The following is a 52791-nucleotide window of genomic DNA, read 5'->3' as shown; positions in this document are numbered from 1 at the left end:
CGTGCCGCGCGCTCTCCTCGGCCATGCGGGCCAGCATCTCGCCATCGATCTGCTCGATCACGGCCTGTAGCAGACCGGTCTTGCCGCCGAAATTGTGGTAGAGCGCGCCGCGGGTCAGCCCCGCGGCCCCTGTGAAATCGTCCATCGACGCCTCGGCATAGCCCTTCTGCGCGAAGGCCGCGCGCCCCGCCGCGATCAGGCGGGCGCGCGTCTCAGCCATCTTGTCGGCCCGGCTCTTCGTCACGTCCACACTCTCCCGTCGCATACGTGACGTATGTGAATTGACATACGCCATGTATGCGATCTAGTTTCACATACGCGGCGTATCCTACCCGCACGGCAACAGGAGTCCACCATGCCCGAACGCGAGGCCATCTTTCCCGCCGGCCGCCAGGCCCTCTACGACAAGCACGGCTATTCCGCCGCCATCCGCTCGGGCGATCTGCTCTTCGTCTCCGGTCAGGTCGGAGCGACCGAGGCGGGGGAGCCGGAGCCGACATTCGAGGCACAGGTGCGGCGCGCCTTCGCCAACCTGCGCGCGGTGCTCGACGCGGGCGGTTGCACGCTAGACGACGTGGTCGACGTGACCACCTTCCACACCGATCCCGAGGCGCAGTTCGACACGATCATGAAGGTAAAGGCCGAGGAACTTGGCGCGCCACCCTATCCCAACTGGACGGCCCTTGGCGTCAACTGGCTCGCCGGGTTCGATTTCGAGATCAAGGTGATCGCCCGCATTCCGGGCTGAGTCTCAGAGGAGGTCGACCAGCTTGCCCGCCTCGACCGCCGGATCGGCGAGGCGCGTGCGGTCCTCGCCCGGATGGAAGCGCGCGCGCACCGCAGTGGCCATCGGGGCGGGGGCCGCGATCTCGACCCGCGGGCCGATGGATTTCGTCTCCGCCTGCCAGCTTTGCCACAGGGCGCGCTGCGCGGCCTTCGAGGCGCCGTAGCCGCCGTGATAGGCCGTGCCCGCCGCCGGATCGTCGGGCAACAGCGCGACACCCGCGGGCGCGGCCTTCAGCAAGGGTTCGACATTCGTGACCAGCCGCTGCGCCGCGCGCCAATTGACGGCGATGGACTTGTCGAGTTCCTTCTCCGCCACATGGCCCGCGGGCGACAGGGGCGCGGCGTAGATCGCGCAATGCACCCAGGCATCGACCCGGCCCCAGCGTTCGTGCACGGCGAGGCACATGCGCTGCACCCCGCCCTCATCCGTCACGTCGAGCGGTACCAGCGTCACGCCGCCGGGCAGCGCGTCCACCGCGTCCACCGCGTCGGCCAGATCCTCCAAGCCCCCCACGGTGCGCGCCACGGCGACGACATGAGCGCCGCGCGCGGCTGCGGCTTCGGCCACGGCGCGGCCGAGGCCCCGGCTGGCCCCGGTCACGAGAACGATACGGTCGGCGAGTGTCTGTTCCATGCCCGCTATCTGCCCCCCCGCGCGGGCGGTTGCAAGGCCCCGCGCAGTTGACAATCGGGCGCCGAGGACGGCAGATCGGGGCAGGCAACTCCAACGCGAGGACTTTCAGAATGACGCGTCAGACCCCGATGGCCACGACCCTGTGGTCCACCCCCTCCCTCCTGCGCGACGGCGCGCTGATCGTCGGCGCCTCGCTGCTGGTCGCGATCGCGGCGCAGGTCTCCGTGCCGATGTTCCCGGTGCCGATGACGCTGCAGGGCCTCGCGGTGCTGTTCGTCGGGCTCAGCCTCGGCGCGTGGCGCGGGGCGGCGGCGCTGTCGCTCTACCTCGCCGAAGGCGCGATGGGCCTGCCGGTCTTCGCGAATGGCGGCGCGGGCGTGGCCTACATGTTCGGGCCGACCTTCGGCTTCCTGCTGGGCTTCGTCGCGATGGCCTTCGTCGCCGGGTTCCTCAGCGAGCGGGTGCTGGGCCAGTCGCTTCCCGCGCTGATCGTGGCGTCGCTGGCGGGCATGGCAGCACTCTACGTGCCGGGCGTGCTGTGGCCCTTCGCCGTCGCCTCCGCCTTCGGGGTCGAGGCAGGCTGGGCCTCCTCCTCCGCTGCGGGCCTGTGGTCGGGCTGGGTCGCGCCCTTCCTGATCGGCGACGCGGTCAAGGTGGTGATCGCCGCCCTGCTGGTCCGCGCAGGCTTCCGCGCCGCGCGCGGCTGATCCGGTCCCATACCTACCGCGAACGCCGCTCCGATCCGGGGCGGCGTTCTGCTTTTCAGCTTCCTGAAAATACGCAGGCACGACCGATGCGCGGCGGACTTTGCCCTCGATTCCGCGCCTGCTAGGCTACCGAGGCGAAACTACGCATCCGCCTTCAGCTGAATCCGCCCCGCCTCGACCACGTCAGAGGGCTCGATCGGGTAGTCGCCCGAGAAGCAGGCATCGCAGAACTGGGGCTCCGCCGCGCGGGTCTTCTCGCCGCAGGCGCGGTAGAGCCCGTCGAGCGACACGAAGGCCAGCGACGTGACGCCCAGATGCGCGCGCATCTGCTCCACGCTCATCTGCGCGGCCAGGAGCTTCTCCCGCTCGGGCGTGTCCACGCCGTAGAAGCAGGGCCACTGCGTCGGCGGGGAGGCGATGCGGAAATGCACCTCCTTGGCCCCGGCATCGAGGATCATCTCCTTGATCTTGCGGCTGGTGGTGCCGCGCACGACGCTGTCATCGACCAGGATCACCCGCTTGCCCTTGATGAGCGCGCGGTTGACGTTGAGCTTCAGCCGCACGCCCATGTTGCGGATCTCGGCCGTCGGCTCGATGAAGGTCCGGCCCATGTAGCTGTTGCGGATGATGCCCATCGCGTAGGGAATGCCTGACTGCTGGCTGTAGCCGATCGCCGCGGGCGTGCCCGAATCCGGGACGGGGCAGACCAGATCGGCCTCGACCGGCGCTTCCTTGGCCAGCTCCACCCCGATGCGGCGGCGCGTCTCGTAGACGGAGTGCCCGCCGATCACGCTGTCGGGGCGGGAGAAGTAGACATATTCGAACACGCAGAACTTCTTGGCCCGCGACTCGAAGGGGAAGGAGCTTTCGATCCCGTCGGCGGTGGCGATCACCATCTCGCCCGGCTGGACCTCGCGCACGAACTCCGCCCCGATGATGTCGAAGGCGCAGGTCTCGGAGGCCAGGCACCAGCCGCCGCCCTCGATCTTGCCGAGCATCAGCGGGCGCACGCCGCGCGGGTCGCGCACGCCGATCAGCTTGGTGCGGGTCATGGCGATGACGCTGAACGCGCCCTCGACCCGGCGCAGCGCGTCCTTCATCCGCTCGGGGATCGACCGCTGGATCGAGCGCGCCATCAGGTGGATGATGCATTCCGTGTCGCTGGAGGACTGGAAGATAGAGCCGCGGTCGATCAGTTCGGCCCGCAGCGCCTCGGCATTGGTGAGGTTGCCGTTATGCGCGATGGCGCAGCCGCCCATCGAGAACTCGGCGAAGAGCGGCTGCACGTCGCGGATCGCCGCGCCCTTCGACCCGGCGGTGGAATAGCGCACATGCCCGCAGGCGATCTGGCCGGGCAGCTGCTTCATCACCTCGGGCGAGGTGAAGTTGTCGCGCACATAGCCGAACCGCCGGACGGAGGAGAACCCGACACCGGGGGCGAAGCTGACGATGCCGCCCGCCTCCTGGCCCCGGTGCTGCAGCGCGTGCAGGCCCAGTGCGACGAAATTGGCCGCATCCTTCACGCCCGTGGCGCCGAAGATCCCGCATTCCTCGCGCGGCTTATCGTCGCCGCGTGCGTCGAACGGGTGATAGGGCAGGTCGGCGGACGGGGATACGGGCAGGGTGGTCATCGGCAATCTCCCTCGCGCGAAGCTCGCATTGCGCGCCTCATACGCCCTACGGACGGCCTTGTCACCTGTGGCGGTGCAGCATCATCGCACGGGCGCGGGACAGGGCCCGCGATCCGCGATCACGCGTTGCCGCAGCGGCCCATCAGGCTGTCATAGCTTTCGAGGATCTGCGGCGGCACCTCGGTCGGCAGCAGGTTCACGATGCGGTCCTGCAACCCGGCGATGAAGTCGCGGGTATAGGCGTTCTCGACCATCTCGATCGCCTGCTCGGAGACCGGCGCCTGCTCGTAGATGATGAACGCGATCGTGACCAGCAACAGTCCCCGCGCGATGCCGAAGGCGAGACCCAGCCCGCTGTCCACCGGCCCGATGGCCGAGTTCTGCACCGAGTTCGACACCAGCGGGGTGAACAGCGACACCACGATCAGCGCCACCAGGAACAGGATGCCGAAGGCCGCGACGATGCTCAGCTGGCACGAGCCGCCGATGATGTCCGACAGGACCGGCAGTTCGGAGATGATCGGCTCCACGTCCGGGGCGAAGTAGAAGGCCACGACGGCGGCCACGACCCAGCCCGCGATGGACATCACCTCGCGCACGAAGCCGCGCGCATAGGACAGGAGGGCGGAGATCAGGACGATGCCGAGTACGACGGCGTCCACCAGGGTGAATTGATCCATGCGCCGCTATCCGTCTCTTTCAGTCCAAGGGTCCGAATACGCTTTCCACGAAGCCCGCCAGATCGTCAAGGGCTTCCACCGAGATAGCCGTACCCGTGACCCGGCGTTGACCTTCGGGACAGATCGCGCGGGTGAAGCCGAGCTTTTCCGCCTCGCGCAATCGCGCCTCGGGCTGCGGGACGGGGCGCAGCGCGCCCGACAGGCTGATCTCCCCGAAAAACGCCGTCTCGCGCGGCAGGGCATGGTCCTGACGGGCCGAGATTAGGGCCGCCGCGACGGCGAGATCGGCGGCGGGTTCGCGGATGCGCAGGCCCCCCGCGATGTTGAGATAGACGTCCATGCCGCCGAAGCCGATCCCGGCGCGCGCCTCCAGCACGGCGAGGATCATGCCCAGCCGCCCCTGGTCCCAGCCCACCACCGTTCGCCGCGGCGTGGCGAGCGGGGAGGGGGCGACCAGCGCCTGCACTTCGCATAGCAGGGGCCGCGAGCCTTCGATCCCCGCGAACACCACCGAGCCCGAGGCAGGCGCGCCGCGTTCGCTGAGGAACAGCGCGGAGGGGTTGGTGACCTCCGCCAGCCCCGCGCCCGTCATCTCGAACACCCCGATCTCGTCCGCGGGGCCGAAGCGGTTCTTGACCGCGCGCAGGATGCGGAACTGGTGCCCGCGCTCGCCCTCGAAATAGAGCACGGTGTCGACCATGTGCTCGACCACGCGGGGGCCTGCGATCTGGCCTTCCTTGGTGACGTGGCCGACGAGGATCACCGCGATTCCGCGACGCTTGGCGAAGCTGACCAGCTCATGCGCCGCGGCACGCACCTGGCTGACCGAGCCGGGGGCCGAGTCGACGTGATCGGCCCACATGGTCTGGATCGAATCGATGATGGCGAGCTGCGGCCGCTCCGCCTCCAGCGTGGTGAGGATGTCGCGCAGGTTCGTTTCCGCCGCCAGCTTCACAGGAGCGTCGGCCAGGCCCAGCCGCTGTGCGCGCATGCGGATCTGCGCCGCCGCCTCCTCGCCCGAGACATAGACCACCCCCGCGCCCGAGCGCGCATAGGCCGCCGCCGCCTGCAACAAGAGCGTGGACTTGCCGATGCCCGGATCGCCGCCGACCAAGGTGGCCGAGGCCGCGACCAGCCCGCCACCCGTCACGCGGTCGAGCTCCCCGATCCCCGACATCGCGCGGGGCAGGGGCGGGTCGGCGACAGACAGGTCCGACAGCGCCACCGTGCGCCCCTTGGCGGTGCCCAGCGCCTTGGGCGCGGCGGAGCCGGTGCCGAGATCCTCGACGATGGAATTCCACGCGCCGCACGCATCGCAGCGCCCGGCCCATTTCTTGTGCGCGGCGCCGCATTCGGCGCAGACATAGGAGGTGGTTCGCTTGGCCATGATCCCGCTTACCTGTCGCGGAACGAAACCGCAACATTTCCGCCTCCGGCGGGAGTATTTGGGCCAATCCGAAGGATCAGAACGGCGCGCCCGCAAGCAACAGCGCGCCGAACACCGCCTGCGCCAGCGGCAGCAGCCGCTCCGCCCCCCGCTCGCCCCAGACGAGGCTGAGCCCGCAGAACAGGAGCGCCCCACCCGCGAGGCGGCCGACGGGCGGCAGGTAGAGCGAGACCGCCATCATGCAGATCAGCGTCGCGACCACCGCGCCGATATGCAGCCAGCGGCGCAGCCCGGGCTGCACCACCGCCCGCCAGACCGACCAGAAGCCCGCGCCGAACACGGCGAAGCCGATGAGGATGCCGCCCAGAAGCTCGAAGATCGTCATCGCACCCTCCCGCTCGACACCAGCGAGGCCAGCACGCAGGCGGTGAACAGCCACAGACCCCAGAGCGGCGTGACGCTCGCCCCCGCGATACCCTTCGCGACCACGATATAGAGCGCGATCAGGAACACGTCCGCCATCGACAGTTTCGCGAGCCAGGGCAGGGCGGCGCGCGCGCGGGCCGGGAGGCGTCCGGCGAGGGCCGCCTGCGTCGCGATGACCTTGAGATAGGGCAGCACGACCGCCAGCAGCGCGACGAGCACCGCCAGCCCCGGCGCCTCCGCCCACAGGGCCGCCACTCCCGACAGGATCGACACCGCGTCCCCGCCGAGGAACCACAGCACCCGCGCCTCGATCAGCGGCGCGGCCCAGGCGACGGGGTAGAGGATGAGGAGGGTAGCGTTGGCGAGGGCGGCGGGGGTCATGCGAGTGCCCAGAGGGCTGCTACCGCAACGATGGCCAATGCAACGGGCACGAGGTCGAGTCGCGATGGGCGACGGATCGCGCCCACGACGTAGCCGCCAGCCGCGACAAAACTCAGCCAGATGAGCCCAGTTTTGCGAAGCGGAAATTCAGGGACGAGGAGGAAATGCGAGAATTGCAACAATATCCACATTGCAAGAGTACCGAAGGCAATCCCCGTCAACCGACCGATGAAATTGCCCTTGAGATACACTGCAATGCCCGACAGCACCAAGGTGCCCAGAACGATTGACTCCTGCACGACGAACTCTCCAGGCGTGCAGCACATCCCTACCGCACCGCCGCGATCGGTCCCTCGGCGCGGCCGGTCACGAACTGGTCAACGTATGGATCGCCGCTGTCGTCGATGGCTTCGGACGGGCCGGTCCAGCGGATCAGGCCGTCATGCAGCATCGCCACCTGATCGGCGATCACCCGGACGCTCGTCATGTCGTGGGTGATGGTCATGCCGGTCGCGCCCATCTCCTCGGTAATCTCGACGATCAGCTCGTTGATGACGCCTGCCATGATCGGATCGAGGCCGGTCGTCGGCTCATCGAAGAAGATGATCTGCGGGTCGGTCGCGATGGCTCGCGCCAGGCCCACGCGTTTCTGCATCCCGCCCGACAGCTCCGCCGGGAACTGGTCGGCCACGTCCGCGCCGAGGCCGACTCGCCGCAGCTTCTCGATGGCGAGCTCACGCGCCTGAGCTTTCGCGATCTTGCCCGAGCCGCGCCGCAGGCGGAAGGCCACATTCTCCCACACGCTGAGCGAATCGAAGAGCGCCGCCCCCTGGAACAGCATCCCGAACCGCGCAAGGAACGCGTCGCGATCGTCATCCGCCGCCTGTCCGTCGAGCAGGATGGTCCCCGCATCCGGTTTCACCAGCCCCAGCACGCATTTCAACAGCACCGACTTGCCGGTGCCCGACCCGCCGATGATGACCGTGTTCTGCCCGGCGGGCGCGACGAGGTCGACGCCGCGCAGGATATGCTTGGACCGAAAGGACTTCTTCAGCCCGGATATGGCGATCTCGGTGCTCATGACGTGAAGAACAGCTCCGTCAGCAGGTAGTTCGCGGCGAAGATCAGCACCGAGGCCGAGACCACCGCGCTGGTGGTCGCGCGGCCCACGCCCTGAGCGCCGCGCCCCGAATTGTAGCCGTGGAAACAGCCCATCAGGCTGAGCAGGAACCCGAACACCGCCGCCTTCAGCAGGCCCGAGATCACGTCCCACCCGGTCAGGAAATCGGCGGTGGTCTGCAGGTAGGTCGCGCCGTTGAAGCCCAGCCGCCCGATGCCGACGAAATAGCCGCCCATGATGCCGATGATGTCGCCCACCAGCACCAGGATCGGCAGCGTCAGCGTCGCCGCGACGATGCGCGGCACGATCAGGTACTTCATCGGGTTCGTGGACAGGGTCGACAGCGCGTCGATCTGTTCGGTCACGCGCATGGTGCCGATCTCCGCCGCGATGGAGGCGGAGACGCGGCCCGCCACCATCAGCCCGCCCAGCACGGGCCCGAGCTCGCGCACCATGCCGATGGCGACGATGGAGGGCACCACCGATTCCGCGTTGAACCGCGCCCCGCCGGCGAAGATCTGCAAGGCGAGCGCGCCGCCCGTGAACAGCGTCGTCAGCCCGACCACGGGCAGCGAGAACCAGCCGATGCGCATGATCTGCCGCGCCAGCTCGCGCGGGTAGAAGGGCGGGCGCACGACATGGCTGACGGCGTCGAGCGCGAAGAGGACCAGCGCGCCCGTTCCCCGGCAAAGTTCGATGACACCCGCACCGATCCCGGCGAGAAATCGCTGAAACGCGCCCATGCCCGTCCTCTTTTGCAAAAGTTGCGCAGACCTAACGCGCAAGACGCGATCCGCCAAGGGCAAGTTGATGCCGCAACCGGTCGCACCCGCGCAGCCGCTTCACTTTCCGGTATATTTTCTGTCGTAGCGATGGCCGAGGCTGGTCAGGATCTCGTAACCGATCGTGCCCGCGGCCTCGGCCAGCGCATCGATGCCCTGATGCGGGCCGAGGATGTCGAGATGCGTAGGCACCTCCCCGATATCGGTCACGTCCACGGTCAGCAGGTCCATCGAGACGCGACCGGCCAGCGGGCAGGGCTGGTCCCCGGCCCAGAGGCGCGCGCGCCCGCCCATCGCGCGGATCAGCCCGTCCGCATATCCGGCCGAGACGGTCGCGATGCGCGAGGGGCGCTCGGCGGTCCATGTACCGCCATAGCCCACCACCTCGCCCGGTGCCACGTCGCGGACCTGGATCACCGGCAGCGACAGGCGCACCACGGGCCGGGCTTGCGCGAAGGGCATCCCGCCATAGAGGCCGATCCCCGGCCGGGTCAGGTCGAACGCGTAGTCCGGCCCCATCAGAACGCCCCCCGTGGCCGAGAGCGAGCGCCGCCCGACAGGTGCCATCTCGCAAAAGGCAGCGAGCTGGGCCGCGTTCATCGGATGACCGGATTCGTCGGCACAGGCCAGGTGGCTCATCACCAGACGAGGCTCGCCCAGGTCGGGCAGGGCGGCGAGATCCGCCGCCTCCAGCCCCAGCCGGTTCATGCCGGTATCGTACTGCAACGCGAAGGGCCCGCCCGCCCAGGCCCGCGCCTGCTCGATCGAGTTGAGGCAGGGGATCAGCGCGGCCTCTTGGAACAGCGGCATGTCCGCCTGGGCCATCAGACCCGAGAACACATAGATCTCCGGTCTTTGCCCGAGGATGCCGCGCAGCGCCACGCCCTCCTCGACCTGCGCCACGAAGAAGCTGCGCGCGCCTTCCTCCGCCAGCGCCCGCGCCACGGGGGCGAGGCCCAGCCCGTAGGCATCCGCCTTGACCACCGCGCCGGTCTCGGGCGCGCGGTCGAGGGCGCGCCAGTTGGCCCGGATCGCGCCGAGATCTATGGTCAGCTCTGCCTGCAAGCGTCGTCCTTTTTGCGTATTTTAAGGAAGCTGAAAGGTTCGAGTGCTTAGCTAGCGCCACGGTACAGGCTGGCGAGCCGATGACCGTGGAAGGTGAAGATGGCCCGTTCCGGCGGACCGTCGCCATCGCGCGCAGCGGCCGGGGCGGGTCATGACCCTCCAGCTTCATCTTCCCCGAAAATACGCAAATCCCGCGCTCAGAAGTCCTGCGCGCCCGCCTGCCAGCTCTGCACCAGGTCCGAAAAGCGCGTGAACCGCCCCTCGAAGGCGAGCGGGACCGCGCCGATGGGGCCGTGACGCTGCTTGCCGATGATGACCTCGGCCTTGCCCGTTACCTGCTCCATCAGCTCCTGCCACTTGGCGGTCGCCTCCAGATCGGTTTCGGACGGCATCTCTCGCTCACGGTAATATTCCTCGCGGTAGACGAACATCACCGCGTCCGCGTCCTGCTCGATCGAGCCGGATTCGCGCAGGTCCGAAAGCTGCGGGCGCTTGTCGTCGCGATTCTCCACCTGGCGGCTGAGCTGCGACAGCGCGATGACCGGGATCTCGAGCTCCTTGGCGATGGCCTTGAGCCCTTGCGTGATCTCGCTCACCTCGTTGACGCGGCTCTCGTTGGCCCGCCCGCCGGTGCCCTTCAGGAGCTGCAGGTAGTCGATGAACAGCACGTCGAGCCCGTGTTGCCGCTTCAGCCGCCGCGCGCGCGCCGCTACGGTCGAGATCTTCAGCGCGGGCGTGTCGTCGATATAGAGCGGGATCTTCTCCAGCGTCTTGGAGGCTTCGATGAAGCGGCGGAACTCGTCGGGGTCGAGCGAGCCGTCGCGGATCTTGTGGCTGTCCACCTCCGCCTGCTCGGCCAGGATCCGCGCGGCCAGCTGGTCGGCGCTCATCTCCAGCGAAAAGAACCCGACCACGCCCCCATCGACCGTGCCTTCGGTGCCGTCGGTGCGCAGGCCCTTCTTCCACGCCTTCGCGATGTTGAAGGCGATGTTCGTGGACAGCGCCGTCTTCCCCATCGAGGGCCGCCCCGCGAGGATCAGCAGGTCGGACTTGTGCAGCCCCCCAAGCTTCGCATCGAGATCGGAGAGCCCGGTGGAGATGCCCGCGAGCTTCCCCTCCCGCTGGTAGGCGGAGTTGGCGACGTTGACGGCGGTCGTCAGCGCGCGCAGGAAGGACTGGAAGCCGCCCTCGACCCGGCCCTGTTCGGCAAGCTGGTAGAGCTTCGCCTCCGCCTCGACGATCTGGTCCTTGGGCTCGTGCTCGACCGTCACCGACTTGGCGGTGCCCGCGATATGCTCTCCGATCTCGATCAGCGAGCGGCGGATGGCGAGGTCGTAGATCATCTGGGCGTAGTCGCGCGCGGCGAACACGGAAATCGCCGCGCCCGCGAGCCGCGCGAGATAGGCGGGCCCCCCGAGTTCCGCCAGTCCCGGATCGTCGGCCAGGAAGGCCTTGAGCGTCACCGGCGAGGCGAGCGCGTTCTTCTGGATCCGCTGGGCGGCGACCTCGTAGATTCTCCGGTGCACGGGGTCGTAGAAATGCGCGGGCTCGATGATCGCCGCGACCTTGTCATAGACCTCGTTATTGACCAGCAGCGCGCCCAGAAGGGCCTGCTCCGCCTCGATATTGTGCGGAAGCGGTGCTGCGTCCGCCTCGTCGCGCGCCTCGTGGGAATACGCCCCGTCCATCATGTCACACCTGCTCGCTTTGCCACTTTTGGTATTGGCCCTTATAGCGCGCCTCGGGCTTGTCCCCGGCATGTGAAGGATGGGGATAAGTCGGGCGCCGGGCCTTGCGCGGGAGCCTACCGCATCGGCGGAGGAAGGGGAACAGCGCGGGCCACTCGCGCGTCGATGGGGCATGATCCAGAGCAAACCCTACCCCGAGACGCCCGACGGCCGCTATTTCGTCGCCAAGGACCGCCTGTGGCGCAAGACAGACCCGCGTTTGGACGAGGCCGAGCGCAAGGACGCCGTCAGCGCCCTGATGAAGGCCCGCCGCGCAGTGCGCTTCGCGAAGACGGACGCGGAAGAGCGGACGGCCCGCGACGCGGTGCAGGCGGCGAAGGAACGGCTGGGCGAGCGGGGGCCTGTGTGGTGGGACGACGGCGCGGAGGACGAGACGGGCCGCGCGCCGTGGAATTCGAGCTATGCGGAGTGGTGGGAGGGGATTCGTTAAAGCGGCTTCAATTTTGGGGACGAGACAGCAAGCTCAAACATTGAGCCCGGCGCTGCGAGAGTAGTCTGCTTTTCGATCGAATCCCAAAGTCTTATTAAGCGTTCTGCTTGTCTCATCACCGGCGACTTATACAAGCCTTTTGCCATGAAGAAGCCAACTAGTGTCGAAGACTTGAATGCCATTCGTTCGGCCTTGTTGGCCGTAATACGACGGTCGCCAGAAACGACTATCCAGCCTCGCTCAGAACTTAATTGTGAAATCCACTTTAAATCTGTGACACCAGGTCCAAATTTGTTTCTCATCCAATCAACTTCGTCAACACCAGCCCTTAACTCGCGCATGGCTCGCGCAATAGCGGGAGACAGGTTCTCGTCGAACAAAACCTTCAAGCGGCCCTCAATGTCTCTTCGAAATTTACGGCGTCGCGAACAACTCCCTCGGGAACATCGTATAAGCGCGACACTGACTTAAGAGAGCCCTCGGAGCGAACTGCATCTGACAGAGTCGCGGTAGGAACTCCATATTCAGTTGCAATTGGCGCTCCAAATGATCTGACTGGGTCAATAACGATTGACCTTTTCCCGCGGAACGGTCGCCACCTGGCCACGATGCCTTCCTCTAGATCGAGATCTTTAAAGCTCTGCTCAATTACATCGCGGAGAACAAATTGGCGATCTTTCAAATCAATAAGTTTTTTATCACCGTTAGCGTCGGCCGACTCGAGAAAGATTGTTGCGCCATCACTACGAAATTGTCCGGTGAGGAAGGGATGGTCGCTTTCTAGAATGTCTTGTGCATTTTTTAGGCTCGATCGAATGGCTTGAAGGCCAATTCCAAGGTCGTTGAATGACTTAACAAAACGTAGTTCGATTAAATCCTTAAAATTAAGTTCCAAGTGTCCTGTCAGGGCAATCAAATCGGGAGTCCACAGCGGCTGTTGTTCGCGTCTCTCGTTTTTGTACGTGTAGTTGTAGCCGCTAAGCCAACGCCGGACCTTCGCCGGGGTGAGACGCGCTAAACGCGATACTTCGGAGACGCTATACACACCGCCTCCAATTACCGCATTTGCATCAATGGAGAAATCTGCTGCTCGCATGCGAACCTACATATAAAAAACCCCCGCCCGGATTCTACCGCGCGGGGGGAGCAATTCAATGCCGATCCGTCCGGTCTCAGACGTCGGGCTGTTCGTCGTCCTCGGCGGGCGCGTCTTCGATCGGGGCCGCGCGCTCGTCCTCGTCGTCGAAGTCGTTGGCGGCACCGCCCACGTCATCGAACAGCTCGGCGATGTCGAACTCGGCTTCCGCGTCTTCCTCGGCGCGGATGTCGGCGATCGATTTGCCCTGCGCCTGGATCTCGGCTTCCTCGGCCGAGCGGGCCACGTTGACGGTGATGGTCGCCGACACCTCGGGGTGCAGCACCACTTCCATCTCGTGCAGGCCCAGCTCCTTGATCGGCTGGTCGAGCACGATCTGGCGCCGCTCGATGGTGAAGCCGTTCTCGCTCGCCACGTCCGCCGCGTCGCGCGTGGAGACGGAGCCGTAGAGCGCGCCGGAATCCGATGCGGAGCGGATCACGACGAAGGTCTGGCCGTCCAGCGTTTCCGCCAGCTTCTCGGCTTCCTTCTTCGTCTCCAGGTTGCGGGCCTCCAGCTGGGCCTTCTGCTCCTCGAAACGGGCCTTGTTGGCCTCGTTCGCGCGCAGCGCCTTGCCCTGGGGCAGCAGGAAGTTGCGGGCGTAGCCCGGCTTCACCGAGACCACTTCGCCCATCTGGCCGAGCTTGGCCACGCGTTCCAGAAGAATAACGTCCATTGCTCAGACCCTCACTTCACGGCGTAGGGCAGCAGGGCGAGGAAGCGGGCGCGCTTGATGGCCTTGGCCAGCTCGCGCTGCTTCTTCGCCGACACTGCGGTGATGCGGGAGGGGACGATCTTGCCGCGCTCGGAGATGTAGCGCTGCAGCAGTTTCACGTCCTTGTAATCGATCTTCGGCGCGTTCTCGCCCGAGAAGGGGCAGGATTTGCGGCGGCGGAAGAAAGGCTTGCGTGCCATGTGTCTCTACTCCTCTCGATCAGTCGCGGCGCGGGCCGCGGTCGCCACGGTCGCGGCGCGGGCCACGCTCGTCGCGGGCGTTCTTGGCCTGGACGACGGCCGAGGGACCTTCCTCGTGCTCCTCGACCTTGACGGTCAGGACGCGCATCACGTCGTCGTGCAGGCGCATCAGGCGCTCCATCTCCTGCACGGCGTCGGACGGGGCGTCCGAGCGCATGAAGGCATAGTGGCCCTTGCGGTTCTTGTTGATCTTGTAGGCCATGGTCTTGAGGCCCCAGTACTCCGTGTCGGAGACCGAGCCGCCATTGTCCGTGAGCACGGAGGAGAAGTGCTCGATCAGGCCTTCGGCCTGCGCGGTGGACAGGTCCTGCCGCGCGATGAAGGTATGCTCGTAGAGAGCCATGTGTTCACCATCATGTCGGGCGCGTTTCAAAATGTGCCGGAGATACCCGGTGCAGGCACATACGAGGGACGTCGCGATTCGGAAGAATTGCGCCGGGAAGGGGCCTTATACACCCGCGCGGGTGCGGCGCAAGCGTTCAGGGTTGCACCCGCCGCCCCCGCGCCGCAGGGTCGCGCGGCAAACGGAGGTCGCGCCATGCCCTGGATCCTGCTCATCGTCGCCATCGCCGGGGAGGTCATCGGCACCACCGCGCTCAAGGCCTCGGACGGGTTCACGAGGCTGGGTCCGGGGCTGGTGGCCTTCGCGGGCTACGCGGTGGCGTTCTGGTTCCTCGCCCAGGTGCTGCGCACCATCCCCGTGGGCATCGCCTACGCGATCTGGTCCGGGGTCGGGATCGCGGCGATGGCGGTGATCGGACGGCTCGCATTCGGACAGAAGCTCGACCCGGCGGGGCTGGTCGGCATCGGGCTGATCGCGGCCGGTGTGCTCGTCATCAACACGCTGTCGAACAGCGGTCACTGAGCGGCGCGCCCCTCGCGCCAGATCACGAACAGGCCCGCCGCCACCACGATGCCGCCGCCGATCAGCAGCGCGGCGCCGGGTACCTCGTCCCAGATCAGCCAGCCCGCGATCCCCGCCCAGACCAGCGCGGTATAGTCGAGCGGGGCGACCACCGCGGCGGGCGCCATGCGGAAGGCCTGGCTGATCAGCGTCACTCCCAGCGTGCCGACCACCGCCATGACGGCGAAGAGCATGAGGTCGCGCGGCCCCACAGGCGGCCAGTCGAAGAGCAGCGTGACGCTCGACATCAGGAAGGGGAACAGGGTGAGGTAGAACATCATCGTGCGCGGGCTGTCGGCGGCGTCGATGAACCGGGCGGAAATCATGGTCAGCGCGTAGCACACCGCCGCCGCCAGCGGCAGCAGCGCCGCCCACTGAACCGTGCCGCCGCCCGGCTGCAAGATCACCATCGCGCCCGCGAAGCCTACGGCCAGCGCGATCCAGCGCGGCGCGCCGACCCTCTCCTTCAGGATCGGCACCGACAGGGCGGTGACGAAGAAGGGCGCGGTCAGCACCAGCGCCGTCGCCTCGGCGAGCGGCATGACCCGCATCGACAGGAAGAAGGTCCAGGTCGCCCCCATGATCAGCGCCGCGCGCGCGAAATGCACGGCCGGACGCCGGGTGCGAAAGCTGCGCGGTCCGTCGAGCGACAGGATCAGCAGCGTGACGAGCGGCAGCGCGATGGCACTGCGCGCGAACATGATGTGGAAGGGCGAGAAGCGCGCGACCAGATCCTTCGCCGCCATGTCGCTCATCACCAGCAAGCCCACGCCCGCGCACATCGTGGCGATGGCGGGTCCGTGGCCGGATCGGGGCAGGGGGATGCTCATGCGCCCGGCGTCGCACGGAACCGCGCCGCCCGCAAGCGTGGCGGGCGTCGGAGCCTCCGGCGGGGATATTTGGCGGAAGTGAAGGGCGGGGCAGGCGCCTTCTCCCGACGGGCGATGCTGCGCCGGTCGATCGCGCTTCACTTCCTGCAAGTATCCCCGCCGGAGGCGCATCTCTCCACCCCGCACCGCGGCCTGCAAAACGGGCGCCGCCCTTGCCCCGGCCCGTCGCGGCCCCTACACCCCAAGGCAGGGAACACAAGGGAGGACGCCATGCGCGCATTCGTATTTCCGGGCCAGGGGGCGCAGACCGTCGGCATGGGCCGGGACCTCGCCGAACGCTGGCCCGCCGCCGCCGCGGTGTTCGAGGAGGTGGACGACGCGCTGGGGGAGAAGCTCTCCGCCACCATCTGGGAGGGCGACGCCGAGACGCTGACGCTGACCGCGAACGCCCAGCCCGCGCTGATGGCGACCTCGATCGCCGCGCTGCGCGCGCTGGAGGCGGAGGGGCATTCCATCGACGGCGCGTCCTACGTGGCCGGGCATTCGCTGGGCGAATATTCCGCGCTCTGCGCCGCGGGTTCGCTGAGCCTCGCCGACACCGCGCGTCTGCTGCGCCTGCGGGGCCGGGCGATGCAGGAGGCGGTGCCGGTGGGCGAAGGCGCGATGGCGGCGCTGCTGGGCCTCGACTTCGCCACGGCCAAGGAGGTGGCGCGCGACGCCGCCCAGGGCGAGATCTGCCAGGCGGCCAATGACAACGACCCAAGCCAAGTCGTGATCTCCGGCCACAAGGCGGCGATCGAGCGGGCGGTGGAGATCGCGCAGGATCGCGGGGCCAAGCGCGCCGTGATGCTGCCCGTCTCCGCCCCGTTTCATTGCGCGTTGATGGAGCCCGCGGCGCGCGTCATGGCCGAGGCGCTCGACGACGTGGACATCGCCGAGCCATCGGTGCCGCTGGTCGCCAACGTCACCGCGTCGGCCGTGGACTCGCCCAGCCTGATCCGCACGCTGCTGATCGAGCAGGTCACCGGATCCGTCCGCTGGCGCGAGAGCGTGGCCTGGATGGCCGCGCAGGGCGTGGACGAGGTCTGGGAGATCGGCGCGGGCAAGGCGCTGTCGGGCATGATCCGGCGCATCGACCGCTCGCTGACCTGCACCGCCATCGGCACGCCCGCCGATATCGAGAAACTGACCGCATGAGCGGCATCGCCGAGGTGTCCCTGCCGGCGATGCGGCTGGCCATGGCGCGCGCGCGGATCGCGCCGCTGGCCGTGCCGGGGACGCTTCCGGCGCTGTTCGACCGCATCTACGCGACGCTGCACGACGAGGGGGTCGAACCTGCGGGCCTGAACCAGGCGCTCTACCGGTTCGAGGACGACGCGCTTCTGACCGTCGCGGCGGTCGAGGTGCCCGAAGGCTTCGACGGGGGCGAAGACGTGGCGGTCGAGACGGTCCCCGCCGCCCGCACGCTGCATCTGCGGCATGTGGGCCCCTATTCGGGCCTTCCCGCCATTTTCGAGCGTCTGCACGGTGCGGCGGCGGCGCGTGACCTCAAGCCGGGCCGCTGGGGGCGCGAGCTCTACCAGCCCTGGTCCCCCTATCCCCAGCGTCGCATCACCGACGTTCATATCGAGATCGCCTGAAGGAGTTACCATGTTCGACCTGACCGGAAAGACCGCCCTCGTGACCGGAGCCTCCGGCGGCATCGGCGGCGCCATCGCCACCGCGTTGCACGGGGCGGGCGCCACCGTGGGGCTGAGCGGCACGCGCGAGGCGCCCTTGCAGGACCTGGCCGGGCGGCTGGGCGAGCGGGCGCATGTGCTGCCGTGCAACCTCTCCGACGCCGAGGCCGTGGAGGCGCTGCCCAAGCAGGCGGCGGAGGCGATGGGATCGCTCGACATCCTCGTCAACAATGCGGGCATCACCGCCGACCAGGTCTTCATGCGCATGTCCGACGAGGACTGGGCGAAGGTGATCGAGGTGAACCTGACCTCCACCATGCGGCTGTGCCGCGCGGTGATGCGCCCGATGATGAAGGCGCGCTGGGGCCGCATCGTCAACATCACCTCCGTCGTGGGGGTGACCGGCAACGGGGGCCAAGTGAACTACGCCGCGTCCAAGGCCGGGATGATCGGGCTGACGAAATCCATCGCGCAGGAGGTGGCGAGCCGCAACATCACCGCCAACTGCGTTGCCCCCGGCTTCATCGAGACGGCGATGACGGGCAAGCTCAACGACAAGCAGAAGGAGGGGATCCTCGGCGCGATCCCCGCCGGTCGCATGGGCACGGGGGATGAAATCGCCTCCGCCGTGCTCTATCTCGCAAGCCAGGAGGCGGCCTACGTGACCGGCCAGACGCTGCATGTGAACGGCGGCATGGCCATGATCTGACGCGGCGTCCGGGGCGCGTTGCGAAAGCGTTTGCGCCCCCTATCAGGTGTGCTATAGCGCGCCGCACATGGTTCGGGGGTGCCTTTCGCGCGCCCGTACCGCACCACTGTCCGTCGCGGGTCCGCCCGCCTCGGCACCAAGCATCGCCCGGTGCAGACGGGCAGTCGAAGCGGGCAATCGCGCCCGGAAAAACGAGGAAGAGACATATGAGCGACATCGCAGAGCGCGTGAAGAAGATCGTCGTCGAGCACCTGAGCGTCGAAGAGGAAAAGGTTACCGAGAACGCGTCGTTCATCGACGATCTCGGCGCCGACAGCCTCGACACCGTCGAGCTGGTCATGGCCTTCGAGGAAGAGTTCGGGATCGAGATCCCCGACGACGCCGCCGAGACGATCCAGACGGTCGGCGATGCGATCAACTTCATCAAGGGCGCGCTGTAAGCGACGCTCGCGTTCCCCGAAGGGGGATGGGTGAGATAGAGGGCGTGCCCAGGCGGGCGCGCCCTTTTCATTTGCAAGCCTCAGGCCGAATGCGGGCTGGAAATGACCCATCGGGTCAACGTCCCCTCGATCGCATCGGCGGTGAAGAGCATGACGACCCAGCGCCGCGGATCGTCGCGCGGATGGCTGGCCCAGAGGCGGAACGACGTAAAGCCCTGCGGCGGCGGCACCGTCTCCTCCCGCAGCATTGGATAGGCCCGCAGGACGTAGAGGCTGGCCGCTTCGGTGAAGGCCGCACGCTCCTCGGGGTCGAGTTCGACGAACTGGTTCGTGACGCCGCACCCCCGGCCGATCGACGCCGCCCAGCCGGTCGAGCGGTCGATCCAGGTCATCCCGAACTCGGTCACGGTGAAATCGAGATCGTGCTGCAGCATGGCAGGGAGCGCGCCGCTGCGAGCCCAGGATGTGCAGACTTGCTGGAACAGCGTCAGCGCCGTCGCCGCGTGGACACTGGTCAGCCGGGAGTGCGCCTCGCGCAGTCCCGCGCCGAGGATGAGGCCGCCGAGGATGGCGGCGATCATCAAGGGTGTTCGCCTGGCTGTCATCGGATCATCCCGTTCGAGTTGGAGGCATCATGCGAAGGCGTGACTATCTTTATGTAAAAGAGGACACGCTCTGACGGAATTGCCACTGCATCGCAGTCCTTCAGACTTTGAAGCGGCACATCTGTCCCCCCGCGCGGACTCAAGCCGAAGGCGCCGCGCATCGCCGGGCCGCCCCCCGGCACGGCGATATGGTTGATGTAGGCGCAATGTGGCGAGGTCTCACGGTCTTTGCGGCTATGAAGCGATACGTTCGGACGTTGGATCGCCGCACAGCGGCCCGCGGATGCGCGGCTCGCGTGCCACCTGGAGCTGCGCGACGAACGGCGTTTCGCCGATTGTACGTCTAAGCATCCGCCGCATTCGGGCAGACCATTCGGCCAAGCGCGCAGCCCTCTCTTGTCGCATCCCCCCGGCAAACGTTATATCGGCTTCCAAGAAACAGTGAGGAGAGCGGTATGCGGCGCGTTGTCGTGACGGGACTGGGGATGGTCACGCCCCTGGCGTGCGGGGTCGAGGAGACGTGGAGCCGCCTTCTGGAGGGCCGCTCGGGCGCGGGGAAGATCACGCGGTTCGATGCCTCGCATCTGGCCACGCAGATCGCCTGCGAGGTGCCGCGCGAGGGCGAGGCGGCCTTCAACGTCGAGGACTGGATGAGCGCGAAGGACGCGCGCAAGGTCGACGACTTCATCCAGTATTCCATCGCGGCATCCACGCAGGCGGTCGAGGATGCGGGCTGGACGCCCGAGGACGAGGCCGACCGGGTGCGCACCGGGGTCATCATCGGGTCTGGCATCGGCGGACTCGATTCGATCGCGGAGACGGCCTACCTGCTGCGCGAAAAGGGCCCGCGCCGGGTGTCTCCCTTCTTCATTCCCGGATCGCTGATCAACCTGTGTTCGGGTCAGGTCTCGATCAAATACGGCTTCAAGGGGCCGAACCACGCGGTCGTCACCGCCTGCTCGACGGGCGCGCACGCCATCGGCGACGCCTCGCGGCTGATCCAGTTCGGCGATGCGGACGTCATGGTCGCGGGTGGCGCGGAAAGCGCGATCTGCGAGCTCGGCATCGCGGGCTTCAACGCGTGCAAGGCGCTGAGCACCGGCTACAACGACACGCCCGAGAAGGCCTCGCGCCCCTATGACAAGGATCGCGACGGCTTCGTCATGGGCGAGGGCGCGGGAATCGTCGTGCTGGAGGAATACGAGCACGCGAAGGCGCGGGGTGCCAAGATCTATGCCGAGGTCGTGGGTTACGGCCTGTCGGGCGACGCCTATCACATCACCGCGCCGTCCGAGGATGGCGACGGGGCGTTCCGCTCGATGAGTGCCGCGCTGGAACGCGCGGGGCTGGAGCCGGGCGATATCGACTACATCAACGCGCACGGTACCTCCACGATGGCCGACACGATCGAGCTCGGCGCGGTGGAGCGGCTGATGGGCGATGCGGCGGGCAAGGCCACCATGTCGTCGACAAAATCCGCGACGGGGCATCTGCTGGGCGCTGCGGGGGCGATCGAGGCGATCTTCTCGATCCTCGCGATCCGCGATCAGGTGGTGCCGCCGACCATCAACCTCGACAACCCGGCGGTGGACACGCCGCTGGACCTCGCGCCCAACGCGAAGCGGGAGCGTGAGGTGAAGGTGGCGCTCTCCAACTCCTTCGGCTTCGGCGGCACAAATGCCTCCGTCATCTTCAAGCAGGTGGACGCATGATGCGCTCGGTCGTCGCCAACATGTTCACCTTCCTGATCGTGGGTCTCGCCATCCTGGCGGGCGCGATCTTCTGGGGGCAGCGGACCTTCGTGGAGCAGGGGCCGCTGGCGGAGGCGATCTGCTTCAGCGTGCCCAGCGGCACCAATATCGGCCGCGTGGCCGAGGATCTGGCCGAGCAGGGCGCGGTCGAGAGTGCGACGCTGTTCCGCGTCGGCTCGAACTACACGGGGCGGTCTGGGTCGCTGAAGGCCGGGAACTTCACGATCCCCGCGGGCGCGTCGATGGACGAGATCCTGAGCGACATCACCCGCAGCGGGCCGAGCACCTGCGGGACCGAGATCAACTACCGAGTGGGCGTGACCTCGATCGAGGCGCTGGCGCGCGAGATCGACCCGGAGACGGGCAACTATGTCGAGGTCGCGACCTATGACATGGCAGCGGAAGAACCTGAAATTCCCGAAGAATACACCGCCATCGCCGATAGCGAGGTGACGCCGCGCTACCGCATCACGATGGCGGAGGGCGTGACCAGCTGGCAGGTGCTGCAGGCGTTGCAGGCGATCCCGTTCCTGGAGGGCGAGGTGACCGAGACGCCCGACGAGGGCACGCTCGCGCCCGCGAGCTACGAGATCCGCGAGGGCGACACGCGCGCCGAGGTGATCGAGCGGATGCAGGCGTCGCAGGCCTCGCAGCTGGCCGAGGCGTGGGAGGGGCGCGACCCCGACCTTCCGCTGGAGAGTGCGGAGGAGCTGCTGATCCTCGCCTCGATCGTCGAGAAGGAGACCGGCGTGGCGGCGGAGCGTCCGCAGGTGGCCTCGGTCTTCGCCAACCGGCTGCGCGACGGGATGCGGCTGCAGACCGACCCGACGGTGATCTACGGCATCACGAATGGCGAGGGCACGCTGGGGCGGGGGCTGCGGCGCAGCGAGCTGGATGCCGCGACCCCCTACAACACCTACCAGATCGACGGGCTGCCGCCGACGCCGATCGCCAATCCGGGGCGCGAGGCGATCCTGGCCGCGGCGAACCCGGACGAGACGCCCTATTTCTACTTCGTGGCCGACGGGACGGGCGGGCACGCCTTCGCCGAGACGCTGGACGAGCACAACGAGAACGTCGCCCGCTGGCGCGAGATCGAGGCGCAGCAGAATCAGTAGGGCGGGTGATTCCCGGCATGACGGATCGAAACGGGCAGTCGAAAGGTTAACGCGACTGCCCGTTTTTCGTTCTATAGTTGATCTCAAAAGTTAACGCCGAATAAAGATCGATCGTTTCGCAAGTTTTGCCTTGACCCAGCGCGCGGTCTGGGGCATACATTCATGCAAGCTGATAGAAGTGGGCAAGGCGGCAGCGGAGCGATCCGGGGCCGCTTTTTTATTTTACCAATTTCAGCGGAAACCTTTTGTTCATGACTGATTACGACGACAGCCAGTCCGGTGGGGCGAACTGGCGGATTTCCTGTGCGCGCACGGTCTACAAGCAGCTCGGCATGGCCCTTGAGGGCAGGCTCCGGCAGCTGGGAGAGACGGAACCGGCCTCGGCCGATGACGGGCTGGCCAAGAAGATCGCGGAGGAGATCCGCCTCCACCAGAAATCCCTGATCCAGCTCCTAGAGTATGAGGCCACCCTCGATGACCGCAACGCAAGCTCTGCCTCCGGCGGACCCGATATCGACTTCGATGCCGCACGAGATGAGCTTCGTGCACGAATTCTTGCTGTCCGCAAACGAGGCTGACATCGAGGAGTTCCTCGACGGGCTGAGCGACAACGCCATCGCGGCGCTGAGCTGGTTCTGGGACATCTGGGCGCTTGACCACCAGCGCGCGCCCGCGGGCGACTGGTCGACCTGGCTGATCATGGGCGGGCGCGGTGCGGGCAAGACGCGCGCGGGGGCCGAATGGGTGCGGGGCCTCGTGGAGGGGCCGACGCCGCTGGCGCCGGGCCGCTGCACGCGGATCGCGCTGGTCGGCGAGACCTATGACCAGGCGCGCGACGTGATGGTGCTGGGCGATAGCGGGCTGATCGCGTGCTCGCCCCCGGATCGTCGGCCGAAATGGATCGCCTCGCGCCGGGTGCTGGTCTGGCCGAACGGGGCGGAGGCGCAGGTCTTCTCCGCCTCGGACCCGCAGGCGCTGCGCGGGCCGCAATTCGATGCGGCCTGGTGCGACGAGCTCGCGAAGTGGAAGAAGGGGCAGCAGGCCTGGGACATGCTGCAATTCGCGCTGCGGCTCGGCGACGATCCGCGCTGCGTGGTGACGACGACGCCTGCGGCGGTCGCGCTGTTCGAGGAGGTGCTGGAGGATGAGGCGACGGTCGTGACCTCGGCCCCGACCAGTGCCAATGCGAACAACCTCGCCCCCGCCTTCCTGCGGGCGGTGACGAAGAAATATGGCGGCACGGTGCTGGGGCGGCAGGAGCTCGACGGCGAGTTGATCCGCGACATGCCCGGCACGCTGTGGCCGCGCGCGCGGATCGAGGCGGCGCGGGTGGACGCGGCGCCGGAATTGACCCGTGTGGTGGTGGCGGTGGACCCGCCCGTCACGGGCAAGGACAGCTCGGACGGGTGCGGGTTGATCGTGGCGGGTCTGGCGCGCGAGGGCGAGAATTGGCGCGCGGTGATCCTGGACGATCTGAGCCTGCCCACCGCGTCCCCGAACGAATGGGCGGCGGCGGCGGTTGCGGCCTATCGCGACTGGCAGGCCGACTGCATCGTGGCTGAGGTCAACCAAGGCGGCGCGATGGTGGAGCGGATGCTGCGCCACAATAGCCCCGACGTGGCCTATCGCGGGGTGCATGCCTCGCGGTCGAAATCGGCGCGGGCCGAGCCCGTGGCCGCGCTCTACGAGCAGGGACGGGTGGTCCATGCAGGCGCCTTCCCGCAGCTGGAGGACGAGATGGCGGCGATGATGCGCTCCGGCTATTCGGGGCGCGGGTCGCCCGACCGGCTCGACGCGATGGTCTGGGCCGTCACCGACCTGATGGCGGAGGCGGAGCGGCCGGAGCGGGTGCCGCAAGTGCGCAGTTTTTGAATGACGATCGGGGCGCCTTCGGGGCGCCCTTTTGTTTACCGGATTTAAACGGGAGAGACCGATGCTGGATTGGTTCAGGCGCGCCGCGCCGGAGGCGAAGGCAAGTGCGGCGGGGCCGGTCGTGGCCTTTCACGGCGCGGGGCGCGCGGCGTGGAGCGGGCGGGATCTCGGCTCGCTCACGCGGGTCGGGTTCACGTCGAACCCGGTCGGCTTTCGCTGTGTGAAGCTGATCGCGGAGGCCGCGGCGGCGGTGCCCTTCGCGCTGGAGGAGGACGGCGCGCGGATGGAGGTGCATCCGGTGCTGGACCTGATGGCGCGGCCCAATGGCGGGCAGGGTGCCGGCGAGTTGATGGAGGCGTTCTACGGCCAGATTCTGCTGTCGGGGAACGGCTATCTTGAGGCGGTGGCGGGCGAGGCCGCGCCGCTGGAGCTGCATGTCCTGCGCTCGGACCGGATGCGGGTGCTGCCGGGGCCGGATGGCTGGCCGGTGGGCTATGAATACGCGGTGGGCGCGAAGAAGCACCGCTTCGCCGCCGAGGCGGTGTGCCATGTGCGCGCCTGGCATCCGACCGACGATCACTACGGGCTGAGCCCGATGCAGGCCGCCGCACAGGCGGTGGACGTGCACAATGCGGCGTCGAAATGGTCGAAGGCCCTGCTCGACAACGCGGCACGGCCCTCGGGCGCCATCGTCTACACGTCGGTGGACGGCGCGGGCGTGCTGGGTGCGGAGCAGTACGAGCGCGTGAAATCTGAGCTGGAAGGCCAGCATCAGGGCGCGGCGAACGCAGGGCGTCCGATGCTGCTGGAAGGCGGGCTCGACTGGAAGCCGATGGGCTTCTCCCCTTCGGACATGGAATTCCAGAAGACCAAGGAGGCGGCGGCGCGGGAGATCGCGCTGGCCTTCGGCGTGCCGCCCATGCTGCTGGGCCTGCCCGGTGATGCGACCTATGCGAATTACGCAGAGGCGAACCGGGCCTTCTATCGCCTGACGGTGCTGCCGCTTGTCGGCAAGGTCGCGGGTGCGCTGACCCAGTGGATGCCGGGCATGGGCCGGGCGCGGCTGCGCGCCGATTTCGACCAGGTGCCCGCACTGGCATTGGAGCGGGAGGCGCAATGGCGGCGGATCGCGGATGCGGACTTCCTGACCGAGGACGAGAAGCGGGCGATGCTGGGTCTGGCACCGCGGTCGACAGGATGAGCGGGCGCGCGGGCGGCTCGCGCTTTCTCTACGAGCCGTTCGACGCGACCAGTGCGCGGGTCGAGACGCTGGAGCGCGTGAGCGACGAGCGCTGGTCGGCGCTGGAGCATCGCCTGAGCGGGATCGAGGCGCTGCTCGACCGGGTGGAGCGGCGCATGTGGATGGCCGTCTACGGCGTCGCGGGCACGCTCGCCGCGCAGGGCCTGTTCCTGATCCTGTCGGGCGGCATTCATTTCAGCGGGTGAGGATCACCCCTCAATTCATTGACATCACGAGGAGATTGCCGATGACCGGTTTCGATCCGGCCCGCGGGCTGGAAGTGAAGTTCTGCAGCCTGGGCGACGCGCCCGAACTGGACGGGGAGACCGCGATTGCGGGCTATGCCTCTCTCTACGGGCTGGCCGATCAGGGCGGCGACATCGTCCAGAAGGGTGCCTATGGCGCGGCGCTGGAGCGACTGTTCGCCAAGGGTCGCAACGTGAAGATGCTGTGGCAGCACGACCCGACCCGGCCGATCGGCGTCTGGGACGAGGTTCGCGAGGACGAGCGCGGCTTGCATGTGCGCGGCCGCATCCTGACCGAGGTGGCGCAGGGCCGCGAGGCGCTGGCGCTGCTCAAGGCCGGGGCCATCGACGGGCTGTCCATCGGATACCGCACCATCCGCGCCGAGAAATCGGGCGCCGGGCGGCTGCTGCACGAGATCGAGCTGTGGGAGGTGTCGCTGGTGACGTTTCCCATGCTCCCCGAAGCGCGGGCGCAATCGAAATCCGAGGAGACGGATGACGATGCGCTGGCGAACGACCTCGCGTCCTTTTTCCGGGATGCGCAGGAGCTGATGGCCTGACGGGCCGCACCATTTCAACGAAGTCATTTCAAGGATGGATTGATGCGCGACATCGACACCAAGTCCGGCGGGCAGGCCCGCGACGTGAAGGCGGCCATGACGGGCTTCCTCAGCGAATTCAAGAATTTCCAGAACGACATTCAGACCAAGCTCAATGAACAGGAAAGCCGTTTGACCATGATGCAGACCAAGACCGCACGCCCCGCCCTGTCCGTCTCCGCCGATCTCGACCTGCCGCACAAGAAGGCCTTCGCCGCCTATCTGCGCTCGGGCGAGGACGAGGGCCTGCGTGGCCTCGGCATCGAGGAGAAGGGCCTGTCCACGCAGGTGTCCGCCGAGGGCGGCTACCTGGTCGATCCGCAGACCTCGGAGACCGTGCAGGGCGTTCTGCTGGGCGCCTCCTCGCTGCGCTCCATCGCCAATGTCGTGAATGTCGAGGCGTCCGCCTTCGACGTGCTGATCGATCACAACGACACCGGCGCGGGCTGGTCGGACGAGACAGCGAACGCGGTCGAGACCGGCGCGCCGCAGCTGGAGCGCATCTCGATCCCGCTGCACGAGCTTTCCGCGATGCCCAAGGCCTCGCAGCGCCTGCTCGACGACAGCGCCTTCGACGTCGAGGGCTGGCTGGCCGCACGCATCGCCGACAAGTTCGCGCGCGCCGAGAGCGTGTCCTTCATCTCCGGCGACGGCGTGGGCAAGCCCAAGGGCATCATGTCCTATACCGCCGTGGCAAACGACAACTATGCCTGGGGCTCGCTCGGCTATGTCGCGACGGGCACGGATGGCGATTTCTCCTCCACCGATCCGGCGGATGCGATCGTCGACCTGGTCTATGCGCTGGGGGCGCAGTACCGCGCGAACGCAACCTTCGTCATGAACTCCAAGACCGCGGGTGCCGTGCGCAAGATGAAGGACGCGGATGGCCGCTTCCTGTGGACCGACACGCTGGCCGCCGGTGAGCCTGCGCGTCTGATGGGCTATCCGGTCCTGATCTGCGAGGACATGCCCGACATCGCGGCGGGTGCGACGGCCATCGCCTTCGGCGACTTCATGAACGGCTACACCATCGCCGAGCGTCCCGACATGCGCATCCTGCGCGACCCGTTCTCGGCCAAGCCGAACGTCCAGTTCTTCGCCACCAAGCGCGTGGGCGGCGACGTGAGCGATTTCGCGGCGATCAAGCTGCTGAAGTTCTCCGCCGCCTGAGACGGCGACATGACGAGCTGAGCAAGGGGCCCTTCGGGGCCCCTTCGTGTTTTCGCGCAAGGGGACGATCACGATGATCCTGACCGAACGAACGGGGCCGGGGGCCCTGCCTGTCGCGCTCGGCGACTTTTCCGATCATCTGCGCATGGGCACCGGCTTTGCCGATGACGGCGCTGAGGATGCGGCGCTGGAGATGTACCTGCGCGCGGCCACCGCGGCGGTCGAGGCGCGGATCGGCAAGGCGCTGATCACCCGCGCGCTGCGGCTGGAGCTGACGGATTGGCGCGGGTCGCATGGGCTGGCCATCGCGCCGCTGGCCGGTGTCGAGGCCGTGCGCGTGATCGATGCGGGCGGCACTGCGCGCGAGATGAGCGGCTGGCGCGTGGTTCGCGATGCGCATCGTCCGATGGTGGAGGCGGCGCTGTCGGTGCCTACGGGCGGGCGGGTCGAGATCGACTTCACCGCCGGATACGGCGCGGAGCCCGCGGATGTGCCCGCCGATCTGCGCCAAGCGGTGCTGCTGCTGGCCGCGAGCTATTACGAAAACCGTTCCGGCAGCGAGGCGCACTGGCCCTTCGGCGTGCTGGCGCTTCTCGACGCGCATCGTCCGGTGCGGCTGTGAGCGGGCGCGCGGCCCCGGTGCTCGACCGGGAGATGGTGCTGGAGACCCGCGCGATGACCCCCGACGGGGGCGGCGGCCTGATGGAAGGATGGCAGGCGCTCGGCACGCTGTGGGCGGCGGTCGAGCGGCCCTCGGTGCGGCTGGTGCGCGAGGGCGCGCTGGAGATCACGGCGGTCAAGGTGCGCATCCTGGTGCGCGCGGCGCCGGTAGGCCGTCCGCGCCGCCCCAAGGTCGGCCAGCGCCTGCGGGAGGGCGACCGCGTCTACCGCATCCTGGGCGTCGAGGAGTACGACCGGGCCGCCCATTACCTGCAACTTTGGGCCGAGGAGGGCGGGGCATGAGCATGACCCATTCCTGGGAGCTTCAGCAGGCGCTCTACTGGGCGCTGAGCGCGGCCCCCGCCATCACCGATCATGCCACCGTGCTCGACGCCGCGGCGTCGGAGGTCGCGGGCGATTATGTCGCCATCGGCGAGGAGCAGGTGCGCCGCAAGGGGCCGGGCCTGACCGAGCATGACGTCACCATCGAGGTCCACTCGGCGGCGCAGGGCTTCGCCAGCGCCAAGCAGATAGCGGCGGAAGTGGCGGCGGTGCTGGTCGCGACGCCGCCGGCGCTGAGCGGTGCCACGGTGGCGGACCTGCGCTTCTTCAAGGCGCGGTCGCGGCGGGGCAAGGGGACGGCGCGGCGCAGCATCCAGCTGACCTTCCGCATCCTGATCGACGCGAACTGAGCGTCGCAACGCATTTCAATCACGAAGGAATTTCATCATGGCGACCCAGATGGGCAGGGATCTTCTGATCAAGATCGACATGGACGGATCGGGCACGTTCCAGACGGTGGCGGGGCTGCGCGCGTCGCGCATCTCGTTCAACGCGGAGACGGTGGACGTGACCACGCTCGACAGCCAGGGCGGCTGGCGCGAGCTGCTCGGCGGGGCGGGCGTGCGCTCCGCCGCGTTGTCGGGCTCGGGTGTGTTCCGCGACGAGACCACGGATGCGCGCGCGCGGCAGATGTTCTTCGACGGGGCGATCCCGGACTTCCAGATAGTCGTGCCGGATTTCGGCGTGATCGAGGGGCCGTTCCAGATCACCTCGCTGGAATATGCGGGCGAGTTCGACGGCGAGGCCACCTACGAGATGGCGATGGCGAGCGCGGGTGCGCTGAGCTTCTTCGCGCTCTGATAGATGGGCAAGCGGGAGAAGACCGCCAATCCGCATCGCGGGGAGGTGGCGCTGGTCATCGACGGCAGGGCGCGTCGGCTGCGGCTGAGCCTCGGCGCGCTCGCGGGGCTGGAGGCGCGGATGGGGGCGGAGAACCTGGCAGCCCTCGTGGCGCGGTTCGAGGGTGGCACGTTCCGGGCGGGCGATCTGATCGCGCTGATCGAGGCGGGGCTGGAGGGGGCCGGGGAGAAGTGCCCCGACCTCGCCAGTGCCGAAATCGAGGGCGGGCCGGTCGCGGCGGCGCAGGCGGCGGGGCGGCTGCTCGCGCTGACCTTCGCCGGCCCGCGATGAGCGCGCCCTTCGTGGACTGGGCGGGGCTGATGCGGCTGGGCCTCTCCACGCTGCGGCTGCCGCCCGACACGTTCTGGGCACTGACGCCTGCCGAACTGGCGGTCATGGCGGGGGTGGACCCCGCAAGCAGCCCTGCGATGGCGCGGGCGCGGCTGGCGGAGCTGTCGGCGGCCTATCCCGATGCAACCCCGGACAAGGGAGACGGACATGACGGACAGGACTGAGGTGGAGGAGCTGTTCGCGGAGGTCGATGCCTCCATCGCCTCGACCGAGGCGGTGACGGAGGCGTTCCGGCGCGAACTGGAGGCGACGGGCCGCACGCTGGAGAACGCACGCGGGCAGGTCTCGGGTCTCGACCGGGCGATGGGGCGGGGGCTGCGCGCGGCTTTCGACGATCTGGTCTTCGACGGGGCGCGGGCGGGCGACGCGATGCGCAACCTGGGGCGCGCGATCTCGGGCTCGGTGCTCGATCAGGCGTTGAAGCCCATTCAGAACGCCGTGGGCGGCGCGCTGAGCGGGCTGGTCGAGACGGGGCTGGGCGCGCTGCTGCCCTTCGCCAAGGGCGGTGCGTTCTCGGGCGGGCGGCCGACGGCCTTCGCCAAGGGCGGCGTGGTAAGCGGGCCGACGACATTCCCCATGCGCGGCGGCACCGGGCTGATGGGCGAGGCGGGGCCGGAGGCGATCATGCCGCTGACCCGTGGCCCGGACGGCGCGCTGGGCGTGAAGGCGCAAAGCGCGGGCGGGTCCGGTGCGGTGAACGTGGTGATGAACATCTCCACGCCCGATGCCGAGGGCTTCCGTCGGTCGCGCACGCAGATCGCGGCGGAGATGAGCCGCGCGATGAGCCGCGGGCGGCGCAACATGTGATGCCTCCGGCGGGAGTATTTGCGCCAATCCGAAGGGGTTGGCCGCCCCCCGCCGGGCCTTTCAACGACAATGGACGGAGGATGCCATGAGCTTCCACGAGGTGCGGTTTCCGCTGAGCATCGGCTTCGGCTCCACGGGCGGGCCGGAGCGGCGCACGGAGATCGTGACGCTGGCGAGCGGTCACGAAGAGCGCAACACCCCCTGGGCGCATTCGCGCCGCCGCTACGATGCGGGTCTGGGGATGCGCAGCCGCGACGACCTGGAGGAGGTGATCGCGTTCTTCGAGGCGCGGGCGGGGCAGCTGCACGGCTTTCGCTGGCGCGACTGGTCGGACTGGCGCACGGCGCCGTCGAGCCGCGAGATCGAGGCCTTCGACACCGAGATCGGCGTCGGGGATGGTGTGATGACGGCGTTCCAGCTGTCGAAGACCTATCGCTCGGGTCCCGCGACCTATGTGCGGCCCATCGTGAAGCCGGTGGCGGGGACGCTGCGATTGGCCGTGGGGGGCGTGCAAATCTATTCGGGCTTCGCGCTCGACCACGTGACGGGGATCGTGAGCTTCGACGTGGCGCCGCAGGACGGGGCCGTGATCGAGGCGGGGTTCGAGTTCGACGTGCCGGTGCGGTTCGACACGGACCGGATCGAGACGTCGCTGGGCGCGTTCGAGGCGGGGGAGATCCCCTCCATCCCGGTGGTGGAGGTGCGGGTCTGATGCGCGAGATTTCGCAAGAGGTGCAGGCGCGGCTCGACAGCGGGGCGTCCACGTTCTGCCGCTGCTGGCGGGTGACGCGGCGCGACGGGGTGGTGCTGGGCTTCACCGATCACGATGCGCCGTTGATGTTCGATGGCGTGCGTTACGAGGCGGCGAGCGGGCTGACCGCGGGGGCGCTCGACCTCTCGACGGGCATGAGCGCCGACAATGGCGAGGTGCTGGGTGCGCTGAGCGATGCCGCGATCAGCGAGGCGGACATCGCCGCGGGGCTCTATGACGGGGCGGAGGTGCGGCAGTTCCTGGTCGACTGGCAGGATACCAGCCTGCGCGTGCCGATGTTCACCGGCCGGATCGGGGAGATCCGGCGCGGCAAGGGCGCGTTCGAGGCAGAGCTGCGTAGCCTTGCCGACGATCTCAACCGACCGGCAGGGCGCGTGCTGGGCCGCGATTGCGATGCGACGCTGGGCGACGCGCGCTGCGGCGTGGACGTGACCGACCCCGCCTGGCGCGGATCGGGCGTGGTCGAGGCGGTGGGCGGCGAAGGGGCGCTGACCGTCGCGGGGCTCGCCGGGTTCGAGGATGGCTGGTTCGCGGGCGGCGTGCTGATCTGGACGGGCGGGGCCAATGTGGGCGCGCGGGCGCCGCTGCGGCATGACGTGAGCCGCGGCGGCGCGCGGGTGCTGAGCCTGCGGACGGGAGCGCTGCATCCGGTCGCCTCGGGTGACGCGTTCGAGGTGATCGCGGGCTGCGACCGGCGGGCAGCGACCTGCCGTGCGAAATTCGCCAATTTCCTCAATTTTCGCGGGTTCCCGCACATTCCGGGCGAGGACTGGCTGACATCCTATCCCAACCGAGGGGAGGTCCACGATGGATCGAGTCTGCGCAAGGGCTGAGGTGGTGCTGGCGGAGGCGCGCGGCTGGCTCGGCACGCCCTACCGGCACCAGGCGAGCGTGAAGGGGGCGGGGGCCGACTGCCTCGGCCTGATCCGCGGCGTCTGGCGGCATCTGCACGGGGCCGAGCCCGAGGTCCTGCCCGGCTACACTCCCGACTGGTCGGAGGTGGACCGGGTCGAGCGGCTGCATGCGGGTGCGCTGCGGCACCTGGTGCCGGTCGAGGGGCCGCGCCGCGCGGGCGACGTGCTGCTGTTCCGCATGAAGGGTCAGGCGGTGGCCAAGCACTTGGCGATCCTGAGCGCGGATGCGCCGGGCGCCGAAAGGATCATCCATGCCTATTCGGGGCATGGATGCGTCGAAAGTCCACTGGGCCCGGCCTGGGCGCGGCGGATCGTGGCGGTGTTCCGCTTTCCGGCTGGAGGATAGGATATGGCGACGTTGTTGTTGGCCGCGGCCGGCTCCGCCATCGGGGGGGCCGTCGGCGGCACTGTGCTGGGTGTCACCAGTGCTGCGATCGGGCAGGCGGTCGGGGCCACGCTGGGCTCAATGATCGACCAGCGCATCATGGGCACCGGCTCGGCGGCGGTGGAGACCGGGCGGCTCGACACCTGGCGGGTGCAGGGCGCGCAGGAGGGCACGGCGCTGCCCTACGTGGCAGGGCGGATGCGGGTGCCGGGACAGATGATCTGGTCGACGCGGTTCCTGGAGACTGTGAGCACCTCGCGCGCGGGGGGCGGGGGCAAGGGCTCCAAGCCCAAGGTCAAGCAGACGAGCTATTCCTACTCGGTCAGCTTCGCCGTCGCGCTGTGCGAGGGGAGGACCACGCGGATCGGGCGGATCTGGGCCGATGGCAAGCTGGTGGACCAGTCGCAGGTCGACATCCGCTTCTACGACGGGTCGGACGAGCAGATGCCCGACCCGCTGATCGCGGCGGTCGAGGGGGCCGACGAGGCGCCCGCCTATCGTGGCACCTCGTACGTGGTGTTCGATCAGCTGCAACTGGAGCGCTATGGCAACCGGATCCCGCAGATCAACGTGGAGGTCTATCGCCAGCCGCAGAGCGACGCGCCGACGCTGCGCGACAGGGTGCAGGCGGTAGCGCTGATCCCCGGCACGGGGGAATACGCGCTCGCCACGCAGCCGGTGAACCTGGAGTTCGGGCGCGGCAGCTACCAGTCCACCAATGTCAATAACGATGCTGGCGTGGCGGATCTGATGCTGTCGCTCGATCACCTGGAGGGGCAGCTGCCCAATGCGCGCTCGACGCTGCTGGTGGCGAGCTGGTTCGGAACGGACCTGCGTGCAGGCGCGTGCCGGATCGTGCCGGGCGTGGAGCAGGCGCAGGCCGATGGCGACCGGATGCACTGGTCGGTGTCGGGGCTGAGCCGCGCGCAGGCGCATCTTGTCAGCCGGACAGGCGACCGGGTGAACTATGGCGGCACGCCTGCCGATGCCTCGGTCGTGGAGGCGCTGCGGGAGATGCGGGCGCGCGGGATGGCCGTGACCTTCTACCCGTTCCTGCTCATGGACATTCCGGCGGGCAACGGCCTGCCCGATCCCGATGGTGGGGCGGAGCAGGGGGCCTTTCCCTGGCGCGGGCGGATCGTCGCCGAGGGCGACGGCACGGCGGCGGCGCGGGCGGAGGTCGATGCGTTCTTCGGGGACGCCGTCGCCTCCGATTTCGCGGTGACGGGGACGAGCGTTCGGTTCACCGGCGCGGGCGAGGGGTTCGCCCGCATGATCCTGCACTATGCGCATCTGTGTGCCGCCGTGGGCGGGGTCGAGGCGTTCTGCATCGGCTCAGAGATGCGCGGGCTGATGCGCACGCGCGACGAGACCGGGGCCTATCCGGCGGTGCAGCGCATGATCGCGCTGGCCGCAGAGGTACGCAGCATCCTGGGCCCGGACGTGAAGCTGAGCTACGCCGCCGACTGGTCGGAATATTTCGGGCACCGTGCCGGCTCGGATGTGATCTATCACCTCGATCCGCTGTGGGGCGACGCGAATATCGATTTTGTCGGCATCGACAACTACATGCCGCTGAGCGACTGGCGCGACGGGCGCGACCATCTCGACGCGCAGGCCGGGTGGGAGGCGATCCACGATCCAGCCTACCTGAAGGCGAATGTCGAGGGGGGCGAGGGTTACGACTGGTACTACGCCAGCGAGGCCGATCGCGCCGCGCAGCTGCGCACCCCGATCGTGGATACCGCCTATGGCGACGATCACGTGTTCCGCTACAAGGACATCCGCGCCTGGTGGTCGCGACCGCATTTCGACCGGCCCGGTGGCGTGCGCGAAGCGGTGCAGACGGCCTGGGTGCCGCGGTCGAAGCCGATCCGCTTCACCGAGTTCGGCTGTGCGGCCATCGACAAGGGTACGAACCAGCCCAATGTGTTCCGCGACCTGAAATCGAGCGAGAACGCGGTGCCGCATTTCTCGACCGGGGCGCGGGACGACTTCATCCAGCACCAGTACATCCAGGCGACGCTGGGCTACTGGGCCGAGCCGGGGCGCAATCCGGTGTCCGAGCTCTATGACGGGCCGATGCTCGACCTTGCGCATTGCTTCGTCTGGGCGTGGGATGCCCGGCCCTGGCCGGATTTTCCCAACCGGATCGGTCAGTGGTCGGACGGAGTGAATTTCGGGCGCGGGCACTGGATCTCGGGCCGACAGGAGATGGCGACGCTGGCGGACGTGGTGCGCGATGTTTGCGCCCGCTCGGGTGTATCGGCGGTCGAGACATCGCGGCTCTATGGCAGCGTTGCGGGGTTCGAGATGCGCGACGGGCAGTCGGCGCGGGCCGGGTTGCAGCCGCTGATGCTCGCCTATGGCTTCGATTGCCGAGAACGCGACGGGGTGCTGCACTTTTTCACCCGAGACGGGTTCGCGGACGTGGATCTGAGCGGCGTTGATGCAGTCGTGGAAGGGGAGCCCCAGCGTGTCCGCTCGGCGCAGGACGAGCGGCCGGATCGGATCCGTGTGCGCTATGTGCAGTCGGATCACGACTATCAGGCCGGGTCGGCCGAGGCGGTGATCGATGCGGAGGCACCGATGCGCGCGGACGGTTCCGACCTGCCCGTCGCGCTGGGCGCGGGGCAGGCGAAGGGCATCGCCGAGCGGTGGCTGGCCGAGAGCCTGGTCGCGCGCGAGGCAGTCAGCCTCATGCTTCCGCCCTCGCATCTGGCGCTGGAGCCGGGGGACGTCGTGTCGCTCGATGGTGCGAACTGGCGGATCGACCGGATCGAGGAGCGCGGCGCGCGAGCCATCGAGGCGGTGCGGGTGGAGCCGGGCGTCTATGCCGCAGCGGATCACCCGGACCGGCTGTTCGAGGCCGCCCCGAAGGTCGGCGCTGGGCCGGTGGCGGCGGAACTGCTCGACCTGCCGCTGTTGCGCGGGGACGAGGTGGAGCATGCACCGCATGTCGCGGCGGCGGCGGAGCCGTGGCCGGGGCCGGTCAACGTTTTCATGTCGGGCGCCGATGCGGGCTACGGCCTCGTCGGGCAGGTGCTGCGACGCGCGGCGATGGGCCGCCTCGCCCAGCCGTTGCCCTCGGCCCTGCCGGGGCTGTGGTCGGAGGGCGAGTTGGTCGTCGATCTCGATCATGGGCAGCTGGAAAGCCGGACGCGGGACGCCGTGCTCGACGGCGCGAACGCCGCGGCGCTGCGCGACGGCGAGACGGGAGAGTGGGAGATCATTCAGTATACCCGCGCCGATCTGGTCGCGCCCGGACGCTACAGGCTGGGCGGCATCCTGCGCGGGCAGGCCGGGACCGAGTTCGTGATCCCGCCCGTGTGGCCGGAGGGCACCCGGTTCGTGGCTCTTGATGGCGCGTCGGTGCAGATCGACCTCGCGCAATCGGCCCGCGGGCTCGACCGCTATCTGCGGATCGGCCCGGCCTCGCGCAGCCATGACGATGCGAGCTATCGCACGCGGGTCGAGGCGTTCGAGGGGGTGGGGCTGCGGCCCTATGCGCCGGTGCATCTGAAGGCGCGGCGGGTCGGCGGCGACCTCGACGTAAGTTGGGTGCGTCGCACGCGGCTCGACGGGGATCTGTGGACGGCGGGCGATGTGCCGCTGAACGAGGAGCGGGAGCTCTACGAGGTTCGCATCTCCAAGGACGGCTTTCCGGACCTAGTGCGCGAGACGACGGAGCCCCGGCTTACCATCGCGGCGGCGGATCTGCCGGACGCGCCTTTCAACATCAGTGTCGGGCAGGTCTCTGCCCGCTTTGGAACCGGACCCATGACGAGGATCGTTCAAGATGACTGAGACGACCAATCTGACATTGCCGATGGTGCAGGCGGCGCAGGCGCAAAAACACGTGACAGTGAACGCGGCGCTGTCGCGGCTGGACATGCTGGTGCAGCTGCGCCTTGCGGGGGTCGCGGTGGAGACCCCCCCCGTCACGGTCGCCGGGGTCTACGCAATCGGCCCCGCGCCCACTGGCGACTGGGCGGGCCAGGCCGGGAAGGTCGCGCTGGGCATCAACGGAGGCTGGGAATTCGTTGTGCCTCAGGCCGGCTGGCTGGCCTGGGACATGACGGGTGAGGTCCTGCGTCGGTTCGACGGGGCGGCCTGGCAAGTGCACGGCGCGATCGAATCTGCGTCGGGTGCAGGCACGATAGACGAGGTGGTCGAGTTCGACGTGGATGTGGCCGGTACGACCGGGACCGTCCTCAGCGCGGGGGTCATCCCGGCGCGCAGTCAGGTGATGGGCTTGAGCGCGCGCGTGATCGTGCCGCTGTCGGGCACCGGGCTGACGGGCTGGCGGCTCGGCGCGGACGGATCGGACAACCGGTACGGATCTGGCCTCGGCGTCGCGCTCAACTCCTACGCGATGGGGCTGACAGGGCAGCCGGTGACCTACTGGTCGGACACGCCGGTCGAGATCGCGCCCGAAGGGGCCGCAGGCTTCGATGCGGGGCGTGTCCGCATCGCCGTTCACCTGCGCCGGATCGTCCCGCCGCAAGCGGTCTGACTTGATTTTCCGCGCGCGAGAGCCGATTTGGTCACAAACGGCGGCGGCGCGGGGAGACGACCATGCAGAACCGGCAGGAGATCGCGAATGTCAGCGGGCTGGATCCGGTCTGGACGCGCATTCAGGACGAGGCGCGCAGCATGGTGGCCGACGAGCCGCGGCTGGCGGGACTCGTCCATGCCAGCGTTCTCAACCGTCGGAATTTCGAGGATGCGCTGTGCTACCGGCTGGGACAGAAGCTTGCCTCGGGCGAGATGACCGAAGGTCTGGTGCGAGAGATCCTGATCGAGGCGCACGAGGATGACCCGACGCTCGGCCAGGCGGCGCGCGCGGATGCGGTTGCCGTGCTGGAGCGTGACCCGGCCTGCCATCGGCTGATCCAGCCTCTGATGTTCTTCAAGGGCTTCCAGGCGGTGCAGGCGTACCGGGTCGCGCATCGGCTTTGGCACCGCGGACGCGTCGACATGGCCTATTTCCTGCAGATGCGGACATCGGAGGTCTTCGGCGTCGATATCCATCCCGGCGCGGTGATCGGGCGCGGCATCATGATCGATCACGCCCATTCGATCGTCATAGGCGAGACGGCACGGGTCGGGGACAATGTCTCGATGCTGCACTCCGTCACGCTGGGCGGCACGGGCAAGGAGGATGGCGTTCGGCATCCGAAGATCGGCGACGGGGTTCTGATCGGGGCCGGGGCGGCCATCCTTGGAAATATCGAGGTCGGCCATTGCAGTCGGATCGCGGCCGGATCGGTCGTGCTGGTCGAGGTGCCGCCGTGCAAGACGGTGGCCGGCGTGCCTGCTCGCATCGTTGGCGAGGCGGGATGCGATCAGCCCGCGCAATCCATGAACCATCTCCTCATGGAACGGTCCACTCTCGACGAGTGACGGGACGGGCGGTCCCGGATAGGGTGGGGTCGCAATCGTTTTCCCTGTTTCGGAGTTTTCATGCGCCCCCTTTTCCTACCAGCAGCCACCGTACTCGGCCTGATTTCGGCCGCGAATGCACAGATCGGCCCGGACGACGTCGTCGACAGCATGCGCGCGCTCGATGACGACGGCGAATGGCTGACCATCCAGACCGAGCGTCGCGGCGACGGCATCGCAATCACCTCGCTGTCCCTGACCATCGGTGAGGCGCTGACCGTCGATCTCTCCGGTGCTGCCTACGAGCTCGCCCCCAGTGACGACGCGGACTGGGATGTCGTCGGGCGGATCGACGGAACCGTGACTGCCGACGTCACGGTGCGACAGAACGGCGAGAGCCTGACCTACAGTTTCGATATGGACGATACGGACGGGACCTACCTGTTCCGAGGAGAACCCGGCGCGATCGAACGCCGCGCCCAGGCGCAGAGCATCGTCGTGACCTTCGATGCGGAAATGGAGGAGGGGACGGTCGGCCTGATCCGGACGACCGGCACCCAGACTATCACGGACTATCTTAGCAGCTATGTTCCCGGCGGCGACCCGAGTTCGGGCCGTATGGAGCTGTCGATCGGGCGCATGGAGGGTGCCACGCGGGCCGAGGTGGATGGCCAGCTGCTGAACCGGACGATCTCCTTCGTGGACGATACACGAGCCATTCTGGATTGGCAGGGGCTCGAGATCCTGACGCTGCTGGGTGACGCGGAGGCCCTCGACGCATTCCTCGAAGCGGGTGAGATCTTCGACCGCGATACGCGGTTGTCGATCGAGCAGAGTACGGGGGCGTTTCGCAGCATGACGGAGACGGCGGTGCCCGGCGCCGAGCCTATCCTGTTCGATGTGCTCGGTGATACCAGTCGGAGCGATGCCGACCTGAACGAGATCGGCGTGGGTGTCGCCGGATCGGTCGAGGACCTCGTGCTTAAAGTCAGCGGGCCCGTGATACCGATCGAGAAGCCGTCGATCACGATCGCCGAAATGGCTGCGGATTTCACGATACCGCTCTATCGCAGCGATGAGGTCCAGCAGATGGATGTCGGTCTGACTCTCTCGGATGTCGAGCTGTCGGATGGTCTGTGGGACGTGATCGACGCCACGGGCGACCTTGACCGCTCGGAGCTCGATCTGGTGATCGATACCCTGCTCGGAGTGACGCTGACCCGGTCGATCTTCGATGCGGAGCGCGACAAAGAAATCGCCTTGGAGCTGAACTCGCTTGACCTGATCACAGCGCAACTCGATGCTTTGGGAGCCGAGCTCGACATTACCGGGCAAATTGGCTTCGAGACGGTGGCGGGTCAGCCGCTGCCGGTGGACGGTCAATTGGATGCACGCGCGACGGGCATCGATGCGATGATCGCAGATCTCATCTCGGCAGGGGCGCTGCCGCCGCCGGTCGTGCAGCAGATCCGCATGATGACGGGCCTGATGCTCGCACCTACGTCCGAGCCCGACAGCTACACGTCCGAGATCACGTTCGGACCGGGCGGTGCCATCACCGCGAATGGCGTTCCGCTACAGTGACCGTCATGGCGCCCTCCCCAATGCCAGGAGGGCGCCAGATCATCAGGCCAGCATCGCGATCGGGTCTTCCAGATTGGACTTGATCGCGGCCAGGAACTCGGCGCCGAGGGCACCGTCGATCACGCGGTGATCGACGGAGAGGGTCACGCTCATCACCGTTGCGGTCGTCACGTTCCCCTCGTCATCGACCACGGGCTTCTTCAAACCCGCGCCGACCGCAAGGATGGATGCGTGCGGCGGATTGATGACCGCGTCGAAGTTCTCGATGCCCATCATCCCCAGATTGGAGATCGCGAAACTGCCGCCCTGATATTCATACGGCGCAAGCTTGCGGTCACGCGCGCGGGTGGCGAGATCCTTCATCTCGGCGGACAGGGTGCTGAGCGTCTTGCTATCGGCATCGCGCAGGACGGGGGTGAACAGGCCGCCCTCGATGGCGACCGCCACGGCGACATCGGACGGTTTGAGCTTCAGAACCCGGTCGCCCGCCCAGACGGCATTGCAGTCTGGCACCTCCTGCAGTGCGTTCGCGCAGGCCTTGATGATGAAGTCGTTGACAGAGAGCTTCACGCCCTTCGCCTCCAGCCCCTTGTTCAGCTGCGAGCGAAACTTCAACAGCGCGTCGAGATGGATGTCGCGGCGCAGGTAGAAATGCGGGACGGTCTGCTTTGCCTCGGTCAGGCGCGCGGCGATGGTCTTGCGCATCCCGTCGAGCTTGACCTCCTCGTATTCGCGATCCGCGTACATCTTGGCGACAACATCGGCCGACATGCCTTGAGCAGGTGCCCCGGCCTTCGGGGCCATCTGATCGGCGGGAAGGGCTTTGGTGTCCTTCTCGGTGCCGTCCGACTTGCCCGCGCTTGCCGTTTTGGGCTTGGCCGTCGCGTTTTCCACATCCGCCTTCACGACCCGACCACGCGGGCCGGAGCCTTCGATATCGGCGAGATCCAGGCCCTTGTCCGCGGCGATGCGGCGGGCGAGAGGCGAGGCGAAGATGCGCTCGCCATCCTTGCGGGAGGGGGCGGGGGCAGCGGGCTTCTCCTCCTGCGCGGCCCCGCCTTCGCGGCCGTAGCCCTTGGCAGGTTCGGTCTGTTCGGACGGCTCGGCAGGTGCCGCGTTGGACGAGGCATCGGCGTCTGGGGACGCATCGGTGTCAAGGTCGTCCGCACTTTCTCCCTCTTCCAGCAAGACGGCGATCAGGTCATTGACCTTCACCCCCTCGGTGCCTTCGGGCACGAAGATCTTGCCGATCGTGCCTTCGTCCACGGCCTCGAATTCCATCGTGGCCTTGTCGGTCTCGATCTCCGCGATCACGTCGCCTGAGGAGACCTCGTCCCCCTCCTTGACGTTCCATTTCGCAAGCGTGCCTTCCTCCATCGTGGGGGAGAGCGCGGGCATCAGGATGTTGATGGGCATGTCCTATCCCCTCACTTGTAGGTCACGGCGCGCACCGCCTCGATCACCTCTTTGGTGGTCGTGAGCGCGAGCTTTTCGAGGTTGGCGGCATAGGGCATCGGCACGTCCTTGCCCGTGCAGCTTAGCACCGGCGCGTCGAGATAATCGAATGCCTCGGCCATTATATGCGCCGCGATGTGGTTCGACATGGATGCGACCGGGAAGCCTTCCTCGACCGTGACGCATGCGTTGGTCTTCTTCACCGAATTGATGACGGTCGCATAGTCGATGGGACGCAGCGTGCGCAGGTCGATCACCTCCGCCGAGATCCCCATCCCGTCGAGTTCCTGCGCCGCTTCCAGCGCATAGGTCATGCCGATACCCCAGCTGACGAGCGTCACGTCCGTTCCCTCGCGCCAGATCTTCGCCTTCCCGAAGGGGATGGTGAAGTCATCCAGTTCCGGCACCTCGAAGGTCTTGCCGTAGAGGATCTCGTTCTCCAGGAACACCACCGGGTTCGGATCGCGCACCGCCTGTTTCAAGAGGCCCTTCGCATCGGCCGCCGAGTAGGGCTGCACGACCTTCAGGCCCGGAATGCTGGAATACCAGGCGGCGTAGTCCTGGCTATGCTGCGCGGCCACGCGCGCCGCAGCACCGTTCGGGCCCCGGAACACCATCGGGCAGCCCATCTGGCCACCGGACATGTAGAGCGTCTTGGCCGCGGAGTTGATGATCTGGTCGATCGCCTGCATGGCGAAGTTGAAGGTCATGAACTCCACGATCGGGCGCAGCCCGCCGAAGGCCGCGCCGACCGCGAGGCCGGTAAATCCGTGCTCGGTGATCGGGGTGTCGATCACGCGCTTCGCGCCGAACTCGTCGAGCAGGCCCTGGCTGATCTTGTAGGCGCCCTGGTATTCGGCCACCTCCTCCCCCATCAGGAAGACGTTCTCGTCGCGGCGCATCTCCTCGGCCATCGCGTCGCGCAGGGCCTCGCGAACCGTCTGCTGTTTGAAGCTGGTGCCCTCCGGCACGTCCGGCTGCTGCGCGGGAGAGGGGATGTCGTCATCGTCCTTTGCGGCGGCGGGCGCCTTCTTTGGAGCTTCCTGCTCGGTCTCGTCGGATTGCTCAGACTGCTCGGGCGCGGCGGCGCTCGACGTGTCGATGTCGTCTGCACTCTCGCCTTCTTCCAGCAGCACCGCGATGGGCGTATTGACCTTCACCCCTTCGGTGCCTTCGGCGACGAGGATCTTGCCGATCGTGCCTTCGTCCACGGCCTCGAATTCCATCGTGGCCTTGTCGGTCTCGATCTCCGCGATCACGTCGCCGGAGGAGACCTCGTCCCCCTCCTTCACGTTCCATTTCGCGAGCGTCCCCTCCTCCATCGTGGGAGAGAGCGCGGGCATCAGGATCTCGGTGCTCATACGGCTTCCTCCTGCGGGAGTTCCTCGGCGTAAATATCGGTATAGAGCTCGTCCACGTCCGGTTCGGGGCTGTCCTGCGCGAATTTGGCGGCCTCGTTGACGACGGCCTTGATCTCCTTGTCGACCTCCTTCAGCTCCTCCTCGGTGGCGTGGTCGCCGGTCAGCAGCATCTGCTTGACGCCCTCGATCGGGTCACGCTCCTCGCGCATCTTCTGCACTTCCTCGCGGGTCCGGTACTTGGCCGGGTCGGACATGGAGTGGCCGCGATAGCGGTAGGTCTTGATCTCCAGAATGTAGGGCCCTTTCCCCGCGCGGCAGTGGGCCACGGCCTCTTCGCCTGCTTCCTTCACCGCCAGCACGTCCATGCCATCGACCTCGCGCCCCTCGATGCCGAAGGCCGCGCCCCGCTCCCAGTAGCTGGGCGAGTGGGTCGAACGCTGGACGGAAGTGCCCATCGCGTATTGGTTGTTCTCGATCACGAAGACGACCGGCAGGTCCCAGAGGGCCGCCATGTTGTAGGTTTCGTAGACTTGGCCCTGGTTCGCGGCTCCGTCGCCGAAATAGGTGAAGGCGACAGTGTCGTCGCCGCGATACTTGTTGGCGAAGGCGAGGCCCGCGCCGATCGGCACCTGCGCGCCGACGATGCCGTGGCCGCCGTAGAACTTCTTCTCCTCCGAGAACATGTGCATCGAGCCGCCCTTGCCCTTGGAGTAGCCCCCCTCGCGGCCCGTCAGCTCGGCCATCACGCCCTTGGGGTCCATCCCGCAGGCAAGCATATGCCCGTGGTCGCGGTAGGAAGTGACGCGGCTGTCGCCCTCCTTCGCCGCCGCTTCGAGCCCGACGACGACGGCTTCCTGCCCGATATAGAGATGACAGAACCCGCCGATCAGGCCCATGCCGTAGAGCTGGCCGGCCTTTTCCTCGAACCTGCGGATCAGCAGCATGTCGCGGTAATAGGCGAGCAGCTCCTCCTTCGATGCGTTGGGGCGTTTCGCCGCCTTCCGGGTTGCCATCGGGGCGCCTCCTCAGACTTGTTTGATATCAAACTACCTTATTGTAACGTAGGGTCACGCCAAACGCATCCCCTAATCGCGGGGCAGTCGAGCGGACCGCTCAAGCCGGTCAGCTAGGCCGCGAAGGCCCTTTATCGAATGAGAATTTCGTCGGGCCGCATAAGGCCCAGAACCTCGCGGGCCCGCTCGTCGAGCAGGTCGAGGTCGAGATAGCTGGCGGAGAGGCGCCGCGTGCGATTCTCGAGTTCCGCCCGTTCGAGCTGCAGTCCGGCGAGCGTGACCTCGAGATCTCGGATTTCCTCGTTGACCGCCGCAAGGCGTGTCAGCCCGTGATTGCCCTGAAACGCGACGAAGGCAAAATACACGATCAGCCCCAGCGCCGCGAGGGAGAAGGCCGCGTCGCTCATCGCGCGGGCAGGGATGCGGGAGAGGGTGTTCTTCACGGCCCGTCCTGACGATCACTCGATCCGGATACTAGGCGTAAAGCCGGGCGGGGCCAGAATTTTCCGGCGCCGCCGTTGCAATCGTGACGGAAAAGTGGCGAATGCGCCGCAGTCCGTGCACGCGAGGTCAGTCGCGACCCTTGTAGATGTCCACAAGCTTGCCGAGCATCTCCAGCGCCTCGCCCCGCTCACGCTGGAAGGTATTGCGCCCGATGATCGAGCCGTTGCCGCCACCGTCGCGGATCGCGCGCGCATCGTCGTAGACCGAGCTCTCGCCCTTCTTCGCACCGCCCGAGAACACGACGATCCGCCGTCCGCCGAAGCTCGCGTCCATGCAGTGCTTTACCCGCGCCGCCTGTTCGGCGATGTCGATCTTCTCGTCCTGATAGACCTTCTTCGCCTCCTTCAGGCTCAGATGATCGGTCGACAGTTTGATCTTGATGATATGCGCGCCCAGCAGGGCCGCGATCTGCGCGGCATAGGCGCCGATATCGATCGCCGTTTCGCCATCCTTGTCGAGCGACTCGCCCCGCGGGTAGGACCAGATCACGGTCGCCACACCCTTGGCGGCCGCCTCCTGCCGCATCTCCGAGATCTCCTCGAACATGTCGAGACCGGCGGAGGAGCCGGGATAGATCGTGAAGCCGATGGCCGAGCAGCCGAGCCGCAGCGCATCGTCCACCGTCGCCGTGATCGCCTGGTCCTTCGGCGCCTCATCGGGGATCAGCGAGTTGGCGGAGTTCGCCTTGAGGATCGTCGGGATCTGCCCCGCGAACGTGTCCGCACCGGCTTCGATCATGCCGAGCGGTGCCGCGTAGGCGTTCAGCCCCGCGTCGATGGCCAACTGGTAGTGGTAATGCGGGTCATAAGCCGCCGGGTTCGGCGCGAAGCTGCGGGCGGGCCCGTGCTCGAAGCCCTGATCGACGGGCAGGATGATCATCTTGCCGGTGCCGCCGAGCTTTCCCTGCATCAGCATGCGGGCGAGGTTCGCCTTCACGCCGGGGGTCTCGCCCTCGTAGTTGGCAAGGATGTTGCGAACGATACGCGATGTTTTCATGGAAGTTTCCCTTTGGGCCAGTTGGGTGTCCAAGGGGATAGAGGCTGCGAGGCGAGCCGGTCAACAGCACCGCCCGGCCCCCAACCGCTTTGGATCACCGCGACCTGGAGAAAAGGCGTTTCGTCGCCCCGATGAACACCGATCGCGGCAGCAGCCGGGTGGCGAAGGCGATCGCCTTGTTGTCCGCGCCGGGGATTGCGACGGGCCGCCCCTCGACCGCCGCCTCGTAGCCGACCTTCGCGACCGATGCGGCGCTCGGCAGCTTTTGCTGCGTGATCCGCGTGCCGGTCATCCCCGCCGTGTCGAAGAACCCGGTCTGCGTGGCACCGGGGCACAGCGCCGTCACGGTGACGCCCTTGCCCTCCAGTTCCGCGTTCACCGCCTGGCTGAAGCTCAGCACGAAGGCCTTACTGGCATTGTAGACCGCCATGCCGGGGCCGGGAATGAAGCCCGCGATGGAAGCGACGTTCAGCACCCGCCCCGCGCCGCGTTCGACCATTCCCGGCAGGGCCAGCTTTGTCAGTTCGGTCAGGGCCGAGACGTTCACGTCGAGAATGCGCTTCTCCGCCTCCCAGCCTTCGGCGTGGTGGAACCGGCCGTTATGGCCGAGCCCGGCATTGTTAATCAGGAAGTCGATGCTGCGCCCCGCGCTCGCCTCCTCCCACAGCTGCTTCGCGCCGTCTGGGGTGGAGAGGTCTGCGCGGATCGCCACCGCCTCGACCCCCAGCGCCGACAGCTCTGTCGCCAGCACCTCCAGCTTGTTGCGGGAGCGCGCGGCCAGCAGAACGTTGCGCCCGTGGCTCGCGGCGATGCGCGCCAGTTCCAGCCCGATGCCTTCGGAGGCTCCGGTGATCAGCGTCCAGCGCAGCGGTTTGGTCTCGTCCATGCGGCCCTCCATTTCCTCCCGGATAGGTAGAGGGCCGCGGGACGCCTTCAATCACCCCAGTGCGGCGACACCGGGAAGGGTCTTGCCCTCCAGCCATTCCAGGAACGCGCCACCGGCCGAGGAGACATAGGTGAAATGTTCCGCCGCCCCGGCGGTGTTCAGGGCCGCGACCGTGTCGCCGCCCCCTGCGACCGAAGCGAGCTTGCCTGCGCGCGTCAGCTCCGCCGCCGCCAACGCCGCCGCCTTGGTCGCCGCATGGAAGGGCTGGATCTCGAACGCGCCGAGCGGCCCGTTCCAGACCAGCGCCTTTGCCCCGCCGAACAGCTCCGCCACAGCGCGCACCGTTTCAGGTCCTGCGTCGAGGATCATCGCGTCCGCCGGGCAGGCATCGGCGGGCACCGTCTCGCTCTCCGCGCCCGCCTTGAATTCGCGCGCGACAACCACGTCGCTCGGCAGGTGCAGCGTGCAGCCCGACCCCTCGGCCTTCGCCATGATCTCGCGCGCGGTGTCGGTCATCTCGTGCTCGCACAGCGATTTGCCCACGTCGATCCCCTTGCCGGCGAGGAAGGTGTTGGCCATGCCGCCGCCGATCACGATGTGATCCATCCGGTCGATCAGGTTGCCCAGCAGGTCGAGCTTGGTCGACACCTTCGCGCCCCCGACCACTGCCACCACGGGGCGGGGCGGATCGCCCAGAACCCGCTCAAGCGCAGCCAGTTCCTCGGCCATCAGCCGGCCAGCGCAGGCGGGCAGCAGATGGGCCACCCCTTCGGTCGAGGCATGCGCCCGGTGCGCGGCGGAAAAGGCATCGTTGCAATAGACGTCGCCATGCTCGGCCAGCGCACGCGCGAATTCCGGATCGTTCGCCTCCTCGCCTGCATGGAACCGCGTATTCTCGGCCAGCACCACGCCCCCTTCGGGAAGGCCGGCCAGCGCCTCGGCCACCGGCGCGCCGATGCAGTCCTGCGCGAAACGCACCTCGACACCCAGATGCTCGGCCAGCGCGGGCACGATCTGCTCGAGGCTCATCTCCTCGACCCGCTTCCCCTTCGGCCGCCCGAAATGGGCCAGCAGCACCGGGCGCCCGCCCTTCGCCAGAATGTCGCGCACCGTGGGTACGATCCGCTCGATGCGCGTCGCATCGCTGACCGCGCCATCCTGCATGGGCACGTTTAGGTCCACGCGCGTCAGCACGACCTTGCCGTCCAGATCCATGTCGTCGAGGGTTTTCCAGCTCATCGCCTGTCCTTTTCTCACCGCCAGAAGGCCATCCAGGTAGAGATCTGCCACAGGACCCGCATGACCTCGATCCACAGATCCCACCCGAAATAGAACTCGTCGGCGATGAACACGGCGAGGATGATCCCTCCCAGCCACAACGCGACCCTGGTGTTCATGAAACGCCTCCGAGTATCGCGCCCCGTCTACGCGAGGAATGGCTGCCTGTCACCTGCGCCGCTCAGCAGCCGCCGCCACTCTCGGGCCGTCCGAGCAGGTCGAATCCGATCTCGACCGTCTCGCCCACCCGGATCATCCGACTGACCGTTCCACGCCCGATCGCGAAATCGGCGAGCGCCACCGTCAGCGTGCCGCGCGCCCGCAGGCAGCGCCCCTCCTCGACCAGCGAGACCGGCATGGAGACGGGCCGCGAGCGTCCCTTCACTGTCATCAGCCCCGAGGCCTGCCAGCGCGACCCGCCGAGCGGGGAGAGCGAGGTCAGCTCGAACTGCGCGCGCGGATGCGCCTCGGTTGCGAACCAGTCGGGCGTGCGGGCAAAGGCGGTGCGTACGAAATCGGGCAACTGCACCGCCGATGTCCGGACCAGCACAAACACCGCGCTGTCGCCGGGCGCATCGGCAACGAACTCGGCCGACCCGTCGAACTGCGGAAACCGCCCGCGTACCGGCGCGCCGTTCTCGGTGTAGGAGAAATCGATCCGGCTCGCTGCCGTATCAAGCACGTAGCGTTCCGCCTGGAGGGGCAGCGCAAACAGGAGCATCAGGATCAACAGCCGGACCATGCCGATCAACATGGCGCCGAAACGGTAAAGGGCGAGTGAACCCGCCCTTTCTCTTTCGTTCGAATATAACCGGGGGGTGTGGGGGCTGGCCCCCACACATCTTCGATCACAGCAGGTCGCGCACCTTCTGCGCCACCGCCTCCGCGGTGATGCCGAAATGCTCGAACAGGTCCTTGGCCGGGGCCGACGCGCCGAAGCCGTCCATCCCGACGAAGCCCGCCTTCTTCCAGTTGCCGCGCTCGCCGCACAGCCACTGGTCCCAGCCTTGGCGCACGGCGGCCTCGACGGCGACGCGCACGGGGCCCGCGGGCAGCACCTTCTTGCGGTAGCTCTCGTCCTGCTCGGCGAAGAGCTCCGCGCAGGGCATTGAGACCACGCGCACCCCGATCCCCTCGTTCTCGAGGATCCGGCGCGCCTCGAGCGCGATCGAGACCTCCGAGCCGGTGGCCATCAGGATCGCCATCCGCTTGCCCTGCGCCTCGGCCAGCACGTAGGCCCCTTGCGCGCTGAGGTTCTTGGTCTTGTGCTCGGTGCGCACCAGCGGCAGGTTCTGCCGGGTCAGCGCCAGCGTCGAAGGCCCTTCGGAGTTGATCGCCAGTTCCCACGCCTCGGCCGTCTCGACCGTGTCCGCGGGGCGGAACACCTTCATGTTCGGCATCGCGCGCAGGCTCGCCAGATGCTCGACCGGCTGGTGCGTCGGGCCGTCCTCGCCCAGGCCGATGCTGTCATGGGTCATGACATAGGCCACGCGAATGTTCATCAGCGCCGACAGCCGCATCGCGGGGCGGGCATAGTCCGAGAACACCATGAACGTGCCGCCATAGGGCAGCACGCCGCCATGCAGCGCCATGCCGTTCATGGCCGAGGCCATGCCATGCTCGCGGATGCCGTAGCTGACATGCCGTCCCTTGCGGTTGTCTTCGTCGAAGGTCCCCATTTCGGGCGTCAGCGTGTTGTTGGAGCCGGTGAGGTCGGCCGAGCCGCCCATCGTCTCGGGCACGATCTGGTTGATCACGCCCAGCACCATCTCGGATGCCTTGCGGGTCGCGACCGCCTTGCCGCCCTCGCTCGCCTCCTGCTTGAAGCGCTTGATGGCCGCGGACAGCTTCTTGGGGACCTCGCCCGACATCTGGCGGGTGAACTCGGCCTGTTTGGTGCCCGACAGGGCGGCGAAGCGCTGTTCCCATTCCTCGCGCGCGATCGCGCCGCGCGCGCCGATCTGGCGCCACTCGCTCAGCAGGTCGGCAGGAATGTCGAAGGGCGTGTGCTCCCAGCCGTAAGCCTTGCGCGTGTCGGCAATTAGAGTGTCGTCGGTCAGCGCGCCGTGGCCTTTCGAGGTGTCCTGCGCGCTCGACCCGATGGCGATATGCGTCTTGCAGGCGATCATCGAGGGCAGGGGCGACTGCTTGGCCTGCGCGATGGCCGCGTCGATGCTCTCGGGGTCGTGCCCATCGCAGGAGAAGACGGACCAGCCTGACGCCTCGAACCGCGCCATCTGATCTGTCACATCCGAGATCGAGACCTTGCCGTCGATGGTGATGCCGTTGTCGTCCCACAGCACGATCAGCTTGCCGAGCTTCTGCTTGCCCGCCAGCCCGATCGCTTCCTGGCTGACGCCTTCCATCAGGCAGCCGTCCCCGGCGATGACATAGGTGTGGTGATCCACGACCTTCTTGCCGAAGCGGGCACGCAAATTCTCCTCGGCGATGGCGAAGCCGACGGAGTTGGCGATGCCCTGACCCAGCGGCCCGGTGGTGGTCTCGATGCCCTTCGCGTGACCGTATTCCGGGTGGCCCGCCGTCTTGGCGCCCAGCTGACGGAAATTGCGCAGTTCGTCGAGCGTGATGTCGGAATAGCCGGTCAGGTACATCAGCGCGTAGAGCAGCATCGAGCCATGACCCGCCGACAGGATGAAGCGGTCTCGATCCGCCCAGTCGGGCGCGGAGGCGTCGAATTTCAGATGCTTCTCGAACAGCACGGTGGCGACGTCGGCCATGCCCATCGGCATACCGGAATGGCCCGAATTGGCGGCCTTGACCGCGTCGAGCGCCAGCACGCGGATCGCGGTGGCCTTGTTCCAGTGGTCGGGATGGCGGGCGCGGAGATCTTCGATGTTCACGGGGAGGGCACTCTCTGTTGGGTTACGGGGTGCTGGGCCAGTCGCGCCTTCCCATACCATTGCGCGGGTCGCGGTCAAGTTCCGCGGCCCAGAGAGGGCTTCGCTCGCCGCCGATCTGTGCGGGTTTTCCCACACCGCGAACGCCAACAATCCTCCTGCGAGAGCCCGATCGGCGGTTTCCTGCCGCCGATCCTCGCCGCCACGCCAAAAAACGACCCCGCGATGGCGATCATGCGCGCTGAAATCTGGCCCCCTGGCCAAACCTCCGCTACTCTCGCGCCGGAAACGAGGGCGAAACGCCCCGCGACGGGCAGAGCAGCAAGAGGCACGACACCATGAACCGGGTCGAGGAACTGGAAGCGCGCATCGCCACGGCGTTGACGCGGATCGAGGCGGCCATCGCCGCCAAGGGGGCAGGGGGCGGCGATCCGGTCGCCCTGCGTCGGCTGGAGCGGGTGAACACCGCCCTGCGCGGCCAGCTCAAGGACATGGAGCGCAAGCGCGAGGCCGACATCGCCCATCTCGACGGGCTGATCTCCGAACTGCGCCCGCTGGTGGAGGAGGCCGAGCATGGCTGAGGTGGATCTCGATATCGGCGGCCGCGTCTTCCGCGTCGCCTGCGCCGACGGGGAGGAGCGTCAGCTCGAAGCCGCCGCATCGCTCGTCGCGAAGGAGGCGCAAAGCCTGACCGCCGCCATCGGGCAGGTGCCCGAATCCCGCATGCTGCTTATGTCCTCGCTGATGCTCGGCGATCGCTATGTGGCGCTTCAGGGTCAGCTCCGCGCCGCCGAGGACCGCATCCGCGCGCTGGAGACGAAGATGGAGCAGGCCCCCCAGCCCGCGCCGATCGAGATGCCGGCCCCGGCACAGGCCGCGCTGTTCGACAACGACGCGGACGAGGCCGTCGAAGCGCTCACCCGCACCGCCGAAGGGCTGGAGGCGCTGGCCGACGCGTTGGAGGCGCAGGTCGCATGAGCGTCCACGTCTACGGTCTTCCCGGATGCACCACCGTACGCAAGGCCCGCAAGTGGCTGGATGCGGAGGGCATCGCGCATGACTTCACCGCCTTCGAGGCGGCGGACGACCTCGCCGCCGATCTCGACCGCTGGATCGAGCGGGCGGGGCTCGACACCGTGCTCAACACCCGCGCGACCACCTTCAAGGCGCTGCCCGAGGCGGATCGCGAGACCCTGCCGCAGGACCGCGCCGCCGCCATCGCGGCCATGCAGGCCGATCCGCGTCTTATCAAGCGCCCGGTGCTGGAGGCTGGCGACACCGTTCTGACCGGTTTCCGCGAGGCGGACTGGCGTGCCGCCCTCTGAGCGCTTTCCCGACCTCGTCTTCGGCGGAGGCGGGACGCGCTGCTTCTGGCATGGCGGGTACCTCACGACGCTCGCGCCCATCCTCGCCCCGACCCGCCGGATCAATGCGGTCTCGGGCGGAGTGCTGTCCGCCCTCGCACACGTGACGGGGCAGGAGCATCGGCTGCTCTTCATTGCCGGACGCGCCTTTGAGCGCCTGCAGGATCGGGGCGGCAATCTGCGCTTTCGCAATCTGCTCAAAGCCGAGGCCTTGCTGCCGCACCAGGACACCTATCGCGAGATCGTCGCGACTCTCATGGACAGCCCAGACGCCGTCGCCGCCGTTGCCGACGGCCCCGAATTCACCGTGCACCTCGCCAAGCCGTCCCGCATCGGCAACCTTGCCACCATCGCCGTCTACGGCGCCGAAGTGCCGCTGCGCGGCACACCGCATGTGCGCGGGGCGCAGCGGCTGGGCGCGAAACTCCTGACGGTCGACGCCCGTCAGGCCGCGCGCGACGGGCGCATCGTCGACCTGACCGTCGCCGCCGCCGCCAGCGCGCCGGTCTTCGCGAAGCATTTCTGGGACGATCAGCGCGTCATGGATGGCGGCGTGCTCGACAATGCACCGGCTTTCGACGACAGCGACGACCAGCTCCTGCTCGTCACCCGCTGCTATCCGAATTTGCCCGAGGTCGCGGGCCGCACCTACGCCTTGCCAGGCCGCGACATCGAGACCTTCAAGCTCGACTTCACCGACCGAGAGGGAATCGAGGCCGCGTGGGAACTGGGCGAGAAGGATGCCGAGGTCTTCCTCGCCGAACACGCCCGCAAATGAAAAGGGGGCCACAAGGCTCCCCTCGAAACCGGCTCAGGTCAGGATCACTCCTGCTTGTTCGCCTCGCGCACGCGGTCCGCGGCCTCCTTATCGAATGCGACGCCGTTCTCGGCCAGCAGCGTGTCGAGCTCACCCGACAGCACCATTTCGGTCACGATATCGCAGCCGCCCACGAACTCGCCCTTGACGTAGAGCTGCGGGATGGTCGGCCAGTCGGAATAGGACTTGATGCCCTGCCGGATCTCTTCGTCTTCCAGCACGTTCACGTCCTTGTAGGGCACGGCCATGTAGTTGAGCACGCCCGCGACGCGGCTGGAGAACCCGCATTGCGGCATGGAGGAGGTGCCCTTCATGAAGAGCACGACCTCGTTGCCCTTCACCGTCGCGTCGATCGTGTCATGTGCGCTCATCGTCTCGTCCTTTATCCGTGCGATTTTCGGCGCGCCTCGCGCCATATGCCTGACGCCGCATGTAGGCGTTGGCCCGCTCGATGTCACCCCCGCCCAGCGGATTGCCGAAGGTGGTGTGCGTATCGCCGAGGCTCGCCGGGTCGATATCGAACTTCTCTGCCAGCGTCCGCCGCTTCGGCTTGCGGATCAACGTCTCCGCGATGGCGAGCAACGCGATCAGGACGGCGATCCCGCCAAGTACCTTGAAGATCCAGATCGTCCCCGCCGACATCTCAGCCTCCTCTGATCCGATCATCGCCACTGCGCGGACGGCTCTCAACGCCCCGCTTGCCGCCGATCTTGAGCGCAAAGATCACGACGCCGACCGCAACGGCCAGCCCGGCCAAAGGCACGAAGACGAGCGCGGATCCGGTCATGTGGCTCTCGATCCAGACATGGTCGCCTGTATCCGGTCCCTGCCGCTGCCGGGATTTCCCCGGCTGGCCATGTTCCCCCACGCGCGCGCCTGCCTGTTGCGGCGTTCGGCCTCTTCGACGATCCGCATATCCGTCGCTTCGAGCCCGAGCCCGGTCATCGACCGCCGCTTGAACCGATCCCACAGCAGCCAGAGGTTCAGCACCCCCGCCGCCAGTGCGATCGCGACCAGCAGCAGCACAACCAGCTCGCCTCTCACCCCGGCACCTTCGTCGTCAGCGCCAGCGCGTGCACCTGGTCCGGCCCGTTGCCGACCCGGCCCTTCATCGCGGCATAGACGGCCTGCTGCTGCTTCACGCGGTTGAGCCCCTTGAACTCCTCCGCG

At 67.6% G+C, this 52791-nt stretch carries 68 protein-coding genes (2 of these 68 only partly in view); 34 read left to right on the top strand and 34 right to left on the bottom strand.

What is annotated here, in order from left to right; genetic code table 11:
* A protein-coding gene (locus tag RX333_RS08985; protein ID WP_316014597.1) for a TetR/AcrR family transcriptional regulator crosses the window boundary here: on the bottom strand, positions 1-244 show its 5' end (the start). Its footprint begins 341 nt before the window's first position; the window shows 244 of its 585 coding nt (coding positions 1-244); it begins with the start codon at positions 242-244; its stop codon lies off the left edge, out of view.
* 111 nt (positions 245-355) lie between these two features.
* Between RX333_RS08985 and RX333_RS08980 the strand changes: the two genes are divergently transcribed.
* Positions 356-748, top strand: coding sequence for a RidA family protein (locus RX333_RS08980; protein WP_316014596.1), 393 nt, complete (start codon positions 356-358; stop codon positions 746-748).
* Positions 749-751: 3 nt separating this feature from the next.
* Here the strand turns inward: RX333_RS08980 and RX333_RS08975 are convergent, their stop codons facing one another.
* Positions 752-1420, bottom strand: coding sequence for an SDR family NAD(P)-dependent oxidoreductase (locus RX333_RS08975; protein WP_316014595.1), 669 nt, complete (start codon positions 1418-1420; stop codon positions 752-754).
* A 110-nt stretch (positions 1421-1530) separates the two neighbouring features.
* Between RX333_RS08975 and RX333_RS08970 the strand changes: the two genes are divergently transcribed.
* Complete coding sequence (locus RX333_RS08970; RefSeq protein ID WP_316014594.1) at positions 1531-2127, top strand: biotin transporter BioY; 597 nt, start codon at positions 1531-1533, stop codon at positions 2125-2127.
* Positions 2128-2267: 140 nt separating this feature from the next.
* On the opposite strand, the gene purF is transcribed toward RX333_RS08970, so the two are convergent.
* The 10 genes from purF to RX333_RS08920 all read right to left on the bottom strand — a co-directional run bounded on the left by purF (position 2268) and on the right by RX333_RS08920 (position 11290).
* Positions 2268-3758, bottom strand: coding sequence for an amidophosphoribosyltransferase (gene purF / locus RX333_RS08965; RefSeq protein WP_316014593.1), 1491 nt, complete (start codon positions 3756-3758; stop codon positions 2268-2270).
* A 119-nt stretch (positions 3759-3877) separates the two neighbouring features.
* A complete protein-coding gene (locus RX333_RS08960) occupies positions 3878-4438 on the bottom strand; it encodes a CvpA family protein (RefSeq protein WP_316014592.1) in 561 nt (186 codons plus the stop codon).
* 19 nt (positions 4439-4457) lie between these two features.
* Positions 4458-5825, bottom strand: coding sequence for a DNA repair protein RadA (gene radA, locus RX333_RS08955; RefSeq protein ID WP_316014591.1), 1368 nt, complete (start codon positions 5823-5825; stop codon positions 4458-4460).
* Between the two features lie 76 nt (positions 5826-5901).
* On the bottom strand, positions 5902-6210 hold the full coding sequence (locus tag RX333_RS08950; RefSeq protein ID WP_316014590.1) for a hypothetical protein: 309 nt from the start codon (positions 6208-6210) through the stop codon (positions 5902-5904).
* Complete coding sequence (locus RX333_RS08945) at positions 6207-6632, bottom strand: paraquat-inducible protein A (RefSeq protein ID WP_316014589.1); 426 nt, start codon at positions 6630-6632, stop codon at positions 6207-6209. The genes RX333_RS08950 and RX333_RS08945 overlap by 4 nt, the downstream gene beginning before the upstream one ends.
* Positions 6629-6931: a hypothetical protein gene (locus tag RX333_RS08940; protein WP_316014588.1), complete on the bottom strand. Its 303-nt coding sequence runs from the start codon at positions 6929-6931 to the stop codon at positions 6629-6631. The genes RX333_RS08945 and RX333_RS08940 overlap by 4 nt, the downstream gene beginning before the upstream one ends.
* Before the next feature lie 29 nt (positions 6932-6960).
* Positions 6961-7713 carry an ABC transporter ATP-binding protein gene (locus RX333_RS08935; protein WP_316014587.1) on the bottom strand — a complete coding sequence of 251 codons (753 nt, stop codon included), beginning with the start codon at positions 7711-7713 and terminating at the stop codon, positions 6961-6963.
* Positions 7710-8495, bottom strand: coding sequence for an ABC transporter permease (locus tag RX333_RS08930; protein ID WP_316014586.1), 786 nt, complete (start codon positions 8493-8495; stop codon positions 7710-7712). The genes RX333_RS08935 and RX333_RS08930 overlap by 4 nt, the downstream gene beginning before the upstream one ends.
* Positions 8496-8594: 99 nt before the next feature.
* Entirely contained in the window at positions 8595-9599 is a 1005-nt protein-coding gene (gene alr, locus RX333_RS08925; RefSeq protein ID WP_316014585.1) for an alanine racemase, read from the bottom strand.
* Between the two features lie 197 nt (positions 9600-9796).
* Positions 9797-11290: a replicative DNA helicase gene (locus RX333_RS08920; RefSeq protein ID WP_316014584.1), complete on the bottom strand. Its 1494-nt coding sequence runs from the start codon at positions 11288-11290 to the stop codon at positions 9797-9799.
* Positions 11291-11459: 169 nt separating this feature from the next.
* Between RX333_RS08920 and RX333_RS08915 the strand changes: the two genes are divergently transcribed.
* Complete coding sequence (locus RX333_RS08915) at positions 11460-11777, top strand: hypothetical protein (protein WP_316014583.1); 318 nt, start codon at positions 11460-11462, stop codon at positions 11775-11777.
* Here the strand turns inward: RX333_RS08915 and RX333_RS08910 are convergent.
* The 5 genes from RX333_RS08910 to rpsF all read right to left on the bottom strand — a co-directional run bounded on the left by RX333_RS08910 (position 11774) and on the right by rpsF (position 14230).
* Positions 11774-12166, bottom strand: coding sequence for a hypothetical protein (locus tag RX333_RS08910; protein WP_316014582.1), 393 nt, complete (start codon positions 12164-12166; stop codon positions 11774-11776). The two genes, RX333_RS08915 and RX333_RS08910, sit on opposite strands and share 4 nt — an antisense overlap.
* Positions 12163-12873 carry a hypothetical protein gene (locus RX333_RS08905; protein WP_316014581.1) on the bottom strand — a complete coding sequence of 237 codons (711 nt, stop codon included), beginning with the start codon at positions 12871-12873 and terminating at the stop codon, positions 12163-12165. Before RX333_RS08905 ends, RX333_RS08910 begins: the two co-directional genes overlap by 4 nt.
* A gap of 76 nt (positions 12874-12949) precedes the next feature.
* Positions 12950-13588 carry a 50S ribosomal protein L9 gene (gene rplI / locus RX333_RS08900; RefSeq protein ID WP_316014580.1) on the bottom strand — a complete coding sequence of 213 codons (639 nt, stop codon included), beginning with the start codon at positions 13586-13588 and terminating at the stop codon, positions 12950-12952.
* An 11-nt stretch (positions 13589-13599) separates the two neighbouring features.
* Positions 13600-13827, bottom strand: coding sequence for a 30S ribosomal protein S18 (rpsR, locus tag RX333_RS08895; RefSeq protein ID WP_196102974.1), 228 nt, complete (start codon positions 13825-13827; stop codon positions 13600-13602).
* A gap of 19 nt (positions 13828-13846) precedes the next feature.
* Positions 13847-14230, bottom strand: coding sequence for a 30S ribosomal protein S6 (gene rpsF, locus RX333_RS08890; protein WP_316014579.1), 384 nt, complete (start codon positions 14228-14230; stop codon positions 13847-13849).
* Between the two features lie 195 nt (positions 14231-14425).
* Between rpsF and RX333_RS08885 the strand changes: the two genes are divergently transcribed.
* Complete coding sequence (locus tag RX333_RS08885; protein ID WP_316014578.1) at positions 14426-14752, top strand: multidrug efflux SMR transporter; 327 nt, start codon at positions 14426-14428, stop codon at positions 14750-14752.
* On the opposite strand, the gene RX333_RS08880 is transcribed toward RX333_RS08885, so the two are convergent.
* Positions 14746-15621, bottom strand: a complete 876-nt coding sequence (locus RX333_RS08880) for a DMT family transporter (RefSeq protein ID WP_316014577.1) — start codon at positions 15619-15621, stop codon at positions 14746-14748. The genes RX333_RS08885 and RX333_RS08880 overlap by 7 nt on opposite strands.
* Positions 15622-15891: 270 nt before the next feature.
* Between RX333_RS08880 and fabD the strand changes: the two genes are divergently transcribed.
* From fabD to RX333_RS08860, 4 genes are all read left to right on the top strand, one after another.
* Positions 15892-16818, top strand: coding sequence for an ACP S-malonyltransferase (fabD, locus tag RX333_RS08875; protein WP_316014576.1), 927 nt, complete (start codon positions 15892-15894; stop codon positions 16816-16818).
* Complete coding sequence (locus tag RX333_RS08870; protein WP_316014575.1) at positions 16815-17261, top strand: GyrI-like domain-containing protein; 447 nt, start codon at positions 16815-16817, stop codon at positions 17259-17261. Before fabD ends, RX333_RS08870 begins: the two co-directional genes overlap by 4 nt.
* A 10-nt stretch (positions 17262-17271) precedes the next feature.
* Positions 17272-18009, top strand: coding sequence for a 3-oxoacyl-[acyl-carrier-protein] reductase (fabG, locus tag RX333_RS08865; protein ID WP_316014574.1), 738 nt, complete (start codon positions 17272-17274; stop codon positions 18007-18009).
* A gap of 206 nt (positions 18010-18215) precedes the next feature.
* Complete coding sequence (locus RX333_RS08860; RefSeq protein WP_316014573.1) at positions 18216-18449, top strand: acyl carrier protein; 234 nt, start codon at positions 18216-18218, stop codon at positions 18447-18449.
* 80 nt (positions 18450-18529) lie between these two features.
* Here the strand turns inward: RX333_RS08860 and RX333_RS08855 are convergent, their stop codons facing one another.
* Positions 18530-19054: a hypothetical protein gene (locus RX333_RS08855; protein WP_316014572.1), complete on the bottom strand. Its 525-nt coding sequence runs from the start codon at positions 19052-19054 to the stop codon at positions 18530-18532.
* Positions 19055-19509: 455 nt separating this feature from the next.
* Here RX333_RS08855 and fabF point away from each other — a divergent pair, with 455 nt between their 5' ends.
* From fabF to RX333_RS08745, 22 genes are all read left to right on the top strand, one after another.
* Positions 19510-20766 carry a beta-ketoacyl-ACP synthase II gene (gene fabF, locus RX333_RS08850; RefSeq protein WP_316014571.1) on the top strand — a complete coding sequence of 419 codons (1257 nt, stop codon included), beginning with the start codon at positions 19510-19512 and terminating at the stop codon, positions 20764-20766.
* Positions 20763-21923, top strand: coding sequence for an endolytic transglycosylase MltG (gene mltG / locus RX333_RS08845; RefSeq protein WP_316014570.1), 1161 nt, complete (start codon positions 20763-20765; stop codon positions 21921-21923). Before fabF ends, mltG begins: the two co-directional genes overlap by 4 nt.
* A 251-nt stretch (positions 21924-22174) precedes the next feature.
* Entirely contained in the window at positions 22175-22501 is a 327-nt protein-coding gene (locus tag RX333_RS08840) for a hypothetical protein (RefSeq protein WP_316014569.1), read from the top strand.
* Positions 22458-23795 (top strand): DNA-packaging protein, encoded by a 1338-nt coding sequence (locus RX333_RS08835; protein WP_316014568.1) that lies wholly within the window; start codon positions 22458-22460, stop codon positions 23793-23795. Before RX333_RS08840 ends, RX333_RS08835 begins: the two co-directional genes overlap by 44 nt.
* A 61-nt stretch (positions 23796-23856) precedes the next feature.
* Entirely contained in the window at positions 23857-24996 is a 1140-nt protein-coding gene (locus RX333_RS08830) for a phage portal protein (protein ID WP_316014567.1), read from the top strand.
* Complete coding sequence (locus RX333_RS08825; protein ID WP_316014566.1) at positions 24993-25241, top strand: hypothetical protein; 249 nt, start codon at positions 24993-24995, stop codon at positions 25239-25241. Before RX333_RS08830 ends, RX333_RS08825 begins: the two co-directional genes overlap by 4 nt.
* A gap of 41 nt (positions 25242-25282) precedes the next feature.
* The gene (locus RX333_RS08820) at positions 25283-25840 is read left to right on the top strand and encodes an HK97 family phage prohead protease (protein ID WP_316014565.1); all 558 of its coding nucleotides are present in this window, start codon (positions 25283-25285) and stop codon (positions 25838-25840) included.
* Positions 25841-25882: 42 nt separating this feature from the next.
* On the top strand, positions 25883-27049 hold the full coding sequence (locus tag RX333_RS08815; protein WP_316014564.1) for a phage major capsid protein: 1167 nt from the start codon (positions 25883-25885) through the stop codon (positions 27047-27049).
* Between the two features lie 73 nt (positions 27050-27122).
* Positions 27123-27671, top strand: a complete 549-nt coding sequence (locus RX333_RS08810; protein ID WP_316014563.1) for a head-tail connector protein — start codon at positions 27123-27125, stop codon at positions 27669-27671.
* A complete protein-coding gene (locus tag RX333_RS08805) occupies positions 27668-28012 on the top strand; it encodes a head-tail adaptor protein (protein WP_316014562.1) in 345 nt (114 codons plus the stop codon). Before RX333_RS08810 ends, RX333_RS08805 begins: the two co-directional genes overlap by 4 nt.
* Positions 28009-28401 (top strand): DUF3168 domain-containing protein, encoded by a 393-nt coding sequence (locus tag RX333_RS08800; protein WP_316014561.1) that lies wholly within the window; start codon positions 28009-28011, stop codon positions 28399-28401. Before RX333_RS08805 ends, RX333_RS08800 begins: the two co-directional genes overlap by 4 nt.
* Before the next feature lie 37 nt (positions 28402-28438).
* Complete coding sequence (locus RX333_RS08795; protein ID WP_316014560.1) at positions 28439-28852, top strand: phage major tail protein, TP901-1 family; 414 nt, start codon at positions 28439-28441, stop codon at positions 28850-28852.
* A gap of 3 nt (positions 28853-28855) precedes the next feature.
* Complete coding sequence (locus tag RX333_RS08790) at positions 28856-29182, top strand: gene transfer agent family protein (RefSeq protein WP_316014559.1); 327 nt, start codon at positions 28856-28858, stop codon at positions 29180-29182.
* Positions 29179-29406: a rcc01693 family protein gene (locus RX333_RS08785; RefSeq protein ID WP_316014558.1), complete on the top strand. Its 228-nt coding sequence runs from the start codon at positions 29179-29181 to the stop codon at positions 29404-29406. Before RX333_RS08790 ends, RX333_RS08785 begins: the two co-directional genes overlap by 4 nt.
* Complete coding sequence (locus RX333_RS08780) at positions 29390-30049, top strand: phage tail tape measure protein (protein WP_316014557.1); 660 nt, start codon at positions 29390-29392, stop codon at positions 30047-30049. The genes RX333_RS08785 and RX333_RS08780 overlap by 17 nt, the downstream gene beginning before the upstream one ends.
* 85 nt (positions 30050-30134) lie before the next feature.
* Positions 30135-30761, top strand: a complete 627-nt coding sequence (locus RX333_RS08775) for a DUF2460 domain-containing protein (RefSeq protein ID WP_316014556.1) — start codon at positions 30135-30137, stop codon at positions 30759-30761.
* Positions 30761-31654 (top strand): DUF2163 domain-containing protein, encoded by an 894-nt coding sequence (locus RX333_RS08770; RefSeq protein ID WP_316014555.1) that lies wholly within the window; start codon positions 30761-30763, stop codon positions 31652-31654. The genes RX333_RS08775 and RX333_RS08770 overlap by 1 nt, the downstream gene beginning before the upstream one ends.
* On the top strand, positions 31629-32081 hold the full coding sequence (locus tag RX333_RS08765) for an NlpC/P60 family protein (RefSeq protein ID WP_316014554.1): 453 nt from the start codon (positions 31629-31631) through the stop codon (positions 32079-32081). Before RX333_RS08770 ends, RX333_RS08765 begins: the two co-directional genes overlap by 26 nt.
* 3 nt (positions 32082-32084) lie before the next feature.
* The gene (locus tag RX333_RS08760; protein ID WP_316014553.1) at positions 32085-35927 is read left to right on the top strand and encodes a glycoside hydrolase/phage tail family protein; all 3843 of its coding nucleotides are present in this window, start codon (positions 32085-32087) and stop codon (positions 35925-35927) included.
* Positions 35920-36636 (top strand): DUF2793 domain-containing protein, encoded by a 717-nt coding sequence (locus tag RX333_RS08755; protein WP_316014552.1) that lies wholly within the window; start codon positions 35920-35922, stop codon positions 36634-36636. Before RX333_RS08760 ends, RX333_RS08755 begins: the two co-directional genes overlap by 8 nt.
* A 62-nt stretch (positions 36637-36698) precedes the next feature.
* On the top strand, positions 36699-37526 hold the full coding sequence (gene cysE / locus RX333_RS08750) for a serine O-acetyltransferase (protein ID WP_316014551.1): 828 nt from the start codon (positions 36699-36701) through the stop codon (positions 37524-37526).
* A 60-nt stretch (positions 37527-37586) separates the two neighbouring features.
* Positions 37587-39089, top strand: a complete 1503-nt coding sequence (locus RX333_RS08745; protein ID WP_316014550.1) for a DUF2125 domain-containing protein — start codon at positions 37587-37589, stop codon at positions 39087-39089.
* 42 nt (positions 39090-39131) lie between these two features.
* Here the strand turns inward: RX333_RS08745 and RX333_RS08740 are convergent, their stop codons facing one another.
* The 10 genes from RX333_RS08740 to tkt form a co-directional block, all read right to left on the bottom strand.
* Positions 39132-40505: a pyruvate dehydrogenase complex dihydrolipoamide acetyltransferase gene (locus tag RX333_RS08740; RefSeq protein WP_316014549.1), complete on the bottom strand. Its 1374-nt coding sequence runs from the start codon at positions 40503-40505 to the stop codon at positions 39132-39134.
* 11 nt (positions 40506-40516) lie between these two features.
* Entirely contained in the window at positions 40517-41905 is a 1389-nt protein-coding gene (locus RX333_RS08735; RefSeq protein WP_316014548.1) for a pyruvate dehydrogenase complex E1 component subunit beta, read from the bottom strand.
* Positions 41902-42918 carry a pyruvate dehydrogenase (acetyl-transferring) E1 component subunit alpha gene (gene pdhA, locus RX333_RS08730; protein WP_316014547.1) on the bottom strand — a complete coding sequence of 339 codons (1017 nt, stop codon included), beginning with the start codon at positions 42916-42918 and terminating at the stop codon, positions 41902-41904. The genes RX333_RS08735 and pdhA overlap by 4 nt, the downstream gene beginning before the upstream one ends.
* 131 nt (positions 42919-43049) lie before the next feature.
* Entirely contained in the window at positions 43050-43361 is a 312-nt protein-coding gene (locus RX333_RS08725) for a septum formation initiator family protein (RefSeq protein ID WP_316014546.1), read from the bottom strand.
* 127 nt (positions 43362-43488) lie between these two features.
* Positions 43489-44418, bottom strand: a complete 930-nt coding sequence (locus RX333_RS08720; protein WP_316014545.1) for a class I fructose-bisphosphate aldolase — start codon at positions 44416-44418, stop codon at positions 43489-43491.
* Positions 44419-44512: 94 nt separating this feature from the next.
* Positions 44513-45304: an SDR family oxidoreductase gene (locus RX333_RS08715; protein ID WP_316014544.1), complete on the bottom strand. Its 792-nt coding sequence runs from the start codon at positions 45302-45304 to the stop codon at positions 44513-44515.
* Positions 45305-45355: 51 nt separating this feature from the next.
* Entirely contained in the window at positions 45356-46543 is a 1188-nt protein-coding gene (locus RX333_RS08710) for a phosphoglycerate kinase (RefSeq protein ID WP_316014543.1), read from the bottom strand.
* 14 nt (positions 46544-46557) lie between these two features.
* Positions 46558-46701: a hypothetical protein gene (locus RX333_RS08705; RefSeq protein WP_316014542.1), complete on the bottom strand. Its 144-nt coding sequence runs from the start codon at positions 46699-46701 to the stop codon at positions 46558-46560.
* A gap of 62 nt (positions 46702-46763) precedes the next feature.
* On the bottom strand, positions 46764-47324 hold the full coding sequence (locus RX333_RS08700) for a YceI family protein (protein ID WP_316014541.1): 561 nt from the start codon (positions 47322-47324) through the stop codon (positions 46764-46766).
* Positions 47325-47430: 106 nt separating this feature from the next.
* On the bottom strand, positions 47431-49443 hold the full coding sequence (tkt, locus tag RX333_RS08695; protein ID WP_316014540.1) for a transketolase: 2013 nt from the start codon (positions 49441-49443) through the stop codon (positions 47431-47433).
* A 335-nt stretch (positions 49444-49778) separates the two neighbouring features.
* Here tkt and RX333_RS08690 point away from each other — a divergent pair, with 335 nt between their 5' ends.
* The 4 genes from RX333_RS08690 to RX333_RS08675 are packed head-to-tail and all read left to right on the top strand — an operon-like array spanning position 49779 to position 51582.
* Positions 49779-50021: a hypothetical protein gene (locus RX333_RS08690; protein WP_316014539.1), complete on the top strand. Its 243-nt coding sequence runs from the start codon at positions 49779-49781 to the stop codon at positions 50019-50021.
* Positions 50014-50418: a cell division protein ZapA gene (locus RX333_RS08685; protein WP_316014538.1), complete on the top strand. Its 405-nt coding sequence runs from the start codon at positions 50014-50016 to the stop codon at positions 50416-50418. The genes RX333_RS08690 and RX333_RS08685 overlap by 8 nt, the downstream gene beginning before the upstream one ends.
* Complete coding sequence (locus RX333_RS08680; protein WP_316014537.1) at positions 50415-50765, top strand: ArsC/Spx/MgsR family protein; 351 nt, start codon at positions 50415-50417, stop codon at positions 50763-50765. Before RX333_RS08685 ends, RX333_RS08680 begins: the two co-directional genes overlap by 4 nt.
* Complete coding sequence (locus RX333_RS08675) at positions 50752-51582, top strand: patatin-like phospholipase family protein (protein ID WP_316014536.1); 831 nt, start codon at positions 50752-50754, stop codon at positions 51580-51582. Before RX333_RS08680 ends, RX333_RS08675 begins: the two co-directional genes overlap by 14 nt.
* A gap of 44 nt (positions 51583-51626) precedes the next feature.
* Here the strand turns inward: RX333_RS08675 and grxD are convergent, their stop codons facing one another.
* The 5 genes in view from grxD to RX333_RS08650 are tightly spaced (at most 14 nt apart) and all read right to left on the bottom strand, a layout consistent with a single transcriptional unit that may run on beyond the window.
* Positions 51627-51992, bottom strand: coding sequence for a Grx4 family monothiol glutaredoxin (gene grxD, locus RX333_RS08670; protein WP_316014535.1), 366 nt, complete (start codon positions 51990-51992; stop codon positions 51627-51629).
* Positions 51979-52263, bottom strand: coding sequence for a hypothetical protein (locus RX333_RS08665; protein WP_316014534.1), 285 nt, complete (start codon positions 52261-52263; stop codon positions 51979-51981). Before RX333_RS08665 ends, grxD begins: the two co-directional genes overlap by 14 nt.
* 1 nt (position 52264) lies before the next feature.
* Positions 52265-52408 carry a hypothetical protein gene (locus tag RX333_RS08660; protein ID WP_316014533.1) on the bottom strand — a complete coding sequence of 48 codons (144 nt, stop codon included), beginning with the start codon at positions 52406-52408 and terminating at the stop codon, positions 52265-52267.
* Positions 52405-52647, bottom strand: coding sequence for a hypothetical protein (locus RX333_RS08655; protein WP_316014532.1), 243 nt, complete (start codon positions 52645-52647; stop codon positions 52405-52407). The genes RX333_RS08660 and RX333_RS08655 overlap by 4 nt, the downstream gene beginning before the upstream one ends.
* Before the next feature lie 14 nt (positions 52648-52661).
* A protein-coding gene (locus RX333_RS08650) for a BolA/IbaG family iron-sulfur metabolism protein (protein WP_316014531.1) crosses the window boundary here: on the bottom strand, positions 52662-52791 show its 3' portion. Its footprint extends 113 nt past the window's final position; 130 of the gene's 243 nt are visible here — the last part of the coding sequence; its start codon lies beyond the right edge, outside the window; it ends in the stop codon at positions 52662-52664.

Origin of the sequence: Roseobacter sp. HKCCA0434 (assembly GCF_032464675.1) — a bacterium.
Taxonomy (GTDB): domain Bacteria; phylum Pseudomonadota; class Alphaproteobacteria; order Rhodobacterales; family Rhodobacteraceae; genus Pontivivens.
The sequence above is the reverse complement of the archived record's forward strand: the minus strand, read 5'-3'. Positions and strand labels throughout refer to the sequence as shown.

What these genes read in the sequence shown, in the direction of transcription:
- RX333_RS08755 (WP_316014552.1), top strand. Translation starts at nt 35,920, where the DNA reads ATGACTGAGACGACCAATCTGACATTGCCGATGGTGCAGGCGGCGCAG.
- RX333_RS08885 (WP_316014578.1), top strand. Translation starts at nt 14,426, where the DNA reads ATGCCCTGGATCCTGCTCATCGTCGCCATCGCCGGGGAGGTCATCGGC.
- RX333_RS08835 (WP_316014568.1), top strand. Translation starts at nt 22,458, where the DNA reads ATGAGCTTCGTGCACGAATTCTTGCTGTCCGCAAACGAGGCTGACATC.
- rplI (WP_316014580.1), bottom strand. Translation starts at nt 13,588, where the DNA reads ATGGACGTTATTCTTCTGGAACGCGTGGCCAAGCTCGGCCAGATGGGC.
- fabD (WP_316014576.1), top strand. Translation starts at nt 15,892, where the DNA reads ATGCGCGCATTCGTATTTCCGGGCCAGGGGGCGCAGACCGTCGGCATG.
- RX333_RS08820 (WP_316014565.1), top strand. Translation starts at nt 25,283, where the DNA reads ATGACCGGTTTCGATCCGGCCCGCGGGCTGGAAGTGAAGTTCTGCAGC.
- RX333_RS08980 (WP_316014596.1), top strand. Translation starts at nt 356, where the DNA reads ATGCCCGAACGCGAGGCCATCTTTCCCGCCGGCCGCCAGGCCCTCTAC.
- cysE (WP_316014551.1), top strand. Translation starts at nt 36,699, where the DNA reads ATGCAGAACCGGCAGGAGATCGCGAATGTCAGCGGGCTGGATCCGGTC.
- RX333_RS08780 (WP_316014557.1), top strand. Translation starts at nt 29,390, where the DNA reads ATGACGGACAGGACTGAGGTGGAGGAGCTGTTCGCGGAGGTCGATGCC.
- RX333_RS08825 (WP_316014566.1), top strand. Translation starts at nt 24,993, where the DNA reads ATGAGCGGGCGCGCGGGCGGCTCGCGCTTTCTCTACGAGCCGTTCGAC.
- RX333_RS08685 (WP_316014538.1), top strand. Translation starts at nt 50,014, where the DNA reads ATGGCTGAGGTGGATCTCGATATCGGCGGCCGCGTCTTCCGCGTCGCC.
- fabG (WP_316014574.1), top strand. Translation starts at nt 17,272, where the DNA reads ATGTTCGACCTGACCGGAAAGACCGCCCTCGTGACCGGAGCCTCCGGC.
- radA (WP_316014591.1), bottom strand. Translation starts at nt 5,825, where the DNA reads ATGGCCAAGCGAACCACCTCCTATGTCTGCGCCGAATGCGGCGCCGCG.
- RX333_RS08870 (WP_316014575.1), top strand. Translation starts at nt 16,815, where the DNA reads ATGAGCGGCATCGCCGAGGTGTCCCTGCCGGCGATGCGGCTGGCCATG.
- RX333_RS08710 (WP_316014543.1), bottom strand. Translation starts at nt 46,543, where the DNA reads ATGAGCTGGAAAACCCTCGACGACATGGATCTGGACGGCAAGGTCGTG.
- RX333_RS08905 (WP_316014581.1), bottom strand. Translation starts at nt 12,873, where the DNA reads ATGCGAGCAGCAGATTTCTCCATTGATGCAAATGCGGTAATTGGAGGC.
- RX333_RS08935 (WP_316014587.1), bottom strand. Translation starts at nt 7,713, where the DNA reads ATGAGCACCGAGATCGCCATATCCGGGCTGAAGAAGTCCTTTCGGTCC.
- RX333_RS08740 (WP_316014549.1), bottom strand. Translation starts at nt 40,505, where the DNA reads ATGCCCATCAACATCCTGATGCCCGCGCTCTCCCCCACGATGGAGGAA.
- RX333_RS08950 (WP_316014590.1), bottom strand. Translation starts at nt 6,210, where the DNA reads ATGACGATCTTCGAGCTTCTGGGCGGCATCCTCATCGGCTTCGCCGTG.
- RX333_RS08800 (WP_316014561.1), top strand. Translation starts at nt 28,009, where the DNA reads ATGAGCATGACCCATTCCTGGGAGCTTCAGCAGGCGCTCTACTGGGCG.
- RX333_RS08880 (WP_316014577.1), bottom strand. Translation starts at nt 15,621, where the DNA reads ATGAGCATCCCCCTGCCCCGATCCGGCCACGGACCCGCCATCGCCACG.
- mltG (WP_316014570.1), top strand. Translation starts at nt 20,763, where the DNA reads ATGATGCGCTCGGTCGTCGCCAACATGTTCACCTTCCTGATCGTGGGT.
- RX333_RS08690 (WP_316014539.1), top strand. Translation starts at nt 49,779, where the DNA reads ATGAACCGGGTCGAGGAACTGGAAGCGCGCATCGCCACGGCGTTGACG.
- RX333_RS08745 (WP_316014550.1), top strand. Translation starts at nt 37,587, where the DNA reads ATGCGCCCCCTTTTCCTACCAGCAGCCACCGTACTCGGCCTGATTTCG.
- RX333_RS08815 (WP_316014564.1), top strand. Translation starts at nt 25,883, where the DNA reads ATGCGCGACATCGACACCAAGTCCGGCGGGCAGGCCCGCGACGTGAAG.
- RX333_RS08810 (WP_316014563.1), top strand. Translation starts at nt 27,123, where the DNA reads ATGATCCTGACCGAACGAACGGGGCCGGGGGCCCTGCCTGTCGCGCTC.
- rpsF (WP_316014579.1), bottom strand. Translation starts at nt 14,230, where the DNA reads ATGGCTCTCTACGAGCATACCTTCATCGCGCGGCAGGACCTGTCCACC.
- rpsR (WP_196102974.1), bottom strand. Translation starts at nt 13,827, where the DNA reads ATGGCACGCAAGCCTTTCTTCCGCCGCCGCAAATCCTGCCCCTTCTCG.
- pdhA (WP_316014547.1), bottom strand. Translation starts at nt 42,918, where the DNA reads ATGGCAACCCGGAAGGCGGCGAAACGCCCCAACGCATCGAAGGAGGAG.
- RX333_RS08840 (WP_316014569.1), top strand. Translation starts at nt 22,175, where the DNA reads ATGACTGATTACGACGACAGCCAGTCCGGTGGGGCGAACTGGCGGATT.
- RX333_RS08720 (WP_316014545.1), bottom strand. Translation starts at nt 44,418, where the DNA reads ATGAAAACATCGCGTATCGTTCGCAACATCCTTGCCAACTACGAGGGC.
- RX333_RS08945 (WP_316014589.1), bottom strand. Translation starts at nt 6,632, where the DNA reads ATGACCCCCGCCGCCCTCGCCAACGCTACCCTCCTCATCCTCTACCCC.
- fabF (WP_316014571.1), top strand. Translation starts at nt 19,510, where the DNA reads ATGCGGCGCGTTGTCGTGACGGGACTGGGGATGGTCACGCCCCTGGCG.
- RX333_RS08765 (WP_316014554.1), top strand. Translation starts at nt 31,629, where the DNA reads ATGGATCGAGTCTGCGCAAGGGCTGAGGTGGTGCTGGCGGAGGCGCGC.
- RX333_RS08795 (WP_316014560.1), top strand. Translation starts at nt 28,439, where the DNA reads ATGGCGACCCAGATGGGCAGGGATCTTCTGATCAAGATCGACATGGAC.
- RX333_RS08775 (WP_316014556.1), top strand. Translation starts at nt 30,135, where the DNA reads ATGAGCTTCCACGAGGTGCGGTTTCCGCTGAGCATCGGCTTCGGCTCC.
- RX333_RS08915 (WP_316014583.1), top strand. Translation starts at nt 11,460, where the DNA reads ATGATCCAGAGCAAACCCTACCCCGAGACGCCCGACGGCCGCTATTTC.
- purF (WP_316014593.1), bottom strand. Translation starts at nt 3,758, where the DNA reads ATGACCACCCTGCCCGTATCCCCGTCCGCCGACCTGCCCTATCACCCG.
- grxD (WP_316014535.1), bottom strand. Translation starts at nt 51,992, where the DNA reads ATGAGCGCACATGACACGATCGACGCGACGGTGAAGGGCAACGAGGTC.
- RX333_RS08855 (WP_316014572.1), bottom strand. Translation starts at nt 19,054, where the DNA reads ATGACAGCCAGGCGAACACCCTTGATGATCGCCGCCATCCTCGGCGGC.
- RX333_RS08700 (WP_316014541.1), bottom strand. Translation starts at nt 47,324, where the DNA reads ATGGTCCGGCTGTTGATCCTGATGCTCCTGTTTGCGCTGCCCCTCCAG.
- RX333_RS08770 (WP_316014555.1), top strand. Translation starts at nt 30,761, where the DNA reads ATGCGCGAGATTTCGCAAGAGGTGCAGGCGCGGCTCGACAGCGGGGCG.
- RX333_RS08665 (WP_316014534.1), bottom strand. Translation starts at nt 52,263, where the DNA reads ATGTCGGCGGGGACGATCTGGATCTTCAAGGTACTTGGCGGGATCGCC.
- RX333_RS08790 (WP_316014559.1), top strand. Translation starts at nt 28,856, where the DNA reads ATGGGCAAGCGGGAGAAGACCGCCAATCCGCATCGCGGGGAGGTGGCG.
- RX333_RS08715 (WP_316014544.1), bottom strand. Translation starts at nt 45,304, where the DNA reads ATGGACGAGACCAAACCGCTGCGCTGGACGCTGATCACCGGAGCCTCC.
- RX333_RS08975 (WP_316014595.1), bottom strand. Translation starts at nt 1,420, where the DNA reads ATGGAACAGACACTCGCCGACCGTATCGTTCTCGTGACCGGGGCCAGC.
- RX333_RS08930 (WP_316014586.1), bottom strand. Translation starts at nt 8,495, where the DNA reads ATGGGCGCGTTTCAGCGATTTCTCGCCGGGATCGGTGCGGGTGTCATC.
- RX333_RS08960 (WP_316014592.1), bottom strand. Translation starts at nt 4,438, where the DNA reads ATGGATCAATTCACCCTGGTGGACGCCGTCGTACTCGGCATCGTCCTG.
- RX333_RS08920 (WP_316014584.1), bottom strand. Translation starts at nt 11,290, where the DNA reads ATGATGGACGGGGCGTATTCCCACGAGGCGCGCGACGAGGCGGACGCA.
- RX333_RS08705 (WP_316014542.1), bottom strand. Translation starts at nt 46,701, where the DNA reads ATGAACACCAGGGTCGCGTTGTGGCTGGGAGGGATCATCCTCGCCGTG.
- RX333_RS08660 (WP_316014533.1), bottom strand. Translation starts at nt 52,408, where the DNA reads ATGACCGGATCCGCGCTCGTCTTCGTGCCTTTGGCCGGGCTGGCCGTT.
- RX333_RS08970 (WP_316014594.1), top strand. Translation starts at nt 1,531, where the DNA reads ATGACGCGTCAGACCCCGATGGCCACGACCCTGTGGTCCACCCCCTCC.
- RX333_RS08680 (WP_316014537.1), top strand. Translation starts at nt 50,415, where the DNA reads ATGAGCGTCCACGTCTACGGTCTTCCCGGATGCACCACCGTACGCAAG.
- RX333_RS08860 (WP_316014573.1), top strand. Translation starts at nt 18,216, where the DNA reads ATGAGCGACATCGCAGAGCGCGTGAAGAAGATCGTCGTCGAGCACCTG.
- RX333_RS08760 (WP_316014553.1), top strand. Translation starts at nt 32,085, where the DNA reads ATGGCGACGTTGTTGTTGGCCGCGGCCGGCTCCGCCATCGGGGGGGCC.
- RX333_RS08830 (WP_316014567.1), top strand. Translation starts at nt 23,857, where the DNA reads ATGCTGGATTGGTTCAGGCGCGCCGCGCCGGAGGCGAAGGCAAGTGCG.
- RX333_RS08735 (WP_316014548.1), bottom strand. Translation starts at nt 41,905, where the DNA reads ATGAGCACCGAGATCCTGATGCCCGCGCTCTCTCCCACGATGGAGGAG.
- RX333_RS08785 (WP_316014558.1), top strand. Translation starts at nt 29,179, where the DNA reads ATGAGCGCGCCCTTCGTGGACTGGGCGGGGCTGATGCGGCTGGGCCTC.